Here is a 55,779-nt window from a genome sequence, read left to right on the forward strand (position 1 = left end):
GGCGCGAGTGACGGGGCTCGAACCCGCGACCTCCGGCGTGACAGGCCGGCACTCTAACCAACTGAGCTACACCCGCGTATCAGGTCGAAACTTTTGAGTTGTTTCGAAAACTATGAAGGGAAGGCGGTAGCGCCACTCTGTCTATTTCTAGAAAGAGTGGCGCGAGTGACGGGGCTCGAACCCGCGACCTCCGGCGTGACAGGCCGGCACTCTAACCAACTGAGCTACACCCGCGTTTCCCGGCCGAAGCGGCTGTGCGCCCCGGCGAGGGGCGTCGTTTAGGCGGGCTGACCCAGCGCGTCAAGCGGCCTTTTCCGAGAAAGACCCGCCTCAGCGCGGAAGGGGCGTGGACGGAGGGACTGCGGCCGCCTGGGGCGGGCTGTGCGGGCCCGACAGGCCGCCCGTGGCGGGCTCCTGAGCGGCGACGGCCGGGGCGGGCGGCTCGTAATGAACGCCCACGCCGGGCCCCACCGGCAGGTCGAAGGCCACCCAGGCCGCCACCATGGTCAGGCCGGCCACCAGGAAGGCCCCGGCGTAAGGCAGCATGGTCGCCATCAGGGAGCCCAGGCCGAAGCGCGGATCCCAGCGCTGGGCGAAGGTCAGGATCAGCGGGAAATAGCTCATCAGCGGCGTGGCGATGTTCGTCACCGAATCGCCCATGCGATAGGCGGCCGTCGTCATCTCGGGCGAAATCCCCAGCAGCATGAACATCGGCACGACGATGGGGGCCAGGGCCGACCATTTGGCCGAGGCCGAGCCGATGAACAGATCAAAGAAACAGGACACCAGGACGACGCAGATCAGCAGAAGGGGCGCGGGCAGGGCCAGGCTCTTCAGCTCGGCGGCGGCGTTGACCGCCAGGATCGGCCCCAGGCCCGACCAGTTGAACATGGCCACGAAATGGGCGGCGAAGAAGGCCAGGACGATATAGGGCGCCAGCTGGGCGATGCCGTCACGCATCATCCGCACCAGGTCGCGATGGGACTGGATCGAGCCGGATCCCGCCCCATAGGCCGCGCCCGTGACGAAGAAGACCACGGCGAAGAAGGCGACCAGGGATCGGTACAGGGGATTGAACCTCTGTTCCGGATCGGCGTCGGGGTCCACGAAGGGCGAACCGGGCAGCAGGGTGATCACGGTCCACAGACCGATCATGGCCAGGAGGGCCAGGCCGGCGAATTGGAGACCGCGTCTCTGGGCCGCGGTCAGGGGCTCCTTTTCCGAGGTCGCGGGGGCGGCGACGCCTTCGGACGGGGTCCATTTGCCCAGCCGGGGCTCGATCACCCGGTCGGTCAGGAACCAGACGATGGGGGTGAAGACGAACACCACCCCGACGATGAAGAACCAGTTGCCGGCGATGTTCACCGAATAGGACGGATCGATCAGGTGGGCGGCGGGCTCGGTGATGCCCAGGATCAGGGCGTCGCTGGCGCCGGGGAACAGATTGCCGGCGTAACCGCCCGACACGGCGGCGAAGCCTGCAGCCAGGCCGGCCAGGGGATGAAGCCCCGCCGCCGCGAAAATCACCGCCGCCAAGGGAATCACCACCACATAGGAGGCGTCGGATGCATGGTGCGACACCATGCCGGTGATCACGACGACCGGCGTCAATATGGCGCGGGGCGCATTCAGAAGCGCGCCGCGAATCGCCGTGGAGAACATCCCGGTTCTTTCGGCCACCGCCGCGCCGTAGATGATGGTGATGACGATCCCCAGCGGCGGGAAGTCCGCCAGGGTGCGCGGCATGCCGATGATCAGCCGTTCCAGATTTTCGGGCGACAGCAGGCTTTGCGCGACCAGTTGGTCCCCCGTCACCGGATTGACCGCCGACCAGCCCAGTCCGGCCCCGACCAGACTCAGCGCGATCAGGCCCGCGATCAGCCACAGAAACAGGAAGACGGGATCGGGCAGGCGATTCCCGACCCGCTCGACGGTGTTCAGGACACGGGCGCCCAGGCTCATGCGGATGACTTTCGGTTGGGATTTCAAGGCGACAGTAGGGCCGGGAAGGGGCCAGAACCGCAAGCGTCGGGGCTGCGACATATGGCCCGGGAACTTGCGATCCGTTCTCAACAAAAAACCAATGGACGCAGGGGTTTGAACCTCGCGAACGTTGGGTCTAAGAAGCGCCGAATCCCGCCTCTCCCCGGCGGCCGAGGTTCTTTGAATGAACGCATTTCTGCTCGAATATCTGCCGGTCATTATCTTCGCCGGCATCGCCGCCTTCATCGGCGTGCTCTTCATCGCCCTGCCGATGCTGCTGGCGCCCAAGAGCCCCGATTCAGAGAAGCTGTCCGCCTATGAGTGCGGGTTCAACGCCTTCGACGACGCCCGGATGAAGTTCGACGTGCGCTTCTATCTGGTGTCGATCCTGTTCATCATCTTCGATCTGGAAGTCGCCTTCCTGTTCCCGTGGGCGGTGTCGATGTTCGACCTGTCGCACGCCGGAATGATCTTCGCCTTCTGGTCGATGATGGTCTTCCTGGGCGTCCTGACCATCGGCTTCATCTACGAATGGAAGAAGGGAGCCCTGGAATGGGAATAGTCGCGCCTTCCTCGCCGCTGCCCGGCGTTTCGGCGGGTCCCCTGGTTCCCGCCAATTCGGCCGCGCGTTCGATGGTCGAGGGCTATGACCCCAAGATCCACGACAAGTTCTTCGAGTCGGTCAACATGGAGCTGGGCGAGCGCGGCTTCCTGACCGCCTCGCTGGACGACGTCATCACCTGGGCGCGCACCGGCTCGCTGATGTGGATGACCTTCGGCCTGGCCTGCTGCGCCGTCGAGATGATCCAGATGTCGATGCCGCGTTTCGACGTCGAACGCTTCGGCATGGCCCCGCGCGGCAGCCCGCGTCACTCGGACCTGATGATCGTCGCCGGCACCCTGACCAACAAGATGGCTCCGGCCATCCGCAAGGTCTACGACCAGATGCCCGACCCGCGCTATGTCGTGTCCATGGGCAGCTGCGCCAACGGCGGCGGCTATTATCACTACAGCTACAGCGTCGTTCGCGGTTGCGACCGCGTGGTGCCGGTGGACGTCTATGTCCCGGGTTGCCCGCCGACGGCCGAGGCCCTGCTGTACGGCCTGCTGCAGCTGCAGAAGAAGATCCGCCGCACGGGGACCATCGACCGATGAGCTCGCTGGCTGTTCAAGAACGGTTCGAGGCCGCTTTGACGCCGATGGGCGCCGAGATGGTCGGGGCTCTGGGCGTCGAGGCGCAGGTCGCCTTCGGCGAACTGACCCTGCTGGCGCCGCGCGAGCGGATCGTCGAGGTCATGACGGCGCTGCGCGACCAGTTCGGCTTCCAGCAGCTGCTGGATCTGTGCGGCGCCGACTATCCGGATCGCGAGGAGCGGTTCGAGGTCGTCTATCATTTGCTGTCGATGACCCGGAACGCCCGGGTCCGCGTCAAGGTCGTGACCGACGAGGTCCAGCCCGTCGCCACCGTGACCGGGGTCTATCCGTCGGCCGGCTGGTTCGAGCGCGAAGCCTACGACATGTACGGCGTGATCTTCTCGGGGCATCCGGACATGCGCCGTCTGCTGACGGACTATGGCTTCGAAGGCCATCCGCTGCGCAAGGACTTCCCGATGACGGGCTATGTCGAGGTCCGCTACGACGAAGAGCAGAAGCGGGTCGTCTATGAGCCGGTCAAGCTGACGCAGGAATTCCGGACGTTCGACTTCCTGTCACCGTGGGAAGGCGCCGACTACCCGGCGCCCGTGCTTCCCGGCGACGAAAAGGCTGGAGTGAAGGGCTGATGGCTGACGGAGCCCCCGTAACCGCGCCCGTGAACGGCGCTGTCGATCCGTTCGAGGACATGCCGGTCGATCACCGCACCGCGCACGCCAAGGACATGGACGACCGCAAGTTCACCATCAACTTCGGCCCGCAACACCCGGCCGCGCACGGCGTGCTGCGGCTGGTGCTGGAGCTGGACGGCGAGATCGTCGAACGCGTCGATCCGCACATCGGCCTGCTGCACCGCGGCACCGAGAAGCTGATGGAGGCCCGCACCTATCTGCAGAACGTGCCCTATCTGGACCGGCTAGACTATGTCGCGCCGATGAACCAGGAACACGCCTTCTGCCTGGCCATCGAGAAGCTGCTCGGCGTCGAGGTTCCCTACCGGGCCCAGCTGATCCGGGTGCTGTATTCGGAAATCGGCCGGATCGGGAACCACCTGCTGAACGCGACCATGCAGGCCATGGACGTCGGCGCCCTGACGCCCCCGCTGTGGGGCCACGAAGAGCGCGAAAAGCTGATGGTCTTCTACGAGCGCGCCAGCGGGGCGCGTCTCCACGCCAACTATTTCCGTCCCGGCGGCGTCCACCAGGATCTGCCGATGGACCTGATCGACGACATCGGTCGCTGGTGCCAGGAATTCCCCAAGGCCCTGACCGATATCGAGAGCCTGGTCACCGAAAACCGCATCTTCAAGCAGCGCAACGTCGACATCGGCGTGGTGTCCAAGGAACAGGCCCTGGCCTGGGGCTTCACCGGCGTCATGCTGCGCGGCTCCGACATCGCCTGGGATCTGCGCAAGTCGCAGCCCTATGAGTGCTACGCCGAGCTGGAGTTCGATATTCCGGTCGGCAAGAACGGCGACTGCTGGGACCGTTACCTCTGCCGCATCGAGGAGATGAAGCAGTCGGTGCGGATCATGGAGCAGTGCATCCACAAGCTGCGCAACTGCCCCGGCGAACCGGTGATGCTCGAGGACAACAAGATCGTTCCGCCGCGTCGCGGCGAGATGAAGCGGTCGATGGAATCCCTGATCCATCACTTCAAACTGTATACCGAAGGCTTCAAGACGCCTGAGGGCGAGGTCTATGCCTCGGTCGAGGCGCCCAAGGGCGAGTTCGGCATCTATCTGGTGTCTGACGGCACCAACAAACCCTATCGCGTCAAGATCTCGGCGCCGGGCTTCCGTCACCTGCAGGCGATGGACTGGATCAACAGCGGCCACCAGCTGGCCGACGTCTCCGCCATCCTGGGCTCGCTCGACATCGTATTCGGAGAAGTGGACCGATGAGCGTTCGTCGTCTCGCCAAGGAACAACCGGCCTCGTTCGCCTTCTCGGCCGATACGACGGCCAAGGCTGAATGGTGGATCAAGAAGTATCCGGAAAACCGTCGCCAGTCGGCGGTGATCCCGATCCTGTGGCTGGTCCAGAAGCAGGAAGGCTGCGTCTCCGAGCCCGCCATCCGCGCCATCGGCGAACTGCTGGGCATGCCCTTCATCCGGGTGCTGGAGGTCGCGACCTTCTACACCATGTTCATGCTCGAGCCGGTCGGCAAGACCGCCCTGATCCAGGTGTGCGGCACGACGCCCTGCATGCTGCGCGGCGCCAATGAGCTGATGAAGGTCTGCAAGGAGAAGATCGGCCCCAAGGACCATCTGTCCGCCGACGGCCGCTTCACCTGGCAGGAAGTCGAATGCCTGGGCGCCTGTTCGAACGCGCCCATGGCCCAGATCAACGACTATTATTTCGAGGACCTGACGCCCGAGTCCCTGGCCCAGATCATCGACGACTTCGCCGCCGGCAAGACGCCCAAGCCGGGCTCTTATCAGGGGCGCGCCACGTCCGAGCCGGCCGGCGGGGCCAAGACCCTGCTGGATCCGAAACTGTACGACGGTTCGGCCGCCCAGCCGATCGCCAAACTGCCCAACAGCGACCCTGCGCCGGTCGAGAAGGCCCCCGCCTGATGCCTGCGCCCGACCTCGACAGCGACGAAGGCCGCGCCGCGTACCGCAAGGAGCTGCGCCTTGTCGCACGGCCCCTGCGCGCGGGCGGGCTCGCGCTGGTGGTCGGCGCGGCCATGCTGATTTTGCTGACCCGTCAGGGGACGCCGGGCCTGGGCGACTGGGCCTTCACCCTGTCCTACGTCATGCTCGGCGCCGGCTGGGCCTGCGTCATCGGCGCCATCTACGCCCGAAACCGGCACCACAAACGCCGGATGCGCCAGTTGGACGTCATGTCGTCATGACGCCGTTGATCGATTGTGGTTCCATGAATTCGATGCAGCGTGCCGGGGGGCGCCATGTCGATGGATCAGAAACGGGCAGGGCGCCGCGCGCCCAAGCGCGGCCGGGGCGGGTGGAGCCCGTCCGGCACAGGCAGGCTGCTGGCCAATCTGGCCGGCGCGGCCAGTCTGTCGCTGAGCGCCGGACCCGTATCGGCGGAACCCCCGCCACCCTCGCCTTCGGTCGCCCCCGCGGCCGCTTCATCTACGCCTTCACCCGGTCCTGCTAATGCTTCCGAACCGCGTAACAATCCCAGCCCTGAACCTCGTCAGCCGCCGCCCGGCCAGCGCGATCTCGGTCTCGAACGCCAGTCCGCTCTCGGTCCCCCCCGTCGGCGCAGACGTAGGAGCAGCCTGATGGTCGGCATTCTCGAAGACAAGGACCGGATCTTCACCAATCTGTACGGCTTCCAGGACTGGACGCTGGACGGGGCGAAGACCCGCGGCGCCTGGAACGCCACCAAGGACATGCTGGACCTTGGCCGCGACTGGATCATCAACAACGTCAAGGCCTCGGGCCTGCGCGGCCGCGGCGGCGCGGGTTTCTCGACCGGGTTGAAGTGGTCCTTCATGCCCAAGGAGGTGAAGGATCGTCCTCACTACCTGGTCGTCAACGCCGACGAATCCGAACCCGGCACCTGCAAGGACCGGGAGATCATGCGCCATGATCCCCAGCTGCTGATCGAAGGCTGCCTGATCGCGTCCTTCGCGATGCAGGCCCACGCCTGCTACATCTATCTGCGCGGCGAATATGTGCTGGAACGCGAGCGGATGGAGGCTGCGGTCAAGCAGGCCTATGAGGCCCGTCTGATCGGCAAGGACAATGTCCACGGCTGGGACTTTGACGTCTATATCCACCACGGCGCCGGCGCCTATATCTGCGGCGAAGAGACCGCCCTGCTGGAATCCCTGGAAGGCAAGAAGGGCCAACCCCGTCTGAAGCCGCCGTTCCCGGCCGGCGCGGGCCTGTACGGCTGCCCCACCACGGTGAACAACGTCGAGTCCATCGCGGTCGTCGGCACCATCCTGCGTCGCGGCGCCGGCTGGTTCGCGGGCTTCGGCCGTCCGAACAACACCGGCACCAAGCTGATGGCCATCTCGGGCCATGTGAACGCGCCCTGCGTGGTCGAAGAGGCCATGTCGATCCCGCTGCGGCAGCTGTTGGAAGAACACTGCGGCGGCGTGCGCGGCGGCTGGGACAATCTGAAAGCCATCATCCCGGGCGGCTCGTCCGTGCCGCTGATCACGCGCGAAATGTCCGAGACGGCGCTGATGGACTTCGACTCCTTGCGCGAAATGCGCTCGGGCCTGGGCACCGCCGCCGTCATCGTGATGGACAACTCCACAGACCTGGTGAAGGCCATCGCCCGCATCAGCTATTTCTACAAGCACGAGAGCTGCGGCCAGTGCACGCCGTGCCGCGAAGGCACCGGCTGGATGTGGCGCGTGCTGGAGCGGATGTCGGTGGGCGAGGCCGATCCGTCGGAAATCGACCTGCTGCTGGACGTCGCCGGTCAGGTCGAGGGCCATACCATCTGCGCCCTGGGTGACGCGGCCGCCTGGCCGGTTCAGGGCCTGATCCGTCACTTCCGCCACGAGATCGAAGAGCGTATCGCCAACTACCGCAGCCGCCGCGCGAACTTCGCCGGCCACGCGATCGCGGCGGAGTAGGCATGCGCCTTTCACCCGCCATCGTGATCGGAGCCTTCGCACTCGCCGCCTGCGGCGAGCGTGAAGCTGCGCCCACGCCTGCGGAAAAGGTTGCGGCTGCGGCGAAGCCTTCCGACGCCGTGCAGACGGCGCCTGAGGTTCTGAACGCGGCCGATCTGCGTCGCGTCTGCCGCGCGGGTCTGGCCGCTGTTCACGGGCAAGAGCCGATGGCGATCGACGTCGACGATGTCGACGGCGGGGTGGTCCACGCCTCGTGGCGGGCCCCGGTCGACGGCGGCCGGATGCGGGCCGACTGCCGCGTCGAGAAAGACCTGATCGTGTGGAAGCCGCTCAATCTGCCCGATCCCACCCTCGTTCGCTGGATGAACCAGTCGGACGATCCGGTGATCCGCTACGTCATGGACGCCCAGGCGATCACCATCACCCAGACCCTCCCGGATGGGACGAAGGAACAGGCCGAGTTGGCCGTTCCCGCAGAAGAGGAGGCGCGGTGATGGCGGATGAACCCGACAACCTCGTCCTTCAAATCCAGCGTCGCGTCGAAGGGCTTTTGACGTCGATGGAAACCAAGATGGATCGCCTCGGTGAGGACATGCACGACCTGAAGGTCCGCATGACTCACGTGGGGGAGGGCCTTGCAGGCGTCAATCGTCGCCTGGATCGCCTGGATCAACGTATCGAACGGGTCGAGACACGTCTGACCCTGGTAGACAGCCCTTACGGCGGAGTTCGAGAATAATGCCCATCGCCAAGGTCAACGGCGTCGAAGTCGAGTTCGAGCCCGGGATGACCGTGCTCCAGGTCGCCGAGCGCGCGGGGCAGGAAATCCCGCGCTTCTGCTACCACGAACGCCTGTCCATCGCCGGCAACTGCCGCATGTGCCTGGTCGAGGTGAAGCCCGGACCGCCGAAGCCCCAGGCTTCGTGCGCCCTGCCGGCCGCCGAAGGTCAGGAAATCTTCACCGACACCCCGATGGTCAAGAAGGCCCGGGAAGGCGTGATGGAATTCCTGCTGATCAACCACCCGCTGGATTGCCCGATCTGCGACCAGGGCGGCGAGTGCGATCTGCAGGATCAGTCCATGGCCTATGGCCGCGACGGCTCTCGCTATGCCGAGAACAAGCGCGCGGTCGAAGAAAAGAACATGGGTCCGACGATCAAGACCTTCATGACGCGGTGCATCCAGTGCACCCGTTGCGTCCGCTTCATCACCGAGGTCGCCGGCGTGCCGGACATCGGCATGATCTCGCGCGGCGAGGACGCCGAGATCACCACCTATCTGGAGAAGTCGGTCGGGTCGGAACTGTCGGGCAACGTCAATGACCTGTGCCCGGTCGGCGCCCTGACGCACCGGCCCTGGCAGTACCACTATCGTCCGTGGGAGTTGAAGAAGACCGAGACCATCGACGTCATGGACGCCCTGGGCTCGAACATCCGCGCCGACTTCCGCGGCTCCGAGGTCATGCGGGTCCTGCCGCGCGTCAACGAGGGCATCAACGAGGAGTGGCTGTCGGACAAGAGCCGCTATGTCGTCGACGGCCTGACCGCCCGCCGCCTGGACCGCCCGTGGATCCGCGAGAACGGCAAGCTGCGCGCCGCCTCGTGGAACGAGGCCCTGGACGCCGTCGCCGCCAAGCTGAAGGCCGCCCCTGCCGACCGCATCGGCGTGATCGCCGGCGACCTGCAGGACGCTGAGTCGATGAAGGCGACCCTGGACCTGTTCCGCGCCCTGGGCTCGAAGAACACCGACTGCCGCCAGGACGGCGCTGCGCTCGGCTATGGCCCGCGCGAGAGCTGGCTGTTCAACTCCGGCCTGGAAGGTATTGAAAAGGCTGACGCCATTCTGATCGTGGGTGTGAATCCGCGTATCGAGGCGCCGCTGCTGAACGCCCGCCTGCGCAAGAGCTGGATCAAGGGCGGGGTCGAGATCGGCGTCATCGGCGAACAGGCCGACCTGACCTTCGACTACGCCTATCTGGGCGCCGGTTCGAAGACCCTGGCCAAGCTGCCGAAGTCGGCGATGGACTTCCTGACCAAGGCCGAGCGTCCGGCGATCATCGTCGGCTCCGGCGCGCTGAACGGGGAGGGCGGCGCCGCCGTCCTGAACGCCCTGGGCGCCCTGGCCAAGAAGGTCGGCGTCATCGGCGAAGGCTGGAACGGCTTCAACGTCCTGCACCACGCCGCCGCGCGCGTCGGCGGCCTGGACATGGGCTTCGTGCCGGTTGAAGGCGGTCTGACGGTCTCGGACATGCTGAAGCCCGGCGCGCTGGACGTGCTGTTCCTGCTGGGCGCCGACGAGGTCGATCCGACCGGTTCGAACGCCTTCCGTGTCTATCTGGGCAGCCACGGCGACCGCGGCGCGCACGGCGCCGACGTCATCCTGCCCGGCGCGGCCTATACCGAGAAGTCGGGCCTGTACGTCAACACCGAGGGCCGGGTGCAGATGGCCGAACGCGTCGTCTTCCCCAAGGGCGAGGCCAAGGAAGACTGGGCCATCATTCGCGCCCTGTCCGCCCGCGTCGACCAGACCCTGCCTTACGACACCCTGGATCAGCTGCGCGCCCGGCTGATGGCCGATCATCCGACCTTCGGCCGGATCGACTATCTGCCCGCGCCGGCCGCCTTCGATCCGTCCAAGCTGGGCGTCAAGGGCGACCTGGGCGACCGGGTCTTCGCCTCGGCGATCACGGACCCCTATCTTTCCAACCCGATCGCGCGCGCCAGCGCGACCATGGCCGAGCTGTCCGCCCTGCGGATCGCCCCGGTCGCGATGGCGGCGGAGTAAGTCATGGACGCTGCTGTTTCCTTTTGGGCCACGCCGGGCGGCTGGACGCTGATCACCGTCGGTCAGATCCTGCTGATCACGGTCGGCGTGCTGATCGCCGTCGCCTTCCTGCTGCTGGCCGACCGCAAGGTCTGGGCTTCGGTGCAGATGCGCAAGGGGCCGAACGTCGTCGGCCCCTTCGGTCTGCTTCAATCGTTCGCGGACATGATCAAGTTCGTGCTCAAGGAGGTGGTCATCCCCTCCGGCGCCGACAAGGCGGTCTTCATCCTGGCGCCGATCATCACCGTGGTCCTGGCCTTCATGGCCTGGGCGGTGATCCCGTTCGCGCCGGGCTGGGTGGTGTCGGACCTGAACGTCGGCATCCTGTACATTTTCGCCGTCTCCTCGTTGGGCGTGTACGGCATCATCATGGGCGGCTGGGCTTCGAACTCGAAGTATCCGTTCCTGGGTTCGCTGCGTTCGGCGGCGCAGATGGTGTCCTATGAAGTCTCGCTGGGCCTGATCATCATCAATGTGATCCTGCTGGCCGGCACGATGAACCTGTCGCAGATCGTCGAGGGGCAGAGCGGCTATTTCTGGAACTGGTACGCCTTCGGCGGCGGGCAGGGCACCTGGCCCCTGATCGTGGTCCTGTTCCCGATGTCGATCGTCTTCTTCGTCTCGGCCCTGGCGGAAACCAACCGTCCGCCGTTCGACCTGCCTGAAGCCGAGTCCGAACTGGTGGCCGGCTATCAGGTCGAATACAGCTCGACCACCTATCTGCTGTTCATGATGGGCGAGTACGTCAACATCGTCTTCATGTCGGCGATGATCAGCATCCTGTTCTTCGGCGGCTGGAACCCCGGCTTCCTGTCGCAGGAGACGCTGGACGGCCTGCCGGCCTGGATCGCCTATACGATCTATCTGCTGACCTTCCTCACCAAGACGGTGTTCTGGTTCCTGGCCATCGCCCTGGTGAAGGCCTTCGTGCCCCGCTACCGCTACGACCAACTGATGCGCCTGGGCTGGAAGATCTTCCTGCCCGCGTCGCTGGTGGCCGTGGTCATCACCGCCGCCTGGCGCGTCTTCGCGGTGGGTGCGTAGATGAGCCCACGCACCGTCATCCTGGCCCTGGTCGCGTCGTGGGGCCTCGCCGCCTGCACCTTCGCGCCCATCGCCGCTCCGGCGCCGACCGATCCGGCCGCGTCCCTGGAGCGGCGCGAGGATGACGCGCGCCGCGGCGGCGAACGGGTCAACCTGTGCCGGATGATGAACCGGGACGATCCGCGCTATAAGGACATGGACTGCAAGGACGTGCTGCGGGGAGGCGGGGCATGAACCGTCTGAGCCTCATGCTGCTGGCGTTCGCACCCCTGACGACGGCTTGTGCGCCCGATACGCGCATGCCCGAGTCCGGCTATCAATGGGAACGCCGCCAGGAGCGCATCGAGCGTGAATGGCGGGACGGCCAGGCCAAAGGCCAGACTCAGGGAGCGGCCCCGGCCGCGCCCGCCCAGACTTCAACCAACGGCGCCCCGGCGCCAGAGGATCGCTTCTGATGTTCACTCGTATCGCCCAGGCCGCCAAGGGCGCGATGATGCTCGACGCCATCGGCGCCATCGGCCTGACCCTGAAGTACATGGCCCGCCCCAAGGCGACCGTGAACTATCCGTTCGAGCGGAACCCGCAGTCGCCGCGCTTCCGCGGCGAGCACGCCCTGCGCCGTTATCCGAGCGGCGAGGAACGCTGCATCGCCTGCAAGCTGTGCGAGGCCATCTGCCCCGCCCAGGCCATCACCATCGAGGCCGAACCGCGCGCCGACGGCAGCCGTCGCACGACCCGCTACGACATCGACATGGTCAAGTGCATCTACTGCGGCCTGTGCCAGGAGGCCTGCCCGGTGGACGCCATCGTCGAGGGGCCGAACTCCGAATACGCCGTCGAAACGCGCGAGGAGCTGCTGTTCGACAAGGCCCGACTGCTCGACAACGGGGATCGCTGGGAACGGCAGATCGCCAAGAATCTGGAACTCGACGCGCCTTACCGCTAAGGCGCTCACGCTAACGGGTCGGCGATTCCCAATCGGGGGTCGCGGCCGCTACGAAAGGGGCTTCGTCCCGACATGCTGCAAGGCATAGCCTTCTATCTGCTGGCGGCGACCGCCGTGGTGTCCGGCCTTCTGGTCGTGACCGCGCGCAATCCGGTGCACAGCGTGCTGTGGTTGATCCTCGCCTTCTTCTCGGCGGCGGGTCTGTTCGTCCTGCTGGGGGCCGAGTTCCTGGCCATGCTGCTGGTCGTCGTCTACGTCGGCGCGGTCGCCGTGCTGTTCCTGTTCGTCGTCATGATGCTGGACGTCGACTTCCTGAAGCTGCGCGAGGGCTACGCCCGATACCTGCCCATCGGGGCCGTCATCGCCGCCGTTCTGCTGGCCGAGATGATCCTGGTGTCCAGCGCCGTCATCCAGGGCGGGGCGACCGCCGGTCTGGCCGGGCCCGGCGCGCCCGATCCCGACATGAGCAATGTCGAGGCCATCGGCCGGGTGCTCTACACCGACTATATCTACTTCTTCCAGGCGGCCGGGATCGTGCTGCTGATCGCCATGATCGGGGCCATCACCCTGACCCTGCGCCACAAGCCGCATATCAAGCGCCAGAACATCACCGACCAGGTCAACCGCTCCGCCGCCAAGGCGATGGAGGTCAAATCGGTCCAGACCGGGCAGGGCGTCTCGCCCGAGGAGCTTCTCTGATGGACATCGGTCTCATCCATTATCTCAGCGTGGCGGCGATCCTGTTCACCATCGGGGTCTTCGGCATCTTCGTGAACCGCAAGAACGTCATCATCATCCTGATGTCGATCGAGCTGATCCTGCTGGCCGTGAACATCAACTTCGTCGCCTTCTCGACCTATCTGAACGACATCAGCGGGCAGATCATGGCCATGTTCGTCCTGACCGTCGCCGCGGCCGAGGCCGCCGTCGGCCTGGCCATCCTGGTGACCTTCTTCCGTAACCGCGGCGACATCGCCGTCGACGACGCCTCCGTGATGAAGGGCTGAGCGTGAACCTCCACACCCTGATCATTCTCGGGATCTTCGCCCCGCTGCTGGGCGCGACCGTCGCCGGCCTGTTCGGCCGCCGCATCGGCGACATCCCGTCGCAGACCCTCACGACCGGTCTGCTGTTCTTCTCGTGCGCCGTGGCCTGGACGGTGTTCGGCCAGTGGACCTGGGGCCATCTGGAGCCCTTCACCATCCGCCTGGCGCCCTTCATCAATGTGGGCGACTTCCAGTCGGCCTGGTCGATCCGCATCGACGCCCTGTCGGCGACCATGCTGATCGTGGTCACCAGCGTCTCGTCGCTGGTCCACCTGTATTCCTGGGGCTATATGGCCGAGGACGACAGCCGGCCGCGCTTCTTCGCCTATCTGTCCCTGTTCACCTTCATGATGCTGGCGCTGGTGACGGCCGCCGACTTCATGCAGCTGTTCTTCGGCTGGGAAGGCGTGGGTCTGGCCTCGTATCTGCTGATCGGTTTCTGGTTCAAGAAGCCGACCGCCAGCGCCGCCGCCATCAAGGCCTTCGTCGTCAACCGCGTCGGCGACTTCGGCTTCGTGCTGGGCATCATCACCATCTTCTGGATGTACGGCACGATCGAGTTCGCCGAGCTGTTCCCGCTGGTCGCGACCAAGGCGGGCACGACCTGGGAGTTCCTGGGCGTCCAGTGGTCCGCGCTCGACCTCGCCGGCTTCCTGCTGTTCATCGGCGCCATGGGCAAGTCGGCCCAGTTCTTCCTGCACACCTGGCTGCCGGACGCGATGGAAGGCCCGACCCCGGTCTCGGCCCTGATCCACGCCGCCACCATGGTGACCGCCGGCGTCTATATGGTCTGCCTGCTGTCGCCCATCTATGAGTATGCGCCGGGCGCGTCGCAGATCATCGCCATCATCGGCGCGATCACGGCCCTGTTCGCCGCCACGGTCGGCCTGACCCAGAACGACATCAAGCGGGTCATCGCCTATTCGACCTGTTCGCAACTGGGCTACATGTTCTTCGCGGCGGGCGTCGGCGCCTATCAGGCGGCCATGTTCCACCTGTTCACCCACGCCTTCTTCAAGGCCCTGCTGTTCCTGGGCGCCGGTTCGGTGATCCACGGCATGCACCACGAGCAGGACATGCGGAAGATGGGCGGCCTGTGGAAGCTGCTGCCGATCACCTATGCCGTCATGACCATCGGCACCATCGCCATCACCGGCCTGGGCATTCCCGGCGTCGGCGGCTTCGCCGGCTTCTATTCGAAGGACTCGATCATCGAGAGCGCCTTCGCCTCGGCGGCCTCGGGCCATTCGGCGGTCGGCATGTTCGCCTTCTCCATCGGCCTGATCGCCGCCGGTCTGACGGCCTATTACTCCTGGCGCCTGATCTTCATGACCTTCCACAACAAGCCGGTGTGGAAGGAAGAGGGCGACGCCCATCATGCCGACGATCACGCCTCGCACGCCCAGCTGGAAACCCATTCCGAGCCGGTCTCCGATGCGCACGCCCATGACGACCATGCGCATGACGATCATGGCCATCACGGTCCGCTGCAACCGCACGAGAGCCCCTGGGTCATGCTGGTTCCGCTGATCCTGCTGTCGGTCGGCGCCGTCGCCGCGGGCTTCGTGTTCGCGCCGCACTTCATCGGCCATCACGAGCATGAGTTCTGGCGTGGGGCCATCTTCACCGGCGAGCACAACCATGTGCTCCACGAAAGCCACGACGTCCCGACCTGGGTGAAGTGGTCGCCGCTGATCCTGACCCTGACCGGTACGGCCTTCGCCTACTGGATCTATGTCGCCCGCGAAGGCATGGGCCGTCGCATGGCCGAGCGGGGCGGGTTCCTGTACAACTTCCTGTACAACAAGTGGTATTTCGACGAGTTGTACGACTTCGTCTTCGTGCGCGGCTTCAAGGCCGTGGGCGACGTCTTCTGGAAGATCGTCGACGTGAAGATCATCGACGGCCTCGGCCCGAACGGCGCCGCCTGGGCGTCGCTGAAATCCGCCGCACGACTGGGCAAGCTCCAGTCCGGCTTCGTCTATCATTATGCCTTCGTGATGCTGCTCGGGGTGGCCGGTCTGCTCACCTTCGCCATCCTCGCGTGGGGAGCCTGAGCCCGTGCCCTACATCCTGAGCCTCGTTACATTCCTGCCGCTGGCCGGCGCCCTGGCGATTTTCCTCGCCCGGCTGGCGTCCAAGTCCCAGGACGCCGCCGCCCCGGCCGCGCGCTGGATCGCCCTGATCACGACCCTGGTCGTGCTGGCGGTCTCGGTCGTGCTGGTCGCCGGTTTCGATCCGTCGAACCCCGGATATCAGTTCGTTGAAATGGTCCCCTGGTTCGCCGGGGCCAGCTATCATCTGGGCGTCGACGGGATCTCGATCCTGTTCGTCCTGCTGACCGCCTTCCTGATGCCGATCTGCATCCTGGCCAGCTGGAAGTCGGTCGAGACGCGCGTCGTCGAATATATGATCGCCTTCCTGGTGCTGGAGACCCTGGTCATCGGCGTCTTCACGGCGCTGGACCTGTATCTCTTCTACATCTTCTTCGAAGGCACCCTGGTGCCGATGTTCCTGATCATCGGCATCTGGGGCGGCGCCAACCGGATCTACGCCGCCTACAAGTTCTTCCTCTACACCCTGCTGGGGTCGGTGCTGATGCTGCTGGCCATGCTGTGGATGTCGCACACCGCCGGCACCACCAGCATTCCCGAGCTGAAGCAATACGCCTTCGACCCGGCCGTTCAGCCCCTGTTGTGGCTGGCCTTCTTCGCCTCCTTCGCGGTGAAGATGCCGATGTGGCCGGTCCACACCTGGCTGCCCGACGCCCACGTTCAGGCGCCGACGGCGGGTTCGGTCATCCTGGCCGGCATCCTGCTGAAGCTGGGCGGTTACGGCTTCATCCTGTTCAACGTGCCGATGTTCCCGGTGGCGTCCGAGATGTTCCGCCCGCTGGTCTTCACCCTGTCGGTCATCGCCATCGTCTATACCTCGCTGGTCGCCTGGCGTCAGACGGACATGAAGAAGCTGATCGCCTATTCGTCGATCGCCCACATGGGCTTCGTCACCCTGGGCATCTTCTCGGGCAACTATCAGGGCATGCAGGGCGCGGTGTTCCAGATGATCAGCCACGGTCTGATCTCGGGCGCGCTGTTCCTGTGCGTCGGCGTCGTCTACGACCGGATGCATACGCGTGAGATCGCCTTCTACGGCGGCCTGACCTCGCGCATGCCCTGGTTCGCCGCCATCTTCCTGATGTTCACCATGGCCAACGTCGGCCTGCCGGGCACCTCGGGCTTCATCGGCGAAGTCCTGACCATGACGGGCGCCTATCAGGCCTCGACCTGGGCGGCCCTGGTTGCGGCCTCGGGCGTCATCTTCTCGGCCGTCTATGCCCTGACCCTGTATCGGGCGGTCATGTTCGGCGAGATCACCAATCCGAAGCTGATGACCATCGCCGACATCGACAAGCGTGAGCTGCTGCTGTTCGTGCCGCTGATCCTCGGCACCCTGTGGCTGGGCGTCCATCCGGCCGCCGTCCTCGATTACACCGGGCCCGCCGTCGAGGCCCTGACCAATGCCTATCGCGTCGCGATCGGCGGGTGAGACCAAGCATGCCTGATCTGTCCTCCGCCCTGCACCTCGCCGCCTCGGAGCTGACCCTCGCGGTCGGCGCCCTGGTCCTGCTGATGGTCGGCGCCTTCATCGGCGACAAGAGCGCCCGGCTGGTGTCCATCCTGTCGGTCCTGCTGCTGATCGCCGCCGCCGTCCTCGCCTTCATGGGACCTTGGGGCGTCGCCTTCAACGGCGCCTATGTGGCCGATCCGCTGGCCATCTACGGCAAGAGCGTCATCTATCTGTCCGCCGCCGTGGCCATCGTCCTGGGCGACGGCTGGATGAAACGGACCCACATCGCCAAGTTCGAATATCCGGTCCTGATCGTGCTGGCCTCGGTCGGCATGGGGATGATGGCGTCCTCGGGCGACCTGATCTCCATGTATGTCGGCATCGAGCTGCATTCGCTGGCCCTGTACGTCCTGGCCGCCTTCCACCGCGACGACGTCAAGGCGTCGGAAGCGGGCCTGAAATATTTCGTCCTCGGCGCCCTGTCGTCGGGCCTGCTGCTGTACGGCTCCAGCCTGATCTACGGCTTCGCCGGTTCGATGCGGTTCGAGGACATCGCCGCCTTTGCCGTCGATCACCCCAGCCCCGGCCTGGTGTTCGGTCTGGTCTTCCTGATCTGCGGTCTGGCGTTCAAGGTCTCGGCCGCGCCCTTCCACATGTGGACGCCCGACGTGTACGAAGGCGCCCCGACCCCGGTCGTGGCCCTGTTCGCCACGGCCCCCAAGGTGGCCGCCATGGTCCTGATCGCCCGCGCCCTGGAGGGCGGCTTCAGCGAGGCCCACGCCCAGTGGTCGCAGGTCCTGGTCGCCATTTCCCTGATCAGCTTCGTCGTCGGCGCCTTCGGCGGCCTGGTGCAGAAGGATGTCCAGCGCCTGCTGGCCTATTCGTCGATCGCCAACATCGGCTACGCCCTGCTGGGCATCGCCGCCGGCACCAGCGAAGGCCTGCAGGCCATGCTGATGTTCATGACCCTGTATGTCATCGACCAGCTCGGCTTCTTCGCCATCCTGCTCAGCCTGTCCAAGTCGGGCCGGCCGATCCGTCGCATCGCCGATCTGGCGGGTCTGAAAAAGGACCGTCCGGTCACGGCCGTGGCCCTGACCGTCCTGTCTCTGTCGGTCCTGGGCATGCCGCCGTTCTCGGGCTTCTGGGGCAAGTATTATGTCTTCGGCGCCGCCGCCGACGCCGGCCTGTGGCCGGTGGCTGCGGCCGGTCTGGTCGCCTCGGTCGTCGCCGCCTTCTATTATCTGCGCATCATCAAGCTGATGTGGTTCGACGCACCCGTCGACGACATCCAGATGGACAAGTCCTCGCCGGAAACCAGCATCATCGGCTGGGCCTGCGCCGCCTTCGCCTTCCCGCTGGTGATTGTCGGTCTGACCTGGCTGGAGCCGCTGACCAAGGTTGCGAGCGCCGGCTTCGGGAACGGTTAGGGCGTTGACGCCCGCCCCTCTGGTCATCCTCGACGAGATCGACTCGACGCTGTCGGAAGCCCGGCGGCTGGCGGAGGCGGGCGAGGTCGGCCCGAAGTGGATCATCGCGCGCCGCCAGACGGCGGGGCGTGGCCGGCGCGGCCGAAGCTGGGTGGACAAGCCAGGCAATCTGGCCGCGACCTTGCTGATCCGGGTTCATGCGTCGCCGCGCGAGGCCGCTCAGGCGACCTTCATCGCCGCCCTGGCCGTCGCCGACCTGCTGGACGTCTTCGTCTCGCCGGCCCTGGTCTCGATCAAATGGCCGAACGACGTCCTGCTGGACGGCCGCAAGGCGTGCGGCATCCTGGTTGAAAGCGGCGCGCATGCGTCCGGCGGGCTCTGGCTGGCCGTCGGCATCGGCGTCAACCTGGCCCATGCGCCCGAGGGAACCGAGAAGGCTTCGGCGGCGATCGCGGAAAAACTGCGCGAGGACCTCGCCTTCGCCCCACCGGTCGAAGCCGCCGCCGAGATCCTGGCCGAGACCTTCGCCGTCTGGTGGGGGCGCTGGCAGACGATGGGCTTCGAGCCGGTTCTGGACGCCTGGACCAGCCGTCTGACCGGGCTGAACGGCCCGTGCACCGCGCGTCTGGACAACGAAACGATCGAGGGCCTGGCCGAGGGTGTGGAGCCTGACGGGGCCTTGCGCCTGCGTCTGGCCGACGGCTCCGTGCGATTGATTTCCGCAGGCGACGTCTTCTTCGGCAAGGCCGCCTGACATGCTGCTCGCCATAGAACAGGGCAACACCAATACGCTGTTCGCCGTCCACGACGGCTCGGACTGGATCGCCCAGTGGCGCGCCGCCACCGAGGCCAGCCGCACCGCCGACGAATACGCCGTCTGGCTGAACCAGTTGATGGTCATGAAGGGGCTGGAGTTCGCCGCCCTGACCGGCTGCATCATCTCCAGCGTCGTGCCCCAGTCGATCTTCAACCTGCGCAATCTGTCGCGCCGCTATCTGAACATCGAACCCCTGGTGATCGGCGAGAACGCCCAACTGGGCATAGAGGTGCGGATCGCCAAGCCCAGCGAGGCCGGCGCCGACCGCCTGGTCAACGCCATCGGGGCCAAGCTGGTCTATCCGGGCGACCTAATCGTCATCGACAGCGGCACGGCCACCACCTTCGACATCGTCGCCGACGACGGCGCCTTCGAAGGCGGTCTGATCGCCCCCGGCATCAATCTGTCGCTCCAGGCCCTGCACGAGGCGGCGGCCAAATTGCCGCGCATCGCCATCCAGCGCCCCGACCACGTCATCGGCAAGGGCACGGTCGAGGCCATGCAGTCCGGCGTCTTCTGGGGCTATATTTCGTTGATCGAAGGCCTGGTCGCGCGCATCAAGGCGGAATGGGCGCGGCCCATGACCGTCATCGGCACCGGCGGCGTCGCCAGCCTGTTCGAAGGCGCGACCGACAGCATCGATCACTTCGATCCCGACCTGACTATTCGCGGCCTCCTGGAAATCTGGCGTCGTAACGCCCAAATGACTGACTGAATGAAAAAGCAAAACCAAGACGAACTCGTTTTCCTGCCGCTGGGCGGCTCGGACGAGGTCGGTATGAACCTCAACGCCTATGGCTTCGGGCCAGAGGCTGATCGTGAATGGCTGATCGTCGATGTCGGCGTCACCTTCGGCGACCTGTCCACGCCCGGCGTGGACGTGATCGTGCCCGATCCTTCCTATCTGGAAGGCGAGACGATCAAGGGCATCGTCCTGACCCACGCGCACGAGGACCATATCGGCGCCCTGGGCTGGCTGTGGCCGCGCATCAAGGCGCCGATCTACGCCACCCCCTTCACCGCCTATCTGATCCGGGACAAGCTGCGCGAGCGCGGCATCCTGGACGAGGTGCAGTTGATCGAGGTGCCGCTGGGCGGCACGGTCGACATCGGCTCGTTCGGCGTGACCTTCGTCAACATGAGCCACTCGATCGCCGAGCCGAGCGGCCTGGCCATCGACACCCCCCTGGGCGTGGTGTTCCACACCGGCGACTGGAAGATCGACGACCAGCCGATCATCGGTGAGAAGACCGACGCCCCCGCCATTCGCGCCATGGGCGACGAGGGCGTGCTGGCCATGGTCTGCGATTCGACCAATGTCTTCGTGCCGGGCGTCGCCGGGTCCGAGGGCGATGTGGCCGTCGCCATCACCAAACTGATCTCCAGCCTCAAGGGCCGGGTCGCCGTGGGCTGTTTCGCCTCCAACGTCGCCCGGATGGACAGCGTCATTCGCGCCGCCGAGGCCTGCGGGCGTCGCGTGTCGCTCGCCGGCCGCTCGATGCACCGGATCACGGCTGCGGCCAAACACGTCGGCATGCTGCAGGACGTGAAGCCCTTCCTGTCGGACGAGGAGGCCCGCGTCTGGCCCGCCGACCAGATCCTGTACCTGTGCACCGGCAGCCAGGGCGAGGCCCGCGCGGCCCTGTCGCGCGTCGCCGACGGCACCCATCCGGTCGTCAAACTGGGCCTGGGCGACCACTGCATCTTCTCGTCGCGCCAGATCCCCGGCAATGAACTGGCCATCGGCAATCTGCAGGACCGCCTCGCGGACCGGGGCGTGCGCCTCTACACCGAGAAGGATCACCCCGGCATCCACGTCTCGGGCCACCCGTGCCGCGACGAGCTGAAGCAGATGTACGAATGGGTGCGGCCGCAGATCGCGGTGCCCACCCATGGCGTGCGTCGCTTCCTGCTGGAACACGCCAATCTGGCCAAGGACATCGGCGTCAAGGAAACCGTCACCCCGCGCAACGGCGACATGGTTCGCCTGGCCCCCGGACCGGCCAAGATCATCGACGAAGTGCCCAACGGTCGCCTCTACGTCGACGGCGGCATGCTGGTGACCGAACAGGGCGAGGCCCTGAAGGAACGTCGCCACGCCTCGACCAACGGCGTGCTGATCGTCAGCTTCGCCCTGGACAAGCGCGGCCGCATCGCCAGCGACATCGACATCCGCAGCGTCGGCCTGCCCGGCGACACCGCCACGCCGCTGGGCGACGCCCTGGATAATCTGGCCGAGCGCGTCGAGCAGGTGATCAAGAGCCTGAAGGGCGACGCCCTGGACGACGAAATGGTCATCGAACAGGCTGTCGCCCGCGTGCTGAAGAAGGCAAGCCAGCAGATCTGGGACCGACGCCCCATCGTCGAGACGGTCGTCCTGCGGGTCTGATGCAACCTTGACCGTTCAGGCGCATTTCTTGCGCCTGAACGGTTGGGGAAACTCATGTCAGACAAGCCCACGCGCGGCCGCCGTCTGCTGGAACGGGTGCGCCACGCCCGTTATCCGTTGCACGGCTGGCGGCGCTGGGCTGTGATCGCAGGGCAGGGGACGGCGGGCTTCGTCGCCCTCTTCGCCGCAGTGAACCTGGCGCTCAGCCTTTCGACCTTTCGCGGCGACGAGCCTTTGTCGCGCACCGTCCACGAACTGCGCGTCCTGTGGTTCAGTCCGCCGGACGGACAGCCGATGTCGCCGACCGCCTTTCCGACCGTCTATGGCCGCGACCTCGGCCCCGCGCCCGACACCGCCGCCATCCACGCCTATCTGGAACGGGAGGCCGAGGACGGGGTCTTTCTGCTGGACCATGTGATGGTGGACCGGATCCTGACGCTGAACGGACGGATCGACGCGCGCAGCCTGCCGTCCGGCGTCTATGTCGGCGCCCACGCCCTGGGGCCGGACCGCCCGCCGCTGGTGCCCGTGACCAAATACATGGGCCACTATCTGCTGTTCCCGCGCCACGCCTATATTCTGGTCGTGCCGCAGACGGGCCCGGCCATCGCTTTTTCCGCCAGCCAGAACGCCAAGTTCGGCGTCACGGATCACCCCGACCGTCTCTCGGCCGAGATCGCCCCCTATACGCCCGACGCCTATGACTTCCCCAGTTCGGGCGAGGCCCTGCACGAGATGACGCGGATCACCAGAGACCCAGCCCGCGTCGCCGAGGCGGTCGAGGCCCTGAAGGGCGCCCAGGCCCGACTGGAGGCCGAGGGCCTGACCTACGGCCTGCTGGCCCCGAACTCGAACACCGCCGTCGGCTGCGTGCTGGAACGGTCCGGCTCCATCACCCAGGCGGAGCGGTCATCCATCCTGTTGGCGTTACGCGCGCCGGGCTTCGGCGCAGCCTGCGAATAGACGTCTCGGAATCCGGCGGAGGTCCGCTATATCCCGTCCATGACCGAACGACTCTTCCTGCTGAATCCCGACTGGCATGACGACCAGGGCGGTCCCTGGTTCTGCCCGGCCGGCGCCTATGTGGAGGGCGTGCTGGCCTTCTATCCCCGGCTGAGGGACGTTCTTGATATCGTCTATCTGGACCACCCCCGGCCGCGCCCGCTGGTCATCGCCGAGGTCGGCGAAGCGCATCAGAGCTGCCCCATCCTGATCCTCGACGGCGAACTGGACTGGCCCGAGGCTCAGGTCAGCGAAACGACGGGGCGTCGCTTCCTGCAGGATCACGCCATCGCCCCCTATCTCGCGGCGCGCTACGGCGTCGGCCGGCCGCATCCCTGAGGCGCGACCGACCGCGATGTCGTCTCAGCCGAGCGTGGCCTTGCGATAGGTCTCGTTCAGTTCGAACACCTCGGCCGACACCTCGACCTTGCCGGCCGTGCGAGCCAGCGCGGCGGTCAGGATCTCCAGCACCTTTTCGCTCAGCGCGCTCTTCTGCTGCGGCGTGCGGCCCAGCATCAGGCCGACGCGGCAGGCCAGCATGGCGGTCTCGGGCGCGCCGTCGGCGATGACGACGTGATCCAGGGCGATCAGCCGGGTCTTGCAGGCCGACAGGGCGGCGCCGGCGATCTCGACTGCGGCCTGATGGATCTCCAGGGCGACCGGGGTCCAGTCGGCGTCCGCCAGGTGGCGGGTGTATTCCAGGGTGATCTGCGGCATGTCGGGGACTCGTCCAGAGGAGGCCGATCCTCTAGACCGGTTTCAACCGGGCGCCAAAGCCCGGACAGGAGGTCCCATGCCCATCGGCCCCATCACCATGTTCGGCATCTACATCATCGTCTGGTGGACGGTGTTGTTCGGCGTGCTGCCGCTGGGAACCTCCCGCGAGACCCACGAGCCGCCGACGGACGGCGCCCAATGGGGTGCGCCGACGACGCCGAACCTGAAGCGCAAATTCATCACCACCACCTGGGTCGCGGCCCTGGTTTGGGTCTTCGTCATGGTGCTGATCTTCACCGGCTGGCTGCCCCTGCCGGACTTCTCGCGCGCGCCGGCGGTCTAATCCCCATCCCGGCCTAGCTTTCGCCCCGGTCCAGCGGCTAAAGCCTTGGTCTGTCTCTACGCCTAGGATTCCCCATCATGCGCCTGTCGCGCTTTTTCCTGCCCACGCTGAAGGAAGCCCCTTCGGACGCCCAGATTGTTTCGCACCAGCTGATGCTGCGCGCCGGCATGATCAAGCAGGAGGCCGCCGGCATCTACGCCTGGCTGCCGCTGGGCCTGCGGGTGCTGCGCAAGATCGAGCAGATCGTGCGCGAAGAGCAGCAGCGGGCTGGCGCAGTCGAACTGCTGATGCCGACCCTGCAACTGGCCGACCTGTGGCGAGAGTCGGGGCGTTACGACGCCTATGGCCCCGAGATGCTGCGCATCACCGACCGTCATGAGCGCGAACTGCTGTACGGGCCGACCAACGAGGAGATGATCACCGACATCTTCCGCGCCTATGTGAAGTCCTACAAGTCGCTGCCGCTGAACCTGTTTCACATCCAGTGGAAGTTCCGCGACGAGCGCCGCCCCCGGTTCGGCGTTATGCGCGGCCGTGAGTTCCTGATGAAGGACGCCTATTCCTTCGACGTGGACGAGGCCTCGGCCCGCAAGGCCTACAACCGCATGTTCGTGGCCTATCTGAACACCTTCGCCCGCATGGGCCTGAAGGCCGTGCCGATGCGCGCCGACACCGGCCCGATCGGCGGCGACCTGAGCCACGAATTCATCGTCCTGGCCGAGACGGGCGAGAGCGCGGTCTTCTGCGACAAGGCCCTGGTCGAAATGCCGGCGCCCGGCGCGGATGTGGACTGGGACGATCTTCAGTCAATCGTTGATCAACGAACCGCGCTCTACGCCGCAACCGAGGAAATGCACGACGAGGCCCGGTTCGAGGCCGAGACCGCCGAGGGCGACCGCCTGTCGGCGCGCGGCATCGAGGTCGGCCACATCTTCTATTTCGGCGAGAAATATTCGGCCCCTATGAAGGCCAAGGTCGCCGGGCCGGACGGTCAGGACGCCAATGTCCACATGGGCAGCTACGGCGTCGGCGTATCGCGCCTGCTGGGCGCCATCATCGAGGCCAGCCACGACGAGGGCGGCATCATCTGGCCCGACGCCGTGGCCCCGTTCGACGTGGTCGTGATCAATCTGCGCGCCAATGACGCCGCCGTCTCCGCCGCCTGCGAGGACGCGGTGGCCCAGCTGGAGAAACTGGGCAAGGACGTGCTGTACGACGACACCGACGAACGGCCGGGCGGCAAGTTCGCCACCGCCGACCTGATCGGCGTGCCGTGGCAGCTGACGATCGGTCCCAAGGGCCTGGCCGACGGCGTGGTCGAGCTGAAGCGCCGCGCCACCGGCGAGAAGGTGTCCGTGCCCCTGGCCGAAGCCATCGAAAGGTTGACTGCTTGAACCTGCCGTCCCGTCCATCCGGCGCCTTCTCCTCGTGGGAGATCGGCCTGGCCCTCCGCTACCTGCGCGCCAAGCGCAAGGAGGGCGGGGTGGCGACCATCGCGGTGATCAGCTTCATCGGCATCATGCTGGCCGTCGCGGTGCTGATCAGCGTCATGAGCATCATGGCCGGCTTCCGCTCGGAACTGCTGGGCCGGATGCTGTCGTTCAACGGCCATATGTACGTCCAGGGGCCGGTGCTGACGTCTGAAGATCGCGACGCCGCCCTGAAGCGGATCGCCGCCGTGCCCGGCGTGGTCAGCGTCACCCCGCTGAACGAGAGCCAGAGCCTGGTCCGGGTCGGCAACTTCACCACGGGCGCCATGGTGCGCGGCGTGCGGCCCCAGGACCTGGCCACCACCAAATACGTCTTCGACAGCCTGACGCCCAAGGAACGCGCCGACTTCGGCAAGGGCGCATACGGCGGCGACCGCATCCTGATGGGCGCGGCCCTGGCCAACTCCCTGGGCCTGCGGGTCGGGGATCCCGTCACCCTCTATTCCCCGACAGGCGCCGACAGCGCTTTCGGCAATCTGGGCGGTCTGGAAAAGACCTATTTCGTCGGCGGCCTGTTCCGCTCGGGCACGGCCGACTTCGACCGCGCCTTCCTGTTCATGCCGCTGGAGCAGCAGCAGCTGTTCTTCGGCAAGGAGGGGGTCTGGGACGCCATCGAGATCAAGGTCGACGACCCCGACCGCGTCGGCGAGCTGACCCCCGCCATCCGCGACGCCGCCGGCCCCGGATCTGTCATCAGCGACTGGCGCGAACGCCTGGCCGCCTTCTACGGCGCCCTGCGGGTCGAGCGGGTGGCCATGAGCATCATCCTGGGCCTGGTCGTCGCCATCGCCGCCATGAACATCATCTCCGGCATCGTCATGCTGGTGAAGAACAAGACGCGCGACATCGCCATCCTGCGCACCGTGGGCGCCAGTCCGTCGGCCATCCTGCGCATCTTCTTCATGTCCGGCGCCATGATCGGCGTGGCGGGCACCCTGGCGGGCCTCGCCCTGGGCCTGCTGTTCTGCTGGAACATCGGCACGATCCAGCACGCCATCGAGGCCGTGTTGGGGGTGCAACTGTTCAACGCCGACGTCTATCAGCTGGACGCCATCCCGGCCCTGGTCGATCCGATGGACGTGACCTGGGTCGCCCTGCTGTCCTTCAGCATGAGCTGCCTGGCCAGCCTGCCGCCGTCCTGGACGGCCTCTCGCATCGATCCCGTGGAGGCGCTCCGCTATGAGTAGGTCTCCGATCCTGTCGGTGCGCGGCCTGACCCGAACCTATGACACCGCCAACGGCGGCCTGACCGTGCTGAAGGGCGTGGATCTGGACGTCATGCCGGGCGAGATGGTCGGGCTGATCGGCCCCTCCGGCTCGGGCAAGTCCAGCCTGCTGCACGCCGCCGGCCTGCTGGAGAAGCCGACCGAGGGCACGGTCGCCATCGACGGCGAAATGGTGGGCGACCTCGACGAGCGCGCCCGCACCCGCCTGCGCCTGTCGCGCATCGGCTTCGTCTATCAGTTCCACCATCTGCTGGCCGAGTTCGACGCCCGCGACAATGTCGCCCTGCCGATGCGGATCGCGGGCATGAGCCTGGCCCAGGCGCGCCGTCAGGCCGAGGAGACGCTGACGACCCTCGGTCTGGGCGAGCGGCTGACCCACCAGCCGGCCCAGCTGTCGGGCGGCGAGAAGCAGCGTGTCGCCATCGCCCGGTCCCTGGCCAACAAGCCCCGCCTGCTGCTGGCCGACGAACCGACCGGCAACCTGGACCCGACCACCAGCCAGTCGGTGTTCGAATCCCTGCGTGACCTGGCCAAGACCACGGGCGTCGCCGCCCTGATCGCCACCCACAATATGGAGCTGGCCGGCCACATGGACCGCGTCTTCGCCCTGAAGGACGGCCATCTGGAAGAACGGGCGGCCCAAAGTCAGGCTTATTGAGCCAGGCCTAATGACATCTGGCGGACGCCGTCACCCAACGGCCGCGTCGCCCCAGATGGCGCGCAGCTGCTGGGGCCGGCGGCAGCCCTGGCGATAGGCCTCGTAATGGGCGCGGTTGCGGCGGGCGTAGTCCTGATGCTCAGGCCCGGCGGGCCAGAACCGCTGGACCCCGACGACCGGGGTGGTGAAGCTCTTGCCCAGAACGCGCATGGCCGCATCCCGTGACGCCACAGCGGCCGCCCGCTGATCCGCCGTGGCGAAGACCGCCGCGCGATAGGACGGCCCCTGGTCGCAGAACTGCCCGTTCGGATCGGTCGGGTCTATGGTGCGCCAGTAGCGGTCCACCAGGGCGCGATAGCTGACGACGCGGGGATCGAACGTGACCTGGACCGCCTCCATATGGCCGGTCCCGCCGCGCACCACCTGCTCATAGGTCGGGTTGGCCGTCTGGCCGCCGACGAAGCCTGATACGGCGGAGCGCACCCCCGGCAGGCCGTCGAACGCCTTTTCCTCGGACCAGAAACAACCGCCGGCGAAGACGGCCGTCTGAAGCACTGACCGGGCGGGCTGGGCCTGGGCGCGGTCGGTCCGGGGCAGGGCGGCGGTCGTCACGACGACCAGGGCGGCCGCAATCGCCGCGCCAGCCAGGAATTTCAGAGACTTGGGCATGGGGACATCTCCCTTTCTCCACAGGCATACGATGCGCCGCTGCAAATGGTTTCAGACCGTCTCGCCCCTTGGGATAAGACCGGGGTTGACGAGAACAATGAGCGAACATAGAACAAGGCAAGAACATTCATGTCTGGGGATAAGTCGCCATGCCGCGTTTGATGAGAGATATGCTGTCGCTGGCCTCGTGCAGCGGTTTCGTCTGGATGGTCTGGACCCTGGCCATCAGCGTGACGGCCGCCTGATTTTCAGACTCGCACCGACAGGGTCTGAATTCGCATTGTGTAAAATCAATCGCTTATGAGAGATTCTAGACTATCTGGACTGTGTTTTTTCGCCGTGACGGTCTGAAGCCTCTATCCACAGCGGATCAATGATCGCGCGGCCCGGCTGAAGGTTTGCGGTGTTCCGGCGGGCGGTGATGTGAGACTCGGTCCAGGATGATGCGCGGCCTCCCTTCGGAGGCGCGACAGGCGGAGGTCCAGTGAGCGAACCGGTCAACAGTCAGGGTTTCGTCCATCTGCGGGTCCGCTCGGCCTATTCGCTGCTGGAAGGCGCGATCAAGGCGGGCAAGCTGGGCAAGCTGGCGGCGGACGCGGGCATGCCGGCCGTGGCCATCGCCGACCGGACCAATCTGTTCGGCGCGCTGGAGTTCAGCCAGTACACCCGTGACTCCGGGGTCCAGCCCATCATCGCCTGCGCCCTGCCGGTGTTCGGCATCGGCGGACACCAGGCCGTGCGCTGGGCCAAGACCCCGACCGTGGTCCTGCTGGTCCAGAACGAGGCCGGGTGGCGCAACCTGTGCGCCCTGTCGTCCTCGGCCTATCTGGACGCGGGCGAAATGGCCGAACCGGGCGTGGCCTGGGACCAGGTCGTGGCGCGGTCCGAGGGGCTGATCCTGTTGTCGGGCGGCCCCGACGGTCCGGTCGATCCCCTGTTCGCCCAGGGCAAGACGGGCGAGGGGGCGGCCGCCCTGGCGACGATGAAGTCCGCCTTCGGCGACCGCTTCTATGTCGAGCTGCAGCGTCACGGGCTGGAGGACGAAAAGCGGGCCGAGCCCGGTCTGGTCGAATGGGCCTACGCCCACGAGACGCCCCTGGTCGCGACCAATGACGTCTATTACGCCAAGGCGGCCCAGGCCAAGTCGCACGACGCCCTGTTGTGCATCGCCGACGGCGCCTTCACCGGCCAGGAAGACCGCCGCCGCATCACCGGCGAACACTGGTTCAAGTCGGCCGAGGCGATGCGCGACCTGTTCGCCGACCTGCCCGAGGCCTGCGACAACACCATCGACATCGCCCGGCGCTGCGCCTTCCTGGTCAACACCCATGCGCCCATTCTGCCGCGGTTCGACACGGGGGCAGGGCGGTCCGAGGCCGACGAACTGGCGCACCAGGCGCGCGAGGGGCTGAAGGTGCGCCTTGGCCAGATCACCCCCGCCGTGCCCGAGGCGGAATACTGGAGCCGGCTGGAATGGGAGGTCGGCATCATCCAGCAGATGGGCTTCCCCGGCTATTTCCTGATCGTGTCCGACTTCATCAAATGGGCCAAGGAGCACGGCATCCCGGTGGGGCCGGGGCGGGGCTCGGGGGCCGGCTCTCTGGTCGCCTGGTCCCTGACCATCACCGACCTCGACCCGCTGCGGTTCGGCCTGCTGTTCGAGCGGTTCCTGAACCCCGAACGGGTCTCCATGCCCGACTTCGACATCGACTTCTGCCAGGAGCGGCGCGAAGAGGTGATTGACTATGTCCAGGACCGCTACGGCAAGGACCGTGTGGCCCAGATTATCACCTTCGGCACCCTGCAGGCGCGGGCCGTGCTGCGCGACGTCGGCCGGGTGCTGCAGATGCCGCTGGGCCAGGTGGACCGGCTCTGCAAGATGGTGCCGAACAACCCGGCCAATCCCGTCACCCTGGCCCAGGCCATCGACCTGGAGCCGCGCCTGAAGGAAGCCAGGGACGCCGAACCTGCGGTCCGCACCCTGCTGGAGACGGCGCTGGAGCTGGAGGGGCTGTACCGCAACGCCTCGACCCACGCCGCCGGCATCGTCATCGGCGACCGGCCTCTGGTCGAACTGGTGCCCCTGTACCAGGATCCGCGCTCGACCATTCCGGCCTCCCAGTTCAACATGAAATGGGTCGAGCCGGCGGGTCTGGTGAAGTTCGACTTCCTGGGCCTGAAGACCCTGACCGTGCTGGACCGCGCGCGCGGCTATCTGGAACGGCGCGGCGCGGCGCAGGACTGGAACGGCCTGCCGCTGGACGACGCCCGCACCTATGAGCTGATGGCCTCGGGCCAGACCGTCGGGGTGTTCCAGCTGGAATCCCAGGGCATGCGCGACACCCTGCGCAAGATGCGCTGCGGCTCCATCGAGGAGATCACCGCCCTGATCTCGCTGTATCGGCCGGGGCCGATGGAGATGATCGACACCTATATCGACCGGAAGTTCGGTCGGGCCGAGGTCGATTATCTGCACCCCAGTCTGAAGGAGGTGCTGACTGAGACCTACGGGGTCATCATCTACCAGGAACAGGTGATGAAGATCGCCCAGATCCTGGCGGGCTACAGCCTGGGCGAGGCCGACCTGCTGCGTCGCGCCATGGGCAAGAAGAAGAAGGAGGAGATGGACTTCCAGCGGGCGCGCTTCGTCAAGGGCGCGCTGGAGAAGACCGTCCCCGAGACCCAGTCCGGCTCGATCTTCGACCTGGTGGCCAAGTTCGCCGGTTATGGCTTCAACAAGTCGCACGCCGCCGCCTACGCCCTGATCTCGTTCCAGACCGGCTGGCTGAAGGCCAATCATCCGGTCGAGTTCTTCGCCGCCTCGATGAGTCTGGACCTGTCGAACACCGACAAGCTGGCGGTCTTCTATCAGGACGCCAAACGGTTCGACGTGCCGGTGCTGCCGCCCGATCTGAACCGGTCCTCGGCGGACTTCGACGTGGCCTGGGACGACAGTCGTGGCGTGGTCCTCTACGCCCTGGGCGCCATCCGCAACGTCGGGCTCGAGGCGATGAAACACGTCATCGAGGTGCGCGAGACCGGCGGTCGTTTCGCCGACATCTTCGACTTCCTGGAACGGGTCGATCCGCGCAGCGTCAACAAACGGGCGCTGGAAGGCCTGGCCAAGGCTGGCGCCTTCGACAGCATCCATCCCAACCGCCGCCAACTGGTCGAACAGGCCGACGTCCTGATGGCCTATTGCCAGAGCGTTGCGGCCGAACGCGCCTCGTCCCAGGTCTCCCTGTTCGGCGGCGACCAGGCCCATGTCGGCCGGCCGCGGCTGAAGAGCGTCGAACCCTGGGTCGGGCCCGAGCGGCTGGACCATGAGCTGTCGGCCGTCGGCTTCTATCTGTCCGGCCACCCGCTGGACGAGATGACCTCGGCCCTGAAACGCAAGCGCGTCACATTCGTCGCCGAGGCGATTCCCCTGGCGGAATCGGGCCACGAGGCCTTCCAGATGGCCGGGGTGGTGCGCCGCAAGCAGGAACGCGCCAGCGCCAGGACCGGCGAGAAATTCGCCTTCGTCACCTTCTCGGACCCGACCGGCGAGTTCGAATGCCTGTTCCCGCCCGAACAGCTGCGCAAATGCCGTGAGGTGCTGGAGCCCGGCGCCTCGGTCATGGTGCGGGTCCGCGCCAAGGCGTCGGAAGGGGAGGTGCGGTTCTTCGGCGACGACGCCAGCCAGATGGACAATCTGCTGGATGACGCCAACATCGGACTGCGCATCCATGTCTCGGCCCGCACCGCCGACGCCGAGGCCCTGAAGGCCCGGCTGGAACGCGCCCGCTCCGGCGCCATCGGCAAGGGCGGCGAAATCTCCCTGGTCGCCTCGCTGGAAGGCCGTCAGGAGGTCGAGGTCAAGCTTCCCGGCCGCTATCGGCTGGACGGCGCCCTGCGCGGCGCCCTGAAGTCGGCGCCGGGCGTCCTGATGCTGGAGGAGGCGTGATGATCGCGCTGTCCCACGCCGCCGGAACCTTCGAGGTCAAGATCACGCCGGTCGCGCCCGAGCCGGACGCGCCTGCCGACGTCCACGGCCGAATGAAGCTCGCCAAGACCTTCCACGGCGATCTTGAAGGAACCGGCGTGGGGGAGATGCTGGGGGTCATGGCCGGCCAGTCCGGCGCCTATGTCGCCCTGGAGCGGGTGACGGGCGTGCTGAACGGTCGCCAGGGCGGTTTCTCGATGGTCCATCGCGGCGTCATGAACGCGGGGTCGCAGGAGCTTCTGATCACCATCGTGCCGGGCTCAGGCAGTGGTGATCTGGCGGGAGTAAGCGGGGTCTTCCACCTGACCATCGCCGACGGGGAGCATCGTTATGTCCTGGACTACAGCCTGCCTGAATGACGCTCCGAGGGTGGGTTGCATATGGTCAAGCTATTGTAATTGCGGAACCGCATGAGCCGTGAAGGGTTGGTTCAGTCTACAAGGGAGACTGTTCCAATGAAAAATCTCGTTCTCGCCGGCGTCGCTTCGGTCGCTTTGCTCGGCGCCTGCAATCAGGGCGGCGACACTGCAGCCCAGAACGCCGACGAAGCCGTCAATGCGACCCAGGACGCCGCTTCCGGCGTCGTCGGCCAGACCTCCGCCGCCACCATGGGCGCCAACACCGTCGAGGGCTTCGTCACCAGCCTTGCGGTCGGCAACATGTATGAAATCGAGGCCGCAAAGGTCGCCGCCGCCAAATCGACCAACGCCGACGTCAAGGCCCTGGCGGCCATGATCGACAAGGATCACACGGCTGCGGGCGAGAAGGTGACCTCGGTCGTCGCGACGGCGGCTCCGAACGTCACGGTTCCGACCACGCTGGACGAACGTCGCCAGGGACTGATCGACAATCTGAAGGCCGCCACGCCGGCTGATTTCGACAAGGTCTATCTGGAGCAGCAGGTCGCCGCTCATAACGAGACTCTGACCCTGCTGAACGGGTTCGACGACAACACCGACGCCCCGGCCTTGGCCGGTCTGGCCCGGGAGCTGATCCCGACCATCACGGCCCACCGCGATCGCGCCCAGGCCCTGATGGATGCGATGAACTAAGGGCGACGAATTTCGCCCATGACAGGCGGTCCCGAAAGGGGCCGACTTCTGTGTTTTGTCAGGCGGCGCTTGCTATTCGGGCCTATCCCGCCTACATGGCCCCCGCATTTCGCAACGCGGGCGAGGCGCGTTTCGGGGAGACATCCCGATCCGCTCCATTCCGAGGGTCTTGTGACCTTTAATCCCCCGCGCCACGTTTGATCGGAAAAAGGACTGAACGATCATGGCTCTGCCTGAATTCTCGATGCGCACCCTGCTTGAAGCGGGCGCCCACTTCGGCCACCAGACGCACCGGTGGAACCCGAAGATGGACCGTTACATCTTCGGCTCGCGCTCGAACATCCACATCATCGACCTGTCGCAGACGATGCCGCTGTTCCACCAGGCTCTGGTGGCCGTGCGCGACGTCGCCGCCAAGGGCGGCCGCGTCCTGTTCGTCGGCACCAAGCGCCAGGCCTCCGAGCCGGTCGCCGAAGCCGCCAAGCGCTGCGCCCAGTACTACATGAACAACCGTTGGCTGGGCGGCACCCTGACCAACTGGCGCACCGTTTCGGGCTCGATCGCCCGTCTGCGTGAACTGGAAGGCATCCTCGAGAACGGCGGCGAAGGCCGCGTCAAGAAGGAACTGCTGAACCTGCAGCGCGAGAAGGACAAGCTGGAGCTGTCGCTGGGCGGCATCAAGGACATGGGTTCGATCCCGGACATCATGTTCGTGATCGACACCAACAAGGAAGCGATCGCGATCCAGGAAGCCCGCAAGCTGAACATCCCGATCATCGCCATCCTGGACACCAACTCGGACCCGGACGGCATCACCTATCCGGTCCCCGGCAACGACGACGCCGCCCGCGCCATCCAGACCTACTGCGACCTGATCGCCGACGCGGTCCTGGACGGTCTGGCCGCCGGCGCCTCGGCCTCGGGCGTGGACCTGGGTGCTGCGATCAATCCGGAAGAGCCCATGCTGCGTGAAGCCTCGACCCCGGTCGAAGCCGACGCCGCTCCGGCCGGCACGGAAGACGTCGCCGCTGAACTGGTCGCCGCCGCTGAACCGGCTGTCGCCGATGAAGCTGCTCAGGCCGCCACTTCGGAAGCGAACGACGCCGTCGAAACCGAGAAGGCCACGGGCTGATCGCCCGACGGCCCTCCTTTTGACGCTACGCTTGCCGCGCGGCGGCTCGCTACTTGAGCGTCAATCCGAAGGCCGTGCGTTGAACTGACACACGGCCGGGCTAAATCAGCCCGGCCGTTCCCACATACGAATCCCCCAAGGAGAAGAACATGGCCGAGATCACTGCCGCCCTCGTGAAGGAACTTCGCGAGCGTTCGGGCGTCGGCATGATGGACTGCAAGAAGGCGCTGGTCGAAAACGACGGCAACATCGAAGCAGCGATCGACTGGCTCCGCGCCAAGGGCCTGTCCAAGGCCGCCAAGAAGGCCGACCGCGTCGCCGCCGAGGGCCTGGTCGCCGTGGCGTCCAAGGAAGACGGCAAGGGCGAAGTCGCCGCCGCCATCGAGTTCAATGCGGAAACCGACTTCGTCGCCCGTAACGAACTGTTCCAGAACGCCGCCAAGTCGTTCGCCCAGCTGGGCCTGGAGCATCACACCGTCGAGGCCCTGCACGGCGCCGAACTGGAAGCCGGCAAGACGGTCCAGGACGAAGTGACCAACATGATCGCCACCATCGGCGAGAACATGCAGCTGCGCCGCGCCGCCCGCCTGTCGGTGTCGGAAGGCGTCGTCTCGACCTATGTCCACAACGCGGTTTCGCCGGGCGTGGGCCGTATCGGCGTGCTGGTCGCCCTGGAAGGCGAGGGCGACAAGACCGCCCTGCGCGAACTGGGCCGCAAGATCGCCATGCACGTCGCCGCCACGGCGCCGCTGTCGCTGAACACGGACGACCTGGACCCCGCCGCCATCGAGAAGGAACGCACCGTCCTGACCGAAAAGGCCAAGGAAGAAGGCCGTCCCGAAGCCATGATCGCCAAGATCGTGGAAGGCCAGATCAACAAGTTCCAGAAGGACGTGGTGCTGTCCAAGCAGCCCTTCGTCATGGACCCGGACGTGACCATCGAACAGCTGGTCGCCAACTCGGCCAAGGAACTGGGCTCCTCCAACCTGCACCTGGCCGGCTTCGTCCGTCTGGCGCTGGGTGAAGGCGTCGAGAAGGTCGAAGGCCCCGACTTCGCGTCGGAAGTCGCCTCGATGATGGGCGGCAACTAAGCAGTCTCCCCCTCATTCGTGAGGGTTTTGTATCAGAAGGGCGCGTTCGGCTTTGATGGCCGGCGCGCCCTTCGTCTATAAGAAGTCGCCTGATTCAAAAGGCGCCGCATTCAAACGGACCCCCGCCGCATGCCCGACGCACCCGCCAATTTTCGCTACAAGCGCGTCCTGCTCAAGGTTTCCGGCGAAGTCCTGATGGGCGATCAGGCCTTCGGCGTCGACATGAAGACCGTGGACACCGTGGCCAAGGCCGTGGCCCAGGTCGCGGCCGAGGGCGTGGAAATCTGTCTGGTGATCGGCGGCGGCAACATCTTCCGCGGCCTGTCCAAGGCGGCGGCGGGCATGGAGCGCGCCCAGGCCGACTATATGGGCATGCTGGCCACCATCATGAACGCCCTGGCCATGCAGTCGGCGCTGGAGAAGATCGGCGTCTCGACCCGCGTGCAGAGCGCCATTCCGATGGCCGCCATCGCCGAACCCTACATCCGCCGCCGCGCCCTGCGTCATCTCGAGAAGGGCCGCGTGGTCATCTTCGCCGCCGGCGTCGGCGCGCCCTTCTTCACGACGGATTCGGGCGCCGCCCTTCGCGCGGCTGAAATGGGCTGCGACGCCCTGCTGAAGGGCACCAGCGTTGACGGCGTCTATACTGCGGACCCCAAGAAGGATCCGACCGCGACCCGCTACGAGACCCTGACCTATCAGGAGGTTCTGGCCCAGGATCTGCGGGTGATGGACGCTTCCGCCATCGCCATGATGCGCGACACGGGTATTCCGATCGTGGTCTTCTCGATCCGCGAAGACGACTCCCTGCGCCGCGCCCTGACCGGCGAGGGCACCTGCACCATCATCCAGGACCGCGCCTGATCGTTCGACGATCCGTTGAAGACAAGAGAGACCAAGACCATGGCCAAGCCCGAAGTGAAAACCTATCGCGACCGCATGGAGAAGGCGGTCGTGGCGCTGAAGGAAGAGTTCAGCGGCCTGCGCACCGGACGGGCCAACGCCGGCTTGCTGGAGCCCGTGCGGGTCGAGGCCTATGGATCGGCCTCGCCGCTGTCGGCCGTCGCCGCCATCAGCGTGCCCGAGCCGCGGATGATCTCCGTCAACGTCTGGGACAAGGGCATGGTGGTCGCGGTCGAAAAGGCCATTCGCAACGCCAACCTGGGCCTGAACCCCATCGTTGACGGACAGACCCTGCGCATCCCCGTGCCGCCGCTGACCGAGGAGCGCCGCAAGGACCTGGTCAAGCTGGCCGGCAAGTACACCGAGCAACAGAAGATCGCCGTGCGCAACGTGCGCCGCGACGCCAACGACGATCTGAAGAAGGCCGAGAAGGCGGGCGAGATCAGCCAGGACGAACAGAAGAAGCTGGAGGCGGACATCCAGAAGGAGACGGACGCCGCCATCAAGCGCATCGACGAGGCCTTGAAGACCAAGGAACAAGAGATCATGCAGGTCTGAGGCGGAACGGCTTGGGCCTGAAGGGACGGAACGACAGATGACGGCAGACCGCGCCGCGCCTTCGAGCTCGCGTTCCGATGGACCACGCCATGTCGCCATCATCATGGACGGCAACGGCCGCTGGGCGAGCGCCCGGGGCCTGCCGCGCGCCATGGGACATCGCGAGGGGGTCCAGGCGCTGAAGCGCACGATCCAGGCCGCGCCCGATTTCGGCATCCAATGCCTGACCGTCTTCGGCTTCTCGACCGAGAACTGGAGCCGTCCGGCCGAGGAGGTCTCGGACCTGATGGGGCTGGTGCGGACCTATGTGGCCAGTGATCTGGCGCGGCTGGAGAAGGCGGGCGTGCGCCTGCGCATTCTCGGCCGCCGCGACGGACTGCCGTCCGACATCGCCGCCATCATCGAAAAGGCCGAGCGCCAGACCGCCCACAACGACCGGTTCATGCTTCAGGTCGCCTTCAACTATGGCGGCCGGGCCGATCTGGTCGACGCCGCGCGTCGCCACATGCAAAGGCTGCTGGCGGGCGAGACGGTCGAGCCGATCGATGAAGACACCCTGGCCGCCGGCCTGGCCACGGCGGGATCGCCGCCGCTGGATCTGATCGTCCGCACCTCGGGCGAGCAGCGCCTGTCGAACTTCCTGCTGTGGGAAGCCGCCTACGCCGAACTGGTGTTCCAGGATATCCTGTGGCCCGACTATGGGCCCAAGGCGCTGGGGGAGGCGGTCGCCGCCTTCGCTCAACGCGAACGCCGCTACGGCGGGCGAGAGGACGCGCCTGCGCGCGTGTCGGCCTGATGGCGGTCAAGGGGCGGGATATCGCCTTGAGGGCGGCCTCGGCCGCCGTCCTGGCGCCGGCGGCGGTGGCCGCCACCTGGTTCGGGGGCGTCTGGTTCCTGGCGCTGATGCTGGCCGCCTGCGTCGTCCTGGCCTTCGAATGGGGCGCCATGAGCGCGCCCAAGGCTCCGCGTCCCGTCGGACTGGCGGTGGCCCTGGCCGTCGTGGCCGCCGTCGTCAGCGCCTATTTCGGCGTCATGTCGGTCGCCTTCGTCATCCTGGTGTTCGGCGCCGCCGCTGCGGGGCTCTATGCCCGAAGCCGAGGCCAGCAGGCCGTGGATGCGGCCTATGGCGTGCTTTATCTGGGTTGGCCCTCGGTGCTGCTGATCTGGCTGCGCGACGGGGACGGCGCGGTCGGTCTGCACTGGACGGCGCTTGTCTTCGCTGTGACCTGGTCGGCGGACATCCTGGCCTATCTGGCGGGTTCGACCCTGGGCGGGCCGAAGCTGTGGCCGCGTTATTCGCCCAACAAGACCTGGTCCGGCTTCGTCGGCGGCATTCTGGCGGGCGCGGTCGCCGGTGCGGCCCTGACGGCCTGGTTCGACATGGGCCGCCTGACCATCTTCTGGGGCGCGATCCTGGGCCTGGCGGCCGCGCTGGCCACCATGGGCGGCGATCTGTGGGAGTCGGGGCTGAAGCGCCGGTTCGGCGTCAAGGACGCGGGCAACACCATCCCCGGCCACGGCGGCCTGCTGGACCGGGTGGACGGGTTGATGTTCGCGGTCGTGGTGGTGGCGGCGGGACGTCTGCTGGTGGTTCTGCTGGAAAAGGGCGCGTCTTGATCCGTCGCCGCGTCACGGTTCTGGGCTCCACCGGCTCGGTCGGCTCGTCGACCCTGGACCTGATGGAACAGGCCGAGGCCACCGGCACGGGGGCCTTCGAGGTCGAGGCCCTGACGGGCGGCGCCAATATCGCCAAACTGGCCGAGCAGGCGCGGCGCTGGAAGCCGAAACTCGCGGTGACGGCCGACCCGAAGAGGCTGACCGATCTGCGCGACGCCCTGGCGGGAACCGGCGTGGCGGCGGCGGCGGGCGAGGACGCCATTGTGGAGGCGGCGACGCGGCCGGCCGACTGGATCATGGCGTCCATCGTCGGGGCCGCAGGGTTGAAGTCGGCCTGGGCGGCGGCCGAAACGGGCGCCATCTTGGCCTTGGCCAACAAGGAAAGCCTGGTCTGCTGCGGCCCGGCCCTGATCGAGCGCGTTCGACGGGCCGGGGGGCGGCTGATCCCGGTCGATTCCGAACATTCCGCCATCTTCCAGGTGTTTCCGGCCGAAGCGCCCGAGCAGGTATCGAAACTGGTGCTCACCGCCTCGGGCGGGCCGTTCCGCCAGACCCCGCGCGCCCAGATGACCGGGATCACGCCCGAACAGGCCGTCGCCCATCCGAACTGGAGCATGGGGGCCAAGATTTCGGTCGACAGCGCCACCATGGCCAACAAGGGCCTGGAGATGATCGAGGCGGCCTATCTGTTCGCCATGCCGGCGGAGCGGATCGACGTCGTGGTCCACCCCGAATCGATCATCCACAGCCTTGTGGAATATGTGGATGGTTCGACTCTGGCCCAGATGGGGCCGCCGGACATGCGCACGCCGATCGCCTGCGCCCTGGCCTGGCCCCATCGCATCGCCTGGCCCGCGCCGAAGCTGGACCTGGCGGCTCTGGGGCGGTTGACGTTCGAAGCGCCGGATCTGGCGCGGTTTCCGGCCCTGGATCTGGCGCGTCAGGCCCTGCAGGCGGGGGGGGCGGCGCCCGCCGTGTTCAACGCCGCCAACGAGGTCGCGGCCTTTGCATTTCTTGACCGCAAGCTGGCCTTTCTCAATATTGCCGCAGTCGTCGCCGAAACCCTTGATCGTGCGACGAAGGCGGGGATGGTTTTCGGCTCTGGAGACGCCTGTGGCGCGGCCCTTTCGGTCGACGCCCAGACCCGTCTGATGGCCGGAACCATAATCGCCGGACTGGCGAACGCGGCCTGATCGGCCAGGGGAGACGATTTTACAATGCTGGGCGCTCTGGGTCAGATCCTGATCTACATCGTGCCGTTCCTGCTGGTGCTGACCTTCATCGTCACCATTCATGAGCTGGGTCACTTCCTCGTCGCCCGCGCCTTCGGCGTGAAGGTGGACCGTTTCGCCATCGGTTTCGGCAAGGCGATCTTCAGCCGCACCGACCGGCACGGCATCGAATGGCGGCTCGGCTGGATGCCGCTGGGCGGGTATGTCAAATTCTCGGGCGATCTGGACGCTTCCAGCGTGCCGGATCAGGCGGGCCTGGCCGAACTGCGCCAGCGGGTGATCGCCGAGAGCGGGCCGGGGGCTGAGCGCGACTATTTCCACTTCAAGCCGGTTTGGCAGCGCGCCCTGATCGTCGTGGCCGGGCCCGCCGCCAACTTCCTGCTGGCCATCACCATTTTCGCGATCGTCTTCATGAGCGTGGGCGCGCAACTACGGCCCGCCCGCGTGGCCCAGGTCCAGGCCGGTTCGCCCGCCGCCGCCGCCGGCTTCCAGGTCGGCGACCTGATCACAGGGGTGAACGGCAAGGCGATCAAGGACGGCGGAGAGGTGACGCGCACCGTCATGCTGTCGACCGGCGATCCCGTCCGATTCACCGTCGAACGTGCGCAGCAGGTGGTGGAGCTGACCGCCGTTCCCGAGCGTCGCGAAGAGAACGATCCCATCGCCGGGCGGGTCAAGGTCGGCCGGATCGGCCTGGGGCTCGCGCCTGCGCCGGGCGATCTGCGTCATGTTCGCTATGGGCCTGTGGACGCCGTGGTCGAAGGCGTGCGCCAGACCCGCGACGTCGTCGGTTCGACCCTGACCTACCTGGGGCGTCTGGCGACGGGTCGGGAGTCGGGCGACCAGTTCAGCGGTCCGTTGGGCATCGCCAAGGCGACCGGTTCGCTGACGACGGCGGCGGTGGAGGCCAATCCGGCGCCCGAGGCCATCGCAATCAACCTTCTGCTCACCCTGACAACCTTCGCCGCCATACTTTCGATCGGAATCGGCTTTCTAAATCTCTTGCCCATCCCTGTGCTGGACGGCGGACATCTGCTTTTCTACGGCTATGAAGCCATAGTGCGGCGGCCCGTTGCGGCGCGGTATCAGGAGATGGGCTATCGCGCAGGTCTTGCGCTTCTGGCGGGATTTATGTTGTTCGCGACGTGGAACGACCTACAGAAGCTCAACATCTTCCAATTCCTCGGCGGGCTCGTCTCGTGAGCCGACGCCAGCCCCCGATGGTTTCCAGAATGAACGACATGACATCACGCGCCGCCGTCCGACTGGGCGCCCGATCCAGCCTCCTCGCGCTGGCTGTCGCCGCAGGCTTCGCCGCCCCGGCCCTGGCCCAGACTGCAGGGGCTCCTGCGGCGCCCGCGCCCGCCGGCGAACAGCCGCCGCGCGTCGAGATCGCCGCGCCCCAGTCGCTGACGGTCAATCGCATCCTGGTTCAGGGCGCGCAGCGGATCGACCAGACCACGGTCCTGTCCTATCTGCCGATCCGCCCCGGCGACACGGTCGACGCCGCCGTTCTGGATGTCGCGGTTCGCACCCTGTCACGCACCGGCCTGTTCGCCGACGTGCAGCTGGGCGTGCAGAACGGCGACCTCATCGTCCAGATCGTCGAGAACCCGATCATCAACCAGGTGGTGTTCGAGGGGAACAGCGCCCTGTCGCAGGACAAGCTGACCAAGGAAGTCACGCTTCAGCCGCGCGGCATCTACACCCGCGCCAAGGTGCAGGAAGATGTCGGCGCCATCGTCGAACTGTATCGCCTGCAGGGCCGCATCTCGGCGACCGTGACGCCGAAACTGGTTCAGCTGGAACAGAACCGCGTCGATGTGATCTTCGAGATCAACGAAGGCCCCCAGACCGGCATCAGCGCCATCAACATCCTGGGCAACCACGCGTTTTCCGACAACGACGTGCGCGGCGTCATGGTGACCGAGCGGTCGCAGTGGTGGAAGTTCTTCTCCAGCAACGACAACTATGATCCGAACCGCCTGGATTACGACCAGGAGCAGCTGCGGAAATTCTATACGAACCGCGGCTACTACGACTTCCGCATCGTCTCGTCGGTGGCCGAGCTGCAGCCTGACGATCAGGCGTTCCAGCTGACCCTGACCCTGAACGAGGGCGACAAGTACAACTTCGGCAAGGTCGACGTCATTACCCAGAATGACCGCCTCAACGCCGAATTCCTCAAGGCGCTTGTGCCGATCCGCGAAGGCCAGCTCTACGAGAGCGACAAGATCGAACAGGCGGTCGACGCCCTGACCTTCGCCGCCGGTTCGGCCGGTTACGCCTTCGTCGAGATCAATCCGACCTATCGCGCCAACCCCGACACCGACACGGTGGATGTGACCTTCAATGTGTCCGAGGGCCAGCGCGTCTATATCGACCGCATCAATGTGGTCGGAAACACCCGAACCATCGACCCGGTCATCCGCCGCGAACTGATGCTGACCGAAGGCGACGCCTTCAACCGCGCCCTGATGGAGCGCTCGCGCAACAATCTGCGCGCGCTCGGCTTCTTCAAGGACGTGACGATCGAGGAAACGCGCGGCAGCGCGCCCGACCGTTCGGTCATCAACGTCAACGTCCAGGAACAGCCGACCGGGGAACTGTCCGTCGGCGCAGGCTTCAGCTCGGTCGACTCCTTCACGGTCAACCTGGGCATTTCCGAGCGGAACTTCCGCGGGCGCGGCCAGAACGTCGTCGCGCGTCTTGAATGGGGCTCGCTGCGTCAGCAGGTCGATTTCCGCTTCACCGAACCCAAGTTCCTGGGCCGCGACCTTCGGGCGGGCTGGGATCTGTTCCACTCGCGATATGACCTGAGCAAATATTCGTCCTACGACTACCGTTCGACCGGCGGCGGCCTGCGCCTGTCCTATCCGTTGAACGGCAATATGCTGCTCAGCACCCGCTACTTCCTGAAATCGGACGAGATCATCGTCCCGACCGGCTACTGCAACGCGACCGGCAGCGGTTCTTCGGCCCTGTGCGACCAGGTCGGCAGCTATATCAACTCGTCCGTCGGCTATACGCTTCAGATGAACTACACCAACGACCCGGTTCGCCCGACGCGCGGCTGGTCGGGCTCGCTGCGTCAGGACCTGGCCGGTCTCGGCGGCGACGTGAACTATGTGAAGACCGAAGCCGACGCAGCCTGGTACTATGGCTTCTCGCCGCGCTGGGTCGTCAGCGTCCAGGGCTCTACCGGCTATGTCAGCGGCTGGAACGGCGATCCGATCCGGATCAACGACCGCTTCTTCAAGGGCGGCAACAGCTTCCGCGGCTTCGAGACCGCCGGGATGGGGCCGCGCGACCTGCGGACGACCGACGCCCTGGGCGGCAACTTCTACGCCATCGGCACCGTCGAACTGACCCTGCCGAACTATCTGCCCGAGCAGTACGGCATCAAGACTTCGCTGTTCGCCGACGTCGGCACCCTGGGCGTGCTGGATGATCGCTACAAGTTGACAACGACCGGCACGGTCAACACCAATATCGCCGATGAGTTGTCTCTGCGGGCGTCGGCCGGCGTCAGCATCCACTGGAAATCGCCGATGGGCCCCATCCGGTTCGACATCTCCAAGGTCCTGTCCAAGGAAGACTACGACAAGACGGAATCCTTCCGCTTCTCGACCTCCACCCAGTTCTAAGCCCGCGACGCAAAAGCGCACGCACGAGGAAGTCCCATGAAAGCTCTGATCATCGCCGCCACGGCCGCCGCCACCCTGGTCGCCACCGCCGCCTCGGCCCAACAGGCCGCTGCGCCCGCCAACCCCGGTCCGGTCATCCCGGGCGTCTGCGTCTATTACAACGCCCGTCTGCTGGCGCAGTCGGCCGCCGGCCAGGCCGTCGAGGCGCGCATGCAGCAACTGGCGCAGGAAGTTCAGGGCGAACTCCAGCCCTACGCCACCGCGCTTCAGACCGAAGCCCAGCAGCTTCAGACCTCGGGCGCCAGCCTGCCGGCCGACCAGTTGCAACAGCGCCGTCAGGCCCTGCAGCAGCGCGCCCAGGAAGCGCAACAGCTGGAAGGCACGCGCGAAAACGAACTGCGCTACACCCTGGCCATGCAACGCCAGGCCATCACCGAGGCCGTGTCGCCGATCCTGACCGCCCTGTACCAGGAGAAGGGCTGCGGCCTGCTGCTGGACCGCGAGAGCGTCTTCATGATGAACCCGGCCATGGATCTGACCGATACGGCGATCCAGCGCCTGAACACGGCCCTGCCGACCCTGTCGTTCAACCGTATGGCCGTCCCGGCCCAGCAGCCGCAACAGCCGGCCGCCGCCAACTAAGTTCGACATGCCCGACACCCGCTTCTTTCAAACCCTGTCTCCTCTGACCGTCGCCGAACTGGCGGCCCAGATCGGGGGCGAGGTCGAGAGGGGCGGGGACCGGACCATCGCCTCGGTCGCGCCCCTGTCCTCTGCGGACGGGGGCGCGATCGCGTTTCTGGGCGACCGCAAATTCGTCGCGGCGCTGGCGGGGACCCGAGCGGGTTGCGTGATCGTGCCGGCCGAAGCCGTGGCGTCGGCGCCTGCGGAAGCCGCCGTCATCATCTCACGCACGCCCCAGGCGTCCTGGGCCATGGCCTCGGCCTTGCTGCACCGTCCGGTGACGCTGGACCGGGCTATCCAGGCCTCCGAGGCGGCCGAGGACGACAGCGTCGTCATCGAGCCGGGCGTCGTGCTGGGCGAGGGCGTCCGCATCGGACGCGGCACGCGCATCTGCGCCAACACCGTCATCGGTCCGGGCGTTCAGATCGGCCGCGACTGCGTCATCGGTTCGAACGTCACCGTCGGCTTCGCCCTGATCGGCGACCGGGTGAAACTGTACGCCGGCGCGCGGATCGGCGAGGCGGGCTTCGGCGCCACCGGCACGGCCGCCGGCGCCATGGATATTCCCCAGCTGGGCCGCGTCATCCTGCAGGACGGGGTGACGGTCGGCGCCAACTCCTGCATCGACCGCGGGGCCTATGACGACACGGTCATCGGCGAAAACACCAAGATCGATAATCTGGTCATGGTCGGCCACAACTGCGTCATCGGCCGCAACAATCTGATGGCCGCCAACACCGGGATTTCCGGCTCCGTGACCAGCGGCGACAACGTCATCTTCGGCGGCAAGGCGGGGATCGGCGATCACATCACCATCGGCGAAGGCGCGCGGGTCGCGGCCGGCGCCGGGGTGCTGGCGAACATTCCGGCGGGCGAGACCTGGTCCGGTTATCCGGCCCGTCCGATCCGACAGTTCTTGCGCGAAACCATCTGGCTCGCCAAACAGGCCTCTTCAAAGAAGGCCCCGAAGGAATCATAGGGATGAGCGCAGACGGCAAGATCGATTACGCCGAGGTGATGCGGCGGCTGCCGCACCGTTATCCCTTCCTGCTGGTGGACAAGGCTGAGGCCTTCGTGCCCCGGACCTCCATCGTGGGCATCAAGAACGTCAGCCATAACGAGCCCTTCTTCCAGGGGCATTTCCCGATCGATCCGGTCATGCCCGGCGTGCTGATCGTCGAGGCCATGGCCCAGACGGGCGCCCTGCTGATGTCCAAGACCCTGGACGTGGCCGTGGCCGACAAGGTCATCATGTTCATGTCCATCGACGGCGTGCGCTTCCGCAAACCGGCGCGGCCGGGCGACCAGCTGCGCATGGAGGTCAAGGTGATCAAGGCGCGCGGCGACGCCTACAAGTTCCGCGGCGAGACCTTCATCGACGGCAAACTGGCCGCCGAGGCCGAATTCATGGCCATGGTCGTGACCGTGCCCACTCCAGCGACAGAGCCCGCCGCCTGATGACCATTCACCCCACCGCCCTGATCGACGCCACGGCGAGCCTGGCCGACGGGGTCGAGGTCGGGCCCTGGTGCACCGTCGGGCCGAACGTGGTCCTGGGCGAGGGCGTGCGTCTGGTCAGCCATGTGGTGGTTCAGCAGGATACGACCGTCGGGGCGGGAACGACGATCCATCCGTTCGCCGTCATCGGCGGCGACCCGCAGCACAACGGCTACAAGGGCGAGCCGGTGCGGCTGGAGATCGGGGAGAACAACCTGATCCGCGAGCATTGCACCTTCAACCGGGGCACGCCGCAGGGGACGGGCGTGACCGTCGTCGGCTCCAACAACCTGTTCATGACCGGCGCCCACGTGGGCCATGACTGCGTGGTCGGAAGCAATCTGGTCATGGCCAATAACGCCACCCTGGGCGGCCATGCTCATATCGGCGACAAGGTCTTCCTGGGGGGGCTGTGCGCCGTCCACCAGAACGGCCGTGTGGGGCAGGGGGCGATCATCGGCGGTCTGGCCGCCGTGACCCGCGACGTCATCCCCTATGGCTCGGCCTGGGGCAATCATGCGCGGCTGCGCGGGCTGAACCTGATCGGACTGAAGCGCAAAGGCTACGGCAAGGACCAGGTGCGGCGGCTGTTGGCCGCCTATCGCGACCTGTTCGAGGGCCAGGGCGAGTTCGCCGGCCGGATCGACGGCGTGGCCCAGGCCTATGCCGACCTGCCCGAGATCATGGAGATCATCGCCTTCATCCGCGACGGCGGGCGGCGTCCGCTGTGTCTGCCGAACGCGGAATGAGCGCGCCCGGCAAGCTGGGCCTGATCGCCGGCGGCGGCGACCTGCCGGCGGCCGTCGCGGCGCGGTGCGACGCCGAGGGGCGGCCAGTCTTCATCATCCGTCTGGCCGGGTTCGCCGCCCCCCATCTGACCCGCTGGCCGGGCGCCGAGTTCGGCATGGCCCAGATCGGGGCCATACTGAAGGCGCTGAAGGCCGAGGCCTGCACGACCGTCTGTCTGGCGGGAATCGTCAACCGGCCGGATTTCAAGAGCTTGAAGCCGGACTTCAAGGGCGCGACCCTGCTGCCGGGGATCGTCGCTGCGGCGACGCAAGGCGACGACGCCCTGTTGCGCAAGATCCTGTCGGTGTTCGAGGCCGAAGGGTTTGCGGTGGAAGGCGCCGATGACGTCCTGGGCGGCGAAACCCTGGCGTCGGGGGCCTTGGGCGCGGTTTCGCCGACGCCCGACCAGATCGCCGATCTGAAGAAGGCGCTGCATGTCGCCGAAAAGTCGGGCGAACTGGACATCGGTCAGGGCGCGGTCGTCTGCGACGGTCTGGTGCTGGCGGTCGAGGCCCAGGAGGGCACAGACGCCATGTTGCACCGGGTGGCGGGCCTGCCGGCCGATCTCCGCGGTTCGGCGTCAGCCCCCAAGGGGGCGCTGGGCAAGGCGCCCAAACCGATCCAGGACCTGCGTGTGGACATGCCGGTGATCGGGCCGCGCACGGTCGAGCTGGCGGCGGCGGCGGGCCTGGCGGGCATCGCCGGCGTGACCGGGCGGCTGATCCTGATCGACCGTCCGGCTATAGTGGCGGCTGCGGACCGGCTGGGTCTGTTCGTCTGGGGGGAAGACCGATGAGCCGTCCGTTGAAGATCATGCTGGTGGCGGCCGAGGCCTCGGGCGATGCGCTCGGCGCCGGTCTGGCCCAGGCGCTCCGGAAGCGGCTTGGCGACACGGTGAGTTTCGTCGGCGTCGGCGGGCCCCGCATGGCGGCGGAGGGCGTCGTCAGTCCGTTCGATATCGCCGAGCTGTCGATCCTGGGCTGGATCGAGGGCCTGCGCGCCTATGGCATGGTCCGGCGCCGGGTTCGGGAGACGGCGGCCCTGGCCGCGCGCGAACAGCCGGACGCGGTGGTGCTGATCGACAGCTGGGGCTTCACCATCCGGGTGGCCGAGGCGATCCGCGCCGCCCGGCCGGACGTGCCGCTGATCAAATATGTCGGCCCCCAGGTCTGGGCGTCGCGCCCCAGTCGGGCCAAGACCCTGGCGGGCGCCGTGGATCACCTGCTGGCGCTGTACAGCTTCGATGCGCCCTGGTTCGAGCGTGCGGGCCTGCCCACGACGGTCGTCGGGTCTTCGGCCCTGCATGTGGATATGGACAGCGCGGACGGCGCCGCCTTCCGCGCACGGCGGGGAATCGCCGCCGATGCAAAACTGCTGCTGATCCTGCCGGGCAGTCGGCCCGCCGAGATCGCACGCATGACGCCCGTCTATGAGGCCACGATCCGCAGGTTGAAGGCCGCCGATCCCGGTCTGGCTGTGGCCGTGGTGGCTGCGGGCACCGTGGCCAAGGATGTCACCAGCCGCGTCGCCGCCTGGCCGTTTCGGGTCCATCTGGTCGATGAGGCCGAGAAATATGACGCCATGCGGGCCGCGACGGCCGCCCTGGCCACAAGCGGAACGGTCTCGACGGAACTGGCGCTGGCCGGAACGCCGATGGTCATCGCCTATCGGATCGGCGCGCTCAGCTATGAGCTGATGAAGCGGGTGGTGACGGCGAAACACATCACCCTGTTCAATATCGCCGCCGACGCGCGCATCGCGCCCGAGTTCATCCAGAACGAAGCGTCGCCGGATATCCTGGCGCCTGCGGTCCAACGGCTTCTGGCCGACCATGAGGCGGCGGCCGATCAGGCGCGGCGTCAGACCGCGGCGCTGGATCTGATGGGCCGCGGCGGCCCGGATCCGTCGGCCCTGGCCGCTGACGCGGTCCTGCAGGTCATTGAAGCCAAGCGGGGCGGCTGATCTCGGGGCGGCCGCCCCACAAACAAAAACGCCGGGGATGTCTCCCCGGCGTCTTGCATTTCAGGCCTGTGGCGCTCGATCAGCCGCGCTGGTCGATCGCCACATAATCGCGTTGGGTCGGGCCCGTGTAGAGCTGGCGCGGACGGCCGATCTTCTGCGACGGATCCGCCATCATTTCCTGCCACTGGGCGATCCAGCCCACAGTGCGGGCCAGAGCGAACAGGACGGTGAACATGGTGGTGGGGAAGCCCATGGCCGACAGGGTGATGCCCGAATAGAAGTCGACGTTCGGGAACAGCTTGCGCGAGGTGAAGTATTCGTCCGACAGGGCGACCTTCTCCAGCTCCTTGGCGACCAGGAACAGCGGATCATTCTCGCGACCCGTGGCGGCCAGGACTTCATAGGCCGACTGCTGCATGACCTTGGCGCGCGGGTCGTAGTTCTTGTACACGCGGTGACCGAAGCCCATCAGCTTGTACTTGCGGTCCTTCACGCCCTGGATGAACTCGGGAATCTTGTCGGGCGTGCCGATTTCCTTGAGCATGTTGAGCGCCTCTTCATTGGCGCCGCCGTGCGACGGGCCCCACAGGCAGGCGATGCCGGCGGCGATACAGGCGAACGGGTTCGCGCCCGACGAACCGGCCAGGCGGACGGTCGAGGTCGACGCGTTCTGCTCGTGGTCGGCGTGCAGGGTGAAGATGCGGTCCATGGCGCGAACCAGGGCCGGATCGACGTTATAGTCCTCGGCCGGCACGGCGAAGCACATGCGCAGGAAGTTCTCGGCGTAGGACAGGTCGTTGCGCGGCGAGATGAACGGCTGGCCGACGTGGTACTTGTAGGCGCGGGCCGCGATGGTCGGCATCTTGGCGATCAGGCGGATGGCCGAGATGTCGCGCTGGACCGGATCATGGATGTCCAGGCTGTCATGATAGAAGGCCGACAGGGCCCCCACGGTGCCGACCATGATCGCCATGGGATGGGCGTCGCGGCGGAAGCCCTCGAAGAAGCGGTCGAACTGGGCGTGCAGCATCGTGTGCATGGTGATGCTGTTTTCGAACTTTTCGTACTGCGCCGCAGTCGGCAGTTCGCCGTGCAGCAGCAGGTGGCAGACCTCCACGAAGTTCGACTTCGACGCCAACTGGTCGATCGGGTAGCCGCGGTGCAGAAGCACGCCGGCGTCGCCGTCGATATAGGTCAGGGCTGACTCGCACGCGGCGGTGGAGGTGAAGCCCGGGTCGAAGGTGAAGGCGCCCGTACCCGCGTACATCTTGCGGATATCGATGACATCCGGGCCGGTGGAGCCCGAAAGGACCGGAAGCTCGATGGTCTTGCCCTCGAAGGACAGGGTCGCCGAGCCGGCGGTTTTGGCTTGTTCAGTCATGAATGCCCCTTTGCATCACACGTCCAGGCGCGGGGAGGCGTCGGCCGCTTTTTTGGTTGTGGGTGATCACTTAGTCTGTTGCAGCGCATCATCCAAGCGCCCGAGACTTTCGTCGCGCCCAAGAGCGGACAAAGTTCGCGCGATATCGGGTGAAGTTGACCCTGCGGTAAGGGCCGTTCGCACCGGCGGACCGATCTTGCCGAAGCCGACCTCTTCGGATTCGGCGAAGCTCTTGAGCTCGGCTTCCAGGGCGAAGACATCCCAGGACTGGAACAGCGTCAGCCGGTCCCGCAGACGGCCGAGGCGGTCCAGGGTTTCGCCCGAGAGCAGGACGCGCGCCTTGTCGTCCAGCGCGAGGGGGCGGCTCTTCAGCACGAATTCGGTCTGGTCGGCCAGGTCCAGCACGGTCTTGGCGCGGTCCTTGACGAAGGGCATGGCGCGTTGGAGCCTGGCCTCGTCGTCTTCGGCGATGACGCGACCGCGTTGCAGGTGGACATCCAGGGTCAGCTTGGCGAGGCGTTCGTCCGCCGCGAGACGCAGCCAGTGGGAATTGACGTGGGCCAGCTTGTCGAAATCGAGCCGGGCGGGGGCCTTGCCGATGCCGGCCAGGTCGAACCATTCCACCGCCTGGGCGTCGCTGAACAGTTCGTCGTCGCCATGGGCCCAGCCCAGCCGGGCCAGATAGTTGCGCATGGCCTCGGGCAGATAGCCCATTTCGGCGTATTCATGGACCGCCTGGGCGCCGTGGCGCTTCGACAGTTTGGCGCCGTCGGGGCCGTGAATCAGCGGGATGTGGGCGAAGGTCGGCCGAATCCAGCCCAGGGCGTCGTAGATGAGGCTCTGGCGCGCGGCGTTGTTCAGGTGGTCGTCGCCGCGGATGACGTGGGTCACGCCCATATCGTGGTCATCGACCACGACGGCGAGATTGTAGGTCGGGGCCCCGTCCGAGCGCAGAAGGACCAGGTCGTCGAGATCGTTCGTCGACCAACTGACCGCGCCCTGAACCTCGTCCGCCACGGTCACGGTCGTGGATTGCGGGCGGCGAAAACGCACGACGTGAGGCAGGGCCAGGTCGTCGACGGTCGGCGCGCGGTCGCGCCACGGCGACTCGAAGGCGCGACGTTCGGCCTTGGCGGCGTCCCGCAGTCGGCCGGTTTCCTCGGCCGTGGTGAAATCGCGATAGGCGTGGCCGGTCTCAAGCAACTGGTCCACCACCTCGCGGTGGCGGTCGGCGCGGCTGTACTGGAAAACCGGTTCCTCGTCGGCGAACAGCTCCAGCCAGCTCAGCCCGTCGAAGATGGCCTTGACGGCCTCGTCGGTGGACCGCTCGCGGTCCGTGTCCTCGACCCGGATCAGGAAACGTCCTGCGTGTCGTTTGGCGTACAGCCAGTTGAACAAGGCGGTTCTCGCCCCGCCGATATGCAGATAGCCTGTCGGCGAGGGGGCGAAGCGCGTGACGACAGTCGAGGAAGGTGAGGTCATGGGGGAAGGGTCCGTAAGCGAGGCCCTTATACGCCCCGAGACGACAAAGCCTACCCCCGGCGCGCGATTGCGGGCCTGGTTGGAGGACGAGGCTGCGGTGCAGAGGCTGAGATGGCGGCTGTGGGCGCCGGTGGCCTTTGGCGGAGGCGGGGCGATCTATTTCGCCCTGCGGTCGGAGCCGGCCCTGTGGCCGCTGCTGCTCGGGGCGATCGTCTCCGGCGCGGGCTGGATGGCGGCGCGACGACGGGGATGGGCGCGGCGCCTGACCTGGCCGCTGATGATGCTGGCCTGTCTGTCCGGAGGGTTGGCGGCGGCCAAGATCCGCACGGAGATGGTGGCGGCGCCCATCGCTCCAGCCCTGGGCGAAGCGACGGTGATCGAGGCCTGGGTGGTGGATGTGGACAGCCCCGGCCAGAGGGGCGCGCGGATCGTGGTCGCGCCGGTCTGGATTCGGGGGCTGGCGCCGGACCAGACGCCGGTTCGGCTCAGGGCCACGGTGCGGGGCGACCCGCCCCGGCCCGGCGAAGCGGTCCGTCTGTTCGCCATTCTCAATCCGCCGCCCGCGCCGGCCAGCCCCGGCGCCTATGACTTCGGCCGCAACGCCTTTTTCCAGGGCATGGGCGGGATCGCCTTCGCCCTGGGGGAGACGCGACGGCTCGACCTGCCGTCGGCGCCGTGGCGCCTGCGCCTGGAAATGGCGGTGAACAGCGCCCGCTACGCCCTGGCCGAACGGATTGTGGCGCGGTTGGGCGAGCGGACGGGCGGGATCGCGGCGGCCATGACCACCAGCCATGAGACCTGGATCAGCCAGGAGGACATGGACGTGATGCGGGATTCGGGCCTAGCGCACATTCTGTCGGTGTCGGGCCTGCACATGGCCATCGTCGGCGGCTTCGTCTTTTTCGCGGCCCGACTGGGCGTGGCGGCCTGGCCGTGGCTGGCGTTGCGGGTTCCCGGCAAGAAGGTCGCGGCCCTGGCCGGACTGACGGCGGTCGGCGCCTATCTGGTCGTGTCGGGCGCGCCGCCGCCGGCCGAGCGGGCGGCGATCACGGCCTCCATCGCCTTTCTGGCCATACTGCTGGATCGGCAGGCGGTGACGATGCATGGCCTGGCTGTGGCGGCCTTTGTGGTGTTGGCCATCCAGCCCGAGGCCATCGTCACGCCGGGCTTTCAGATGTCCTTTGCGGCCACGGCGGCCCTGGTGGCCCTGGTCGAGGTCTGGCCGCAGCGGATGCGAGAGATTTCGGCGCCCTGGCCGATCGTGGCGGCGCAGAGGTTCGGCGGCTGGTTGACGGCGGCGGTGGCGGCCAGCGTCGTGGCGGGACTGGCGACCGGGCCGTTCGCCATGCAGCATTTCAACCGCACGGCCATGTACGGGCTTCTGGCCAATCTGGGCACGGCGCCGGTCGCGGATTTCGTCCTGATGCCGGCTCTGGCTCTGGGAGCGGCGTTGGAGCCCTTGGGCCTTGGCGGGCCTTTCCTGTCCGTGGCGGGGTGGGGCGTCGATCTGATGCTGGCGATCGGGGGCTGGACCGCCCGTCTGCCGGGCGCGGTGCGGACAGTGGCTAGCGCGCCGGACTATGTTCTGCCCATCGCCTTTCTGGGGGTGTTGTTCGTCTGTCTGTGGCAGGGGCGGCTGAGGTGGCTGGGCCTGCCGCTGGCGGCGGCGGTTCTGGTCTGGCCCAGGGCGCCGACGCCGGATCTCTGGATCGGAGACGGGGGGACCAACGCCGCCTTTCATCGCCAGGTGGAGGCTGTCGTGATCCGGCCCGGCGTGCGCGCCTTCGCCGTCGATCTGTGGTCGCGGCGGCGGGGCCTGACGACGGCGGATCGGCCGGAGGCGGGCTGGACGTGCGACCGGTCTTCCTGTCGGCCGGAGACGCCGGAAGCCGGGCCGGTCGCCCTGTGGTGGGGGCGGGACGCGCCCGACACGGATCAGATGACCGACCTGTGTCGGGCGGCGTCCGTCGTCAGCGTGCGGGCTGCGGTCGTCGCCCTGCCAGCCTCATGCGACGGCCGTCTCGTGGTCGACGGCGTTGATTTCACGCGCGGCGGGGCGGTGGAGCTGTGGCGCGACGGATCGGACCGCTGGAAGGCGGTGTGGACGGCCGACGTGCGCGGGGATCGACCCTGGGCGCGTCAGCCGGATCCGGACGTCAGTGATAGCGGCGCATGAGGCCGACCAGCTTGCCCTGAACCTCGACCTGGTCGGGGCCGAAGATTCGGGTCTCGTAGTTGCGGTTGGCGGGTTCCAGGGCGATGGAGCCGCCCTTGCGACGCAGACGCTTCAACGTGGCCTCTTCGCCCTCGACCAAGGCCACGACGATCTCGCCGTTGTTGGCCGTGTCGCCGCGACGGATGACCACCAGATCGCCGTTCAGGATGCCGGCCTCGATCATCGAGTCGCCCTCGATCTCGAGGAGGTAATGATCGCCCTTGCCCAGCATGGATTCGGGCACCGACAGGCGCTCCTGCTCGTGCTGGATGGCGGCGATGGGGGTGCCGGCGGCGATCTTGCCCAGCAGGGGCAGTTCGCGGGTGTCGTTGGCGGCCGAGACCGCAGCGGGGCGTGGCGCGCCGCCGCCGCCTTCGATGACGTCGGGTTTGAAGCCGGCCCGGCCGCGCGGTGCGCCGGCGGTGGCCTGTTCCGGCAGTTTGGTCACTTCCAGGGCGCGGGCGCGGTGGGCGAGGCGGCGGATGAAGCCGCGTTCCTCCAGCGCCGTGATCAGCCGGTGGATGCCCGACTTGGACGCCAGATCCAGCGCCTCCTTCATCTCGTCGAACGAGGGGGAGACGCCGGTCTCCTGGATCCGTTCGTGGATGAACATCAGCAGTTCGTGCTGCTTGCGCGTGAGCATCGCCAGGCCCTCATAAGCCCTTTCCTCGAATCGGAACGGGCCGTGAACATTGACGATGTTCTGTAAGTGTTCCTTCCTAATGTCAACTTAACGGCGTCGCTTCACCGCGCGCGTCGGGTTGAATCAGGCGGCCAGCAGTTTGCGCGTGGCGGCTTCGACGTCGGCCTGACGCATCAGGCTTTCGCCCACCAGAATGGCCTGGGCGTGGGCGGCGGAGACGCGTGCGACGTCCTCGGGCGTGGAGATGCCGCTCTCGGCGACCAGCAGGGCGCGGACGGGGCTGAGCATCGACAGGCGCTCGGTGACCTCCAGATCGACCTCGAAGGTGCGAAGCGAGCGGTTGTTGATCCCCACCAGATCGCCGCCCAAGGCGCAGGCGCGCGCCATTTCGGCCTCGTCGTGGGTTTCGATCAGGGCGTCCATGCCGAATCGTTCGGCCTCGGCCAGCAGTTCGGCGGCGAGCCGATCGTCGATCATGGCCAGGATGATCAGGATACAGTCGGCGCCCAGGGCCCGGCTCTCGGCCACCTGCCAGGGATCGACCAGGAAGTCCTTGCGCAGGCAGGGCAGGGCCGTGGCGGTGCGGGCCTGGCCCAGATAGGCGTCGTCGCCCTGGAAACTGGGGCCGTCGGTCAGGACCGACAGGCAGGAGGCGCCGCCGGCCTGGTAGGCGATGGCCAGGGCGGTCGGGTCGAAGTCAGGACGAATCAGGCCCTTGGACGGGCTGGCCTTCTTGATCTCGGCGATCAGGGCGGGGCGGCCGGTGTCCTCGACAGTCCGGTCCAGAGCGGCGCGGAAGCCGCGCGGCGCCGAGGCGGCCCGGGCCAGGGCCTCGATGGCGTCCTGGGTGGTCGCGGCCTTGCGGGCGGCGACATCCTCGCGCTTGTAGGCGGCGATGCGGTCCAGGACGTCGGTCATGCTTTGTCTTCGGTATCCAGCGGCGTGGAGGTGATGCGGGCCAGACGCTCCAGCGCCTGGGCGGCCCGACCGTCGTCAATGGCGGCGGCGGCGAGGACGGCGCCTTCCGCGAGGCCCGTCGCCCGATCCGACACCACGAGGGCGGCGGCGGCGTTCAGCAACACGATGTCGCGATAGGGGCCGGTCTGACCCGCCAGCAGGGCGCGCAGGGCCGCGGCGTTCTCCTCGGCGTCGCCGCCGCGGATGGCGTCGATGGAGGCGCGGGGCAGGCCGGCGTCTTCGGGCGTGACCTGGAAGCGGCGGACGGCGCCGTCTTTCCATTCTGCGACTTCCGTCGGGCCGGAGGTGGCCAGTTCGTCCAGGCCCTGGCCATGGACCGTCCAGGCGCGGGTCGCGCCCAGCCGGCCCAGCACCTCGACCAGGGGCTCCAGCAGACGCGGGTCATAGACGCCCATGACCTGGCGTTTCGCCTGGGCCGGGTTGGACAGCGGGCCGAGCAGGTTGAACACGGTGCGGAAACCGATCTCGGCCCGTACCGGCCCGACGTGGCGCATGGCGCCGTGATAGGCGGGGGCGAACAGGAAACAGATTCCGGCCTCGTCCAGCGCCTTGCGCTGCTGATCCGGGCTGGCGGCCAGGTTGACGCCCAGGATCGACAGGACGTCGGAAGAGCCGGATTTCGAGGATATGGCCCGGTTGCCGTGCTTGGCGACCTTCAGGCCTGCGCCGGCCAGGACCAGGGCGGCGGCGGTTGAGATGTTGTAGGTGTGCTGGCCGTCGCCGCCGGTGCCGCAGGTGTCAATCACCTCGTACGGATGGTCCAGCGTCAGGGCGGCGTCGCGCATGGCCTGGGCGAAGGCCGCGATCTCGTCCACCGTCTCGCCGCGGATCCGCAGGGCGGTGACGGCGGCCGCGACCTGTGACGGGGTCGGTTCGCCGCGCAGGCAGGCGGCGAAGAAGTCGTGCGCCTGCTCGGACGTCAGGGGGTGCCCCTCGACCAGGCGGGCGAGGATCGGCTTGAAACCGTCGGCCATGATCAGGCGGCCACGATCAGGCGGCCGCGAGGCGCTTCACGCCGGCGATCTCGAGGAAGTTGGCCAGCATGTCGTGGCCGTGTTCGGTGG

General features: G+C 66.9%; 56 protein-coding genes and 2 tRNA genes (1 of these 58 cut by a window edge). 47 read left to right on the forward strand and 11 right to left on the reverse strand.

The features are described 5' to 3' along the window. Positions 1-2: 2 nt before the first annotated feature. From AC1RSI_RS11355 to AC1RSI_RS11365, 3 genes are all read right to left on the reverse strand, one after another. Positions 3-76 (reverse strand) — tRNA-Asp (locus AC1RSI_RS11355). 81 nt (positions 77-157) lie between these two features. Then, a tRNA-Asp gene (locus tag AC1RSI_RS11360) sits at positions 158-234 on the reverse strand. A 96-nt stretch (positions 235-330) separates the two neighbouring features. Further along, complete coding sequence (locus tag AC1RSI_RS11365) at positions 331-1,962, reverse strand: AbgT family transporter (protein ID WP_154725270.1); 1,632 nt, start codon at positions 1,960-1,962, stop codon at positions 331-333. A 205-nt stretch (positions 1,963-2,167) separates the two neighbouring features. Between AC1RSI_RS11365 and AC1RSI_RS11370 the strand changes: the two genes are divergently transcribed. The 24 genes from AC1RSI_RS11370 (at position 2,168) to AC1RSI_RS11485 (ending at position 23,103) form a co-directional block, all read left to right on the forward strand. Then, entirely contained in the window at positions 2,168-2,545 is a 378-nt protein-coding gene (locus AC1RSI_RS11370; protein ID WP_008262515.1) for an NADH-quinone oxidoreductase subunit A, read from the forward strand. Then, positions 2,515-3,138, forward strand: coding sequence for a NuoB/complex I 20 kDa subunit family protein (locus AC1RSI_RS11375; RefSeq protein ID WP_154725271.1), 624 nt, complete (start codon positions 2,515-2,517; stop codon positions 3,136-3,138). Before AC1RSI_RS11370 ends, AC1RSI_RS11375 begins: the two co-directional genes overlap by 31 nt. Continuing rightward, positions 3,135-3,764 (forward strand): NADH-quinone oxidoreductase subunit C, encoded by a 630-nt coding sequence (locus tag AC1RSI_RS11380; protein WP_008260708.1) that lies wholly within the window; start codon positions 3,135-3,137, stop codon positions 3,762-3,764. The genes AC1RSI_RS11375 and AC1RSI_RS11380 overlap by 4 nt, the downstream gene beginning before the upstream one ends. Then, positions 3,764-5,038: an NADH-quinone oxidoreductase subunit D gene (locus tag AC1RSI_RS11385; protein WP_154725272.1), complete on the forward strand. Its 1,275-nt coding sequence runs from the start codon at positions 3,764-3,766 to the stop codon at positions 5,036-5,038. The genes AC1RSI_RS11380 and AC1RSI_RS11385 overlap by 1 nt, the downstream gene beginning before the upstream one ends. Continuing rightward, a complete protein-coding gene (nuoE, locus tag AC1RSI_RS11390) occupies positions 5,035-5,712 on the forward strand; it encodes an NADH-quinone oxidoreductase subunit NuoE (protein ID WP_291755581.1) in 678 nt (225 codons plus the stop codon). Before AC1RSI_RS11385 ends, nuoE begins: the two co-directional genes overlap by 4 nt. Further along, a complete protein-coding gene (locus AC1RSI_RS11395; protein ID WP_008263388.1) occupies positions 5,712-5,993 on the forward strand; it encodes a hypothetical protein in 282 nt (93 codons plus the stop codon). The genes nuoE and AC1RSI_RS11395 overlap by 1 nt, the downstream gene beginning before the upstream one ends. Positions 5,994-6,386: 393 nt before the next feature. After that, positions 6,387-7,700 carry an NADH-quinone oxidoreductase subunit NuoF gene (nuoF, locus tag AC1RSI_RS11400; protein ID WP_008264145.1) on the forward strand — a complete coding sequence of 438 codons (1,314 nt, stop codon included), beginning with the start codon at positions 6,387-6,389 and terminating at the stop codon, positions 7,698-7,700. Positions 7,701-7,702: 2 nt separating this feature from the next. Then, complete coding sequence (locus AC1RSI_RS11405) at positions 7,703-8,194, forward strand: hypothetical protein (RefSeq protein ID WP_154725274.1); 492 nt, start codon at positions 7,703-7,705, stop codon at positions 8,192-8,194. Continuing rightward, positions 8,194-8,439, forward strand: a complete 246-nt coding sequence (locus tag AC1RSI_RS11410; protein WP_035311070.1) for a hypothetical protein — start codon at positions 8,194-8,196, stop codon at positions 8,437-8,439. The genes AC1RSI_RS11405 and AC1RSI_RS11410 overlap by 1 nt, the downstream gene beginning before the upstream one ends. Further along, positions 8,439-10,484: an NADH-quinone oxidoreductase subunit NuoG gene (gene nuoG, locus AC1RSI_RS11415; protein WP_154725275.1), complete on the forward strand. Its 2,046-nt coding sequence runs from the start codon at positions 8,439-8,441 to the stop codon at positions 10,482-10,484. Before AC1RSI_RS11410 ends, nuoG begins: the two co-directional genes overlap by 1 nt. A 3-nt stretch (positions 10,485-10,487) precedes the next feature. Continuing rightward, complete coding sequence (gene nuoH / locus AC1RSI_RS11420) at positions 10,488-11,567, forward strand: NADH-quinone oxidoreductase subunit NuoH (RefSeq protein ID WP_008261920.1); 1,080 nt, start codon at positions 10,488-10,490, stop codon at positions 11,565-11,567. Beyond that, on the forward strand, positions 11,568-11,801 hold the full coding sequence (locus tag AC1RSI_RS11425; protein WP_040349591.1) for a hypothetical protein: 234 nt from the start codon (positions 11,568-11,570) through the stop codon (positions 11,799-11,801). It begins immediately after the preceding gene. After that, a complete protein-coding gene (locus tag AC1RSI_RS11430; RefSeq protein WP_008262419.1) occupies positions 11,798-12,022 on the forward strand; it encodes a hypothetical protein in 225 nt (74 codons plus the stop codon). The genes AC1RSI_RS11425 and AC1RSI_RS11430 overlap by 4 nt, the downstream gene beginning before the upstream one ends. Continuing rightward, positions 12,022-12,513, forward strand: a complete 492-nt coding sequence (gene nuoI, locus AC1RSI_RS11435) for an NADH-quinone oxidoreductase subunit NuoI (protein WP_008264332.1) — start codon at positions 12,022-12,024, stop codon at positions 12,511-12,513. The genes AC1RSI_RS11430 and nuoI overlap by 1 nt, the downstream gene beginning before the upstream one ends. 72 nt (positions 12,514-12,585) lie before the next feature. Next, positions 12,586-13,212, forward strand: a complete 627-nt coding sequence (locus AC1RSI_RS11440) for an NADH-quinone oxidoreductase subunit J (protein WP_008262516.1) — start codon at positions 12,586-12,588, stop codon at positions 13,210-13,212. After that, positions 13,212-13,520 carry an NADH-quinone oxidoreductase subunit NuoK gene (nuoK, locus tag AC1RSI_RS11445; RefSeq protein ID WP_008264046.1) on the forward strand — a complete coding sequence of 103 codons (309 nt, stop codon included), beginning with the start codon at positions 13,212-13,214 and terminating at the stop codon, positions 13,518-13,520. Before AC1RSI_RS11440 ends, nuoK begins: the two co-directional genes overlap by 1 nt. 2 nt (positions 13,521-13,522) lie before the next feature. After that, complete coding sequence (nuoL, locus tag AC1RSI_RS11450; protein WP_154725276.1) at positions 13,523-15,616, forward strand: NADH-quinone oxidoreductase subunit L; 2,094 nt, start codon at positions 13,523-13,525, stop codon at positions 15,614-15,616. Between the two features lie 4 nt (positions 15,617-15,620). Next, the gene (locus tag AC1RSI_RS11455; protein ID WP_008259479.1) at positions 15,621-17,105 is read left to right on the forward strand and encodes an NADH-quinone oxidoreductase subunit M; all 1,485 of its coding nucleotides are present in this window, start codon (positions 15,621-15,623) and stop codon (positions 17,103-17,105) included. Between the two features lie 8 nt (positions 17,106-17,113). After that, complete coding sequence (gene nuoN / locus AC1RSI_RS11460) at positions 17,114-18,556, forward strand: NADH-quinone oxidoreductase subunit NuoN (protein ID WP_008260532.1); 1,443 nt, start codon at positions 17,114-17,116, stop codon at positions 18,554-18,556. 4 nt (positions 18,557-18,560) lie between these two features. Beyond that, positions 18,561-19,310, forward strand: a complete 750-nt coding sequence (locus AC1RSI_RS11465) for a biotin--[acetyl-CoA-carboxylase] ligase (protein ID WP_154725277.1) — start codon at positions 18,561-18,563, stop codon at positions 19,308-19,310. A gap of 1 nt (position 19,311) precedes the next feature. Beyond that, the gene (locus tag AC1RSI_RS11470; protein ID WP_035309029.1) at positions 19,312-20,088 is read left to right on the forward strand and encodes a type III pantothenate kinase; all 777 of its coding nucleotides are present in this window, start codon (positions 19,312-19,314) and stop codon (positions 20,086-20,088) included. Next, positions 20,089-21,762, forward strand: coding sequence for a ribonuclease J (locus tag AC1RSI_RS11475; protein WP_008262826.1), 1,674 nt, complete (start codon positions 20,089-20,091; stop codon positions 21,760-21,762). Between the two features lie 54 nt (positions 21,763-21,816). Further along, positions 21,817-22,725 (forward strand): hypothetical protein, encoded by a 909-nt coding sequence (locus tag AC1RSI_RS11480; protein WP_008263175.1) that lies wholly within the window; start codon positions 21,817-21,819, stop codon positions 22,723-22,725. A gap of 39 nt (positions 22,726-22,764) precedes the next feature. Next, a complete protein-coding gene (locus AC1RSI_RS11485; RefSeq protein ID WP_008258985.1) occupies positions 22,765-23,103 on the forward strand; it encodes a DUF3088 family protein in 339 nt (112 codons plus the stop codon). 24 nt (positions 23,104-23,127) lie between these two features. Here the strand turns inward: AC1RSI_RS11485 and AC1RSI_RS11490 are convergent, their stop codons facing one another. Further along, positions 23,128-23,481 carry a 5-carboxymethyl-2-hydroxymuconate Delta-isomerase gene (locus tag AC1RSI_RS11490; RefSeq protein ID WP_008259371.1) on the reverse strand — a complete coding sequence of 118 codons (354 nt, stop codon included), beginning with the start codon at positions 23,479-23,481 and terminating at the stop codon, positions 23,128-23,130. A gap of 76 nt (positions 23,482-23,557) precedes the next feature. On the opposite strand from AC1RSI_RS11490, the gene AC1RSI_RS11495 reads away from it, so the two are divergent. The 4 genes from AC1RSI_RS11495 (at position 23,558) to AC1RSI_RS11510 (ending at position 27,198) form a co-directional block, all read left to right on the forward strand. Further along, positions 23,558-23,824, forward strand: coding sequence for a DUF1467 family protein (locus AC1RSI_RS11495; protein WP_008259708.1), 267 nt, complete (start codon positions 23,558-23,560; stop codon positions 23,822-23,824). Positions 23,825-23,901: 77 nt separating this feature from the next. Then, positions 23,902-25,218, forward strand: a complete 1,317-nt coding sequence (proS, locus tag AC1RSI_RS11500) for a proline--tRNA ligase (protein ID WP_154725278.1) — start codon at positions 23,902-23,904, stop codon at positions 25,216-25,218. Continuing rightward, positions 25,215-26,501, forward strand: a complete 1,287-nt coding sequence (locus AC1RSI_RS11505; protein ID WP_154725279.1) for a lipoprotein-releasing ABC transporter permease subunit — start codon at positions 25,215-25,217, stop codon at positions 26,499-26,501. Before proS ends, AC1RSI_RS11505 begins: the two co-directional genes overlap by 4 nt. Beyond that, complete coding sequence (locus tag AC1RSI_RS11510; protein ID WP_008262155.1) at positions 26,494-27,198, forward strand: ABC transporter ATP-binding protein; 705 nt, start codon at positions 26,494-26,496, stop codon at positions 27,196-27,198. The genes AC1RSI_RS11505 and AC1RSI_RS11510 overlap by 8 nt, the downstream gene beginning before the upstream one ends. A gap of 30 nt (positions 27,199-27,228) precedes the next feature. Here the strand turns inward: AC1RSI_RS11510 and msrA are convergent, their stop codons facing one another. Continuing rightward, on the reverse strand, positions 27,229-27,867 hold the full coding sequence (msrA, locus tag AC1RSI_RS11515) for a peptide-methionine (S)-S-oxide reductase MsrA (RefSeq protein WP_008263724.1): 639 nt from the start codon (positions 27,865-27,867) through the stop codon (positions 27,229-27,231). Positions 27,868-28,351: 484 nt separating this feature from the next. Here msrA and dnaE point away from each other — a divergent pair, with 484 nt between their 5' ends. The 18 genes from dnaE (at position 28,352) to lpxB (ending at position 48,016) form a co-directional block, all read left to right on the forward strand. Then, positions 28,352-31,813 carry a DNA polymerase III subunit alpha gene (gene dnaE / locus AC1RSI_RS11520; RefSeq protein ID WP_447941489.1) on the forward strand — a complete coding sequence of 1,154 codons (3,462 nt, stop codon included), beginning with the start codon at positions 28,352-28,354 and terminating at the stop codon, positions 31,811-31,813. Further along, complete coding sequence (locus AC1RSI_RS11525; protein ID WP_230307623.1) at positions 31,813-32,211, forward strand: DUF3224 domain-containing protein; 399 nt, start codon at positions 31,813-31,815, stop codon at positions 32,209-32,211. Before dnaE ends, AC1RSI_RS11525 begins: the two co-directional genes overlap by 1 nt. A gap of 96 nt (positions 32,212-32,307) precedes the next feature. After that, positions 32,308-32,904 carry a DUF4142 domain-containing protein gene (locus AC1RSI_RS11530; protein WP_154726165.1) on the forward strand — a complete coding sequence of 199 codons (597 nt, stop codon included), beginning with the start codon at positions 32,308-32,310 and terminating at the stop codon, positions 32,902-32,904. 223 nt (positions 32,905-33,127) lie between these two features. Further along, positions 33,128-34,036: a 30S ribosomal protein S2 gene (gene rpsB / locus AC1RSI_RS11535; protein ID WP_008264289.1), complete on the forward strand. Its 909-nt coding sequence runs from the start codon at positions 33,128-33,130 to the stop codon at positions 34,034-34,036. A gap of 149 nt (positions 34,037-34,185) precedes the next feature. Continuing rightward, positions 34,186-35,127 carry a translation elongation factor Ts gene (gene tsf / locus AC1RSI_RS11540; RefSeq protein ID WP_008260965.1) on the forward strand — a complete coding sequence of 314 codons (942 nt, stop codon included), beginning with the start codon at positions 34,186-34,188 and terminating at the stop codon, positions 35,125-35,127. A gap of 129 nt (positions 35,128-35,256) precedes the next feature. Then, the gene (gene pyrH / locus AC1RSI_RS11545; protein WP_008263497.1) at positions 35,257-35,991 is read left to right on the forward strand and encodes a UMP kinase; all 735 of its coding nucleotides are present in this window, start codon (positions 35,257-35,259) and stop codon (positions 35,989-35,991) included. Positions 35,992-36,030: 39 nt separating this feature from the next. After that, on the forward strand, positions 36,031-36,588 hold the full coding sequence (frr, locus tag AC1RSI_RS11550; RefSeq protein WP_008263615.1) for a ribosome recycling factor: 558 nt from the start codon (positions 36,031-36,033) through the stop codon (positions 36,586-36,588). A gap of 37 nt (positions 36,589-36,625) precedes the next feature. Next, positions 36,626-37,384 carry a polyprenyl diphosphate synthase gene (uppS, locus tag AC1RSI_RS11555; protein WP_154726164.1) on the forward strand — a complete coding sequence of 253 codons (759 nt, stop codon included), beginning with the start codon at positions 36,626-36,628 and terminating at the stop codon, positions 37,382-37,384. Continuing rightward, positions 37,384-38,205 (forward strand): phosphatidate cytidylyltransferase, encoded by an 822-nt coding sequence (locus tag AC1RSI_RS11560; RefSeq protein ID WP_154726163.1) that lies wholly within the window; start codon positions 37,384-37,386, stop codon positions 38,203-38,205. The genes uppS and AC1RSI_RS11560 overlap by 1 nt, the downstream gene beginning before the upstream one ends. Beyond that, entirely contained in the window at positions 38,202-39,398 is a 1,197-nt protein-coding gene (gene dxr / locus AC1RSI_RS11565; RefSeq protein ID WP_154726162.1) for a 1-deoxy-D-xylulose-5-phosphate reductoisomerase, read from the forward strand. The genes AC1RSI_RS11560 and dxr overlap by 4 nt, the downstream gene beginning before the upstream one ends. A 24-nt stretch (positions 39,399-39,422) precedes the next feature. Further along, the gene (locus tag AC1RSI_RS11570) at positions 39,423-40,640 is read left to right on the forward strand and encodes a M50 family metallopeptidase (RefSeq protein ID WP_154726161.1); all 1,218 of its coding nucleotides are present in this window, start codon (positions 39,423-39,425) and stop codon (positions 40,638-40,640) included. Positions 40,641-40,678: 38 nt separating this feature from the next. After that, on the forward strand, positions 40,679-43,084 hold the full coding sequence (gene bamA, locus AC1RSI_RS11575; RefSeq protein ID WP_197019730.1) for an outer membrane protein assembly factor BamA: 2,406 nt from the start codon (positions 40,679-40,681) through the stop codon (positions 43,082-43,084). A gap of 36 nt (positions 43,085-43,120) precedes the next feature. Next, the gene (locus AC1RSI_RS11580) at positions 43,121-43,726 is read left to right on the forward strand and encodes an OmpH/Skp family outer membrane protein (RefSeq protein ID WP_008263651.1); all 606 of its coding nucleotides are present in this window, start codon (positions 43,121-43,123) and stop codon (positions 43,724-43,726) included. A 7-nt stretch (positions 43,727-43,733) separates the two neighbouring features. After that, positions 43,734-44,747, forward strand: coding sequence for a UDP-3-O-(3-hydroxymyristoyl)glucosamine N-acyltransferase (gene lpxD, locus AC1RSI_RS11585; RefSeq protein ID WP_008259881.1), 1,014 nt, complete (start codon positions 43,734-43,736; stop codon positions 44,745-44,747). A gap of 2 nt (positions 44,748-44,749) precedes the next feature. Beyond that, positions 44,750-45,226, forward strand: a complete 477-nt coding sequence (fabZ, locus tag AC1RSI_RS11590; protein ID WP_008261247.1) for a 3-hydroxyacyl-ACP dehydratase FabZ — start codon at positions 44,750-44,752, stop codon at positions 45,224-45,226. Further along, positions 45,226-46,014, forward strand: a complete 789-nt coding sequence (lpxA, locus tag AC1RSI_RS11595) for an acyl-ACP--UDP-N-acetylglucosamine O-acyltransferase (RefSeq protein ID WP_008259983.1) — start codon at positions 45,226-45,228, stop codon at positions 46,012-46,014. The genes fabZ and lpxA overlap by 1 nt, the downstream gene beginning before the upstream one ends. Then, complete coding sequence (lpxI, locus tag AC1RSI_RS11600; protein ID WP_008264294.1) at positions 46,011-46,850, forward strand: UDP-2,3-diacylglucosamine diphosphatase; 840 nt, start codon at positions 46,011-46,013, stop codon at positions 46,848-46,850. Before lpxA ends, lpxI begins: the two co-directional genes overlap by 4 nt. Next, entirely contained in the window at positions 46,847-48,016 is a 1,170-nt protein-coding gene (lpxB, locus tag AC1RSI_RS11605; RefSeq protein ID WP_008259241.1) for a lipid-A-disaccharide synthase, read from the forward strand. The genes lpxI and lpxB overlap by 4 nt, the downstream gene beginning before the upstream one ends. A 79-nt stretch (positions 48,017-48,095) precedes the next feature. On the opposite strand, the gene gltA is transcribed toward lpxB, so the two are convergent. Both gltA and gltX read right to left on the reverse strand, forming a co-directional pair. Continuing rightward, positions 48,096-49,397, reverse strand: coding sequence for a citrate synthase (gltA, locus tag AC1RSI_RS11610; RefSeq protein ID WP_008261264.1), 1,302 nt, complete (start codon positions 49,395-49,397; stop codon positions 48,096-48,098). A 66-nt stretch (positions 49,398-49,463) separates the two neighbouring features. Continuing rightward, on the reverse strand, positions 49,464-50,879 hold the full coding sequence (gene gltX / locus AC1RSI_RS11615; protein WP_035307366.1) for a glutamate--tRNA ligase: 1,416 nt from the start codon (positions 50,877-50,879) through the stop codon (positions 49,464-49,466). A 67-nt stretch (positions 50,880-50,946) separates the two neighbouring features. On the opposite strand from gltX, the gene AC1RSI_RS11620 reads away from it, so the two are divergent. Further along, entirely contained in the window at positions 50,947-53,055 is a 2,109-nt protein-coding gene (locus AC1RSI_RS11620; RefSeq protein WP_230307622.1) for a ComEC/Rec2 family competence protein, read from the forward strand. On the opposite strand, the gene lexA is transcribed toward AC1RSI_RS11620, so the two are convergent. From lexA to AC1RSI_RS11640, 4 genes are all read right to left on the reverse strand, one after another. Continuing rightward, positions 53,036-53,737, reverse strand: coding sequence for a transcriptional repressor LexA (gene lexA / locus AC1RSI_RS11625; protein WP_008264265.1), 702 nt, complete (start codon positions 53,735-53,737; stop codon positions 53,036-53,038). The genes AC1RSI_RS11620 and lexA overlap by 20 nt on opposite strands. Positions 53,738-53,860: 123 nt before the next feature. After that, complete coding sequence (gene trpC / locus AC1RSI_RS11630) at positions 53,861-54,655, reverse strand: indole-3-glycerol phosphate synthase TrpC (protein ID WP_008259229.1); 795 nt, start codon at positions 54,653-54,655, stop codon at positions 53,861-53,863. After that, positions 54,652-55,689 carry an anthranilate phosphoribosyltransferase gene (gene trpD, locus AC1RSI_RS11635; RefSeq protein ID WP_008262568.1) on the reverse strand — a complete coding sequence of 346 codons (1,038 nt, stop codon included), beginning with the start codon at positions 55,687-55,689 and terminating at the stop codon, positions 54,652-54,654. Before trpD ends, trpC begins: the two co-directional genes overlap by 4 nt. A gap of 16 nt (positions 55,690-55,705) precedes the next feature. Beyond that, positions 55,706-55,779, reverse strand: the end of a protein-coding gene (locus AC1RSI_RS11640) for an anthranilate synthase component II (protein WP_008259403.1). It continues 517 nt past the right edge of the window; the window shows 74 of its 591 coding nt (coding positions 518-591); its start codon lies beyond the right edge, outside the window; the stop codon is at positions 55,706-55,708.

The sequence above is a fragment of the Brevundimonas sp. GW821-FHT10E09 genome, assembly GCF_058809375.1.

Bases quoted from the DNA above. Each gene is read 5' to 3' on its own strand.
- tsf (WP_008260965.1), top strand. From the start codon at position 34,186: ATGGCCGAGATCACTGCCGCCCTCGTGAAGGAACTTCGCGAGCGTTCG.
- AC1RSI_RS11485 (WP_008258985.1), top strand. From the start codon at position 22,765: ATGACCGAACGACTCTTCCTGCTGAATCCCGACTGGCATGACGACCAG.
- proS (WP_154725278.1), top strand. From the start codon at position 23,902: ATGCGCCTGTCGCGCTTTTTCCTGCCCACGCTGAAGGAAGCCCCTTCG.
- AC1RSI_RS11380 (WP_008260708.1), top strand. From the start codon at position 3,135: ATGAGCTCGCTGGCTGTTCAAGAACGGTTCGAGGCCGCTTTGACGCCG.
- AC1RSI_RS11370 (WP_008262515.1), top strand. From the start codon at position 2,168: ATGAACGCATTTCTGCTCGAATATCTGCCGGTCATTATCTTCGCCGGC.
- AC1RSI_RS11375 (WP_154725271.1), top strand. From the start codon at position 2,515: ATGGAAGAAGGGAGCCCTGGAATGGGAATAGTCGCGCCTTCCTCGCCG.
- AC1RSI_RS11580 (WP_008263651.1), top strand. From the start codon at position 43,121: ATGAAAGCTCTGATCATCGCCGCCACGGCCGCCGCCACCCTGGTCGCC.
- nuoF (WP_008264145.1), top strand. From the start codon at position 6,387: ATGGTCGGCATTCTCGAAGACAAGGACCGGATCTTCACCAATCTGTAC.
- frr (WP_008263615.1), top strand. From the start codon at position 36,031: ATGGCCAAGCCCGAAGTGAAAACCTATCGCGACCGCATGGAGAAGGCG.
- gltX (WP_035307366.1), bottom strand. From the start codon at position 50,879: ATGACCTCACCTTCCTCGACTGTCGTCACGCGCTTCGCCCCCTCGCCG.
- fabZ (WP_008261247.1), top strand. From the start codon at position 44,750: ATGAGCGCAGACGGCAAGATCGATTACGCCGAGGTGATGCGGCGGCTG.
- trpD (WP_008262568.1), bottom strand. From the start codon at position 55,689: ATGGCCGACGGTTTCAAGCCGATCCTCGCCCGCCTGGTCGAGGGGCAC.
- gltA (WP_008261264.1), bottom strand. From the start codon at position 49,397: ATGACTGAACAAGCCAAAACCGCCGGCTCGGCGACCCTGTCCTTCGAG.
- nuoK (WP_008264046.1), top strand. From the start codon at position 13,212: ATGGACATCGGTCTCATCCATTATCTCAGCGTGGCGGCGATCCTGTTC.
- AC1RSI_RS11475 (WP_008262826.1), top strand. From the start codon at position 20,089: ATGAAAAAGCAAAACCAAGACGAACTCGTTTTCCTGCCGCTGGGCGGC.
- uppS (WP_154726164.1), top strand. From the start codon at position 36,626: ATGACGGCAGACCGCGCCGCGCCTTCGAGCTCGCGTTCCGATGGACCA.
- lpxA (WP_008259983.1), top strand. From the start codon at position 45,226: ATGACCATTCACCCCACCGCCCTGATCGACGCCACGGCGAGCCTGGCC.
- AC1RSI_RS11560 (WP_154726163.1), top strand. From the start codon at position 37,384: ATGGCGGTCAAGGGGCGGGATATCGCCTTGAGGGCGGCCTCGGCCGCC.
- AC1RSI_RS11490 (WP_008259371.1), bottom strand. From the start codon at position 23,481: ATGCCGCAGATCACCCTGGAATACACCCGCCACCTGGCGGACGCCGAC.
- AC1RSI_RS11430 (WP_008262419.1), top strand. From the start codon at position 11,798: ATGAACCGTCTGAGCCTCATGCTGCTGGCGTTCGCACCCCTGACGACG.
- AC1RSI_RS11480 (WP_008263175.1), top strand. From the start codon at position 21,817: ATGTCAGACAAGCCCACGCGCGGCCGCCGTCTGCTGGAACGGGTGCGC.
- pyrH (WP_008263497.1), top strand. From the start codon at position 35,257: ATGCCCGACGCACCCGCCAATTTTCGCTACAAGCGCGTCCTGCTCAAG.
- nuoN (WP_008260532.1), top strand. From the start codon at position 17,114: ATGCCTGATCTGTCCTCCGCCCTGCACCTCGCCGCCTCGGAGCTGACC.
- rpsB (WP_008264289.1), top strand. From the start codon at position 33,128: ATGGCTCTGCCTGAATTCTCGATGCGCACCCTGCTTGAAGCGGGCGCC.
- AC1RSI_RS11495 (WP_008259708.1), top strand. From the start codon at position 23,558: ATGCCCATCGGCCCCATCACCATGTTCGGCATCTACATCATCGTCTGG.
- lpxB (WP_008259241.1), top strand. From the start codon at position 46,847: ATGAGCCGTCCGTTGAAGATCATGCTGGTGGCGGCCGAGGCCTCGGGC.
- AC1RSI_RS11425 (WP_040349591.1), top strand. From the start codon at position 11,568: ATGAGCCCACGCACCGTCATCCTGGCCCTGGTCGCGTCGTGGGGCCTC.
- nuoG (WP_154725275.1), top strand. From the start codon at position 8,439: ATGCCCATCGCCAAGGTCAACGGCGTCGAAGTCGAGTTCGAGCCCGGG.
- nuoE (WP_291755581.1), top strand. From the start codon at position 5,035: ATGAGCGTTCGTCGTCTCGCCAAGGAACAACCGGCCTCGTTCGCCTTC.
- lpxD (WP_008259881.1), top strand. From the start codon at position 43,734: ATGCCCGACACCCGCTTCTTTCAAACCCTGTCTCCTCTGACCGTCGCC.
- AC1RSI_RS11530 (WP_154726165.1), top strand. From the start codon at position 32,308: ATGAAAAATCTCGTTCTCGCCGGCGTCGCTTCGGTCGCTTTGCTCGGC.
- AC1RSI_RS11405 (WP_154725274.1), top strand. From the start codon at position 7,703: ATGCGCCTTTCACCCGCCATCGTGATCGGAGCCTTCGCACTCGCCGCC.
- AC1RSI_RS11440 (WP_008262516.1), top strand. From the start codon at position 12,586: ATGCTGCAAGGCATAGCCTTCTATCTGCTGGCGGCGACCGCCGTGGTG.
- lpxI (WP_008264294.1), top strand. From the start codon at position 46,011: ATGAGCGCGCCCGGCAAGCTGGGCCTGATCGCCGGCGGCGGCGACCTG.
- AC1RSI_RS11395 (WP_008263388.1), top strand. From the start codon at position 5,712: ATGCCTGCGCCCGACCTCGACAGCGACGAAGGCCGCGCCGCGTACCGC.
- lexA (WP_008264265.1), bottom strand. From the start codon at position 53,737: ATGCTCACGCGCAAGCAGCACGAACTGCTGATGTTCATCCACGAACGG.
- AC1RSI_RS11410 (WP_035311070.1), top strand. From the start codon at position 8,194: ATGGCGGATGAACCCGACAACCTCGTCCTTCAAATCCAGCGTCGCGTC.
- AC1RSI_RS11570 (WP_154726161.1), top strand. From the start codon at position 39,423: ATGCTGGGCGCTCTGGGTCAGATCCTGATCTACATCGTGCCGTTCCTG.
- AC1RSI_RS11470 (WP_035309029.1), top strand. From the start codon at position 19,312: ATGCTGCTCGCCATAGAACAGGGCAACACCAATACGCTGTTCGCCGTC.
- trpC (WP_008259229.1), bottom strand. From the start codon at position 54,655: ATGACCGACGTCCTGGACCGCATCGCCGCCTACAAGCGCGAGGATGTC.
- nuoI (WP_008264332.1), top strand. From the start codon at position 12,022: ATGTTCACTCGTATCGCCCAGGCCGCCAAGGGCGCGATGATGCTCGAC.
- msrA (WP_008263724.1), bottom strand. From the start codon at position 27,867: ATGCCCAAGTCTCTGAAATTCCTGGCTGGCGCGGCGATTGCGGCCGCC.
- AC1RSI_RS11510 (WP_008262155.1), top strand. From the start codon at position 26,494: ATGAGTAGGTCTCCGATCCTGTCGGTGCGCGGCCTGACCCGAACCTAT.
- bamA (WP_197019730.1), top strand. From the start codon at position 40,679: ATGACATCACGCGCCGCCGTCCGACTGGGCGCCCGATCCAGCCTCCTC.
- AC1RSI_RS11525 (WP_230307623.1), top strand. From the start codon at position 31,813: ATGATCGCGCTGTCCCACGCCGCCGGAACCTTCGAGGTCAAGATCACG.
- AC1RSI_RS11385 (WP_154725272.1), top strand. From the start codon at position 3,764: ATGGCTGACGGAGCCCCCGTAACCGCGCCCGTGAACGGCGCTGTCGAT.
- nuoH (WP_008261920.1), top strand. From the start codon at position 10,488: ATGGACGCTGCTGTTTCCTTTTGGGCCACGCCGGGCGGCTGGACGCTG.
- AC1RSI_RS11365 (WP_154725270.1), bottom strand. From the start codon at position 1,962: ATGAGCCTGGGCGCCCGTGTCCTGAACACCGTCGAGCGGGTCGGGAAT.